Raw genomic sequence first — 53,262 nt, forward strand, 5'->3', positions numbered from 1 at the left:
CGCCTTCCGCCTCGGCATCGCGCAGCACATAGCCGCGGCCCCAGACGGTCTCGATATAATTGTCCCCGCCGCAGGCGAGGCTGAGCTTCTTGCGAAGCTTGCAGATGAACACGTCGATGATCTTGAGTTCGGGCTCGTCCATGCCGCCGTAGAGGTGGTTCAGGAACATTTCCTTGGTGAGCGTCGTGCCCTTGCGCAAGCTGAGCAGCTCCAGCATCGCATATTCCTTGCCGGTCAGGTGCACGCGAGAGCCGTCGACCTCGACCGTCTTGGCGTCGAGGTTCACGGCCAGCTTGCCGGTGCGGATGACCGATTGCGAATGGCCCTTCGAACGGCGGACGATCGCATGGATGCGAGCGACCAGCTCGTCGCGGTGGAACGGCTTGGTGACATAGTCGTCGGCGCCGAAGCCCAAAGCCCGGACCTTCGAATCCATCTCGCCGATGCCCGACAGGATCAGCACCGGGGTCGAAACCTTGGCGGTGCGGAGCTTCTTCAGCACGTCATAGCCGTGCATGTCGGGAAGGTTGAGGTCGAGAAGAATGATGTCGTAATCGTAGAGCTTGCCTAGATCGAGGCCTTCCTCGCCAAGATCGGTGGTGTAGACGTTGAAGCCTTCCGTACCGAGCATCAGTTCGATGCTCTTGGCGATGGTCGCTTCGTCTTCGATCAGCAGAACCCGCATGCCTATATTCCCCTGGTTAGGCCGCCGATCAAAAGTGCAAAGGTTGAGCACTTTTAGCGACGTCTAAGCGTCCATTAACCATGCGGTTTCTGACCTTAAAAGGTTAATAGTGCGTAAAGCTTGGTAAATGGTTCGCGCCGTTGCAGCATTGCATCAGTCTGAATCAGTATTGGAACTGCTCAATTTTTAAGGATCTGTCGTGACCCTGTACGTAAACCTTGAGGACCGGATCCTGTTCGTCGATGGCGAGGCAATCGTTATCGACAAGCCCGAAGGCCTGCCCGTCGATGCGCCCCGCGCGGGTGGCGACAGCATCGAAGCCAGGATCGACGAGCTGAAGCTGGGTTTCCAGCGGCCGCCCGTTCCGATGCACCGGTTGGACCGCGATACGTCGGGCTGCCTGCTGCTCGCGCGCAATCCTCGGGCAGTGAAACACTTCCAGCAGGCGTTCGAACGCGCTGGTGTCACCAAGTCCTATTTGGCGGTCCTCGACGGCGTGATCGAAGGCGATGAAGGGACGATTGAGCTTCCGGTCGCAAAGATTTCCAGCGCGAAGGGCGGCTGGCGGATGGTCGTGGATCGCGGCGGAAAGGCCGCCGCGACCCGCTGGCGCCGGATCGCCGAGGCCGATGGCCAAACATTGGTCGAATTCCAGCCGCTCTCGGGCCGCACCCACCAGATCCGTGTCCACGCGGCGCGGGGGCTCGGCGCCGCGATCGTCGGCGACCCTGTCTACAGCTTGCCGGACGATGCGGAACTCGGCGGCATGACCCTTCCGGACAGCGGCATGCTGCTGCATTCGTGGCGGCTCATCGTCCCGCGCGAACCCAAGGAGCCGATCGATGTGACGGCCCCGGTCCCCGATCGCTTTGGCCGCTGGCTGGACTTCCTATGAAGCCGGAGGACGTCATCCTGCCCGAAGAGGCGCTGAGCGAACGCTTCCTCGCCGCGACCGGGCCGGGTGGGCAGAACGTCAACAAGGTCGCGACCGCCTGCCAATTGCGCGTCGACGTATTCAGGCTCGGTCTCAGCCCGGACGCCTACCAGCGGCTGAAGGAAATCGCCGGCACCCGGATGACGAACAGCGGCGAGCTGGTCATCACCGCGCGCAACTACCGGACGCAGGAAGCCAATCGCGAAGATGCCCGCGCAAGGCTGGCGGAAATGATCGCCAAGGCCCATATGGTCCCCCGCAAGCGTAAGGCCACGCGGCCGAGCAAGGCGGCGAAGGCGAAGCGGGTCGACCAGAAGAAGCAGCGTAGCGAAGTGAAGCGCGGTCGCGGGAAAGTGGACTACTGATGTACGACTTCAAGATCGAAGCGGCGGACAAGACCACGCTTTACGCGGACTTGGCGCTGGCGCTTGAGGGCCTCGTTGCTGGTGAAACCGACGGCATCGCGAATATGGCGAACGCGACCGGCCTCATCTGGGAAACGCTGCCCGACATCAATTGGGTCGGCTTCTATCGGAACATTGATGGAGAGCTGGTGCTTGGTCCGTTCCAGGGTCGCCCGGCCTGCATCCGCATCCCGTTTGGCACCGGCGTCTGCGGCGTCGCGGCCCAGACCCGCGAGGTGCAATTGGTTGAGGATGTGCACGCTTTCCCCGGCCACATCGCGTGCGACAGCGCATCCAATAGCGAGATCGTTGTGCCGCTGATCCGCGACGGTGAGCTGCTGGGCGTCCTGGACATCGACAGTCCCAAGCATGCCCGGTTCGATGCCGAAGACGAGGCGGGCGTCGTTCGCCTCGCCGAGATTATGACGAAGGCAATTTGAAGCCGTCTTCCTGAGTTCAGGCTACCAGACACCCCCAGGGCATCCGTCACCCTGAACTTGTTTCAGGGTCCATTCCTCCGTCCGCTCACCCGGCTCCAAAATGGATGCTGAAACAAGTTCAGCATGACGCGGCGCTGGGAACTAGCTCAAATTCTCCAGCTGGTCGTCGCTAAGCCCGCCGGGAATGATCATCACCGGCACCGGCATTTTTCCGGAATCATTGCCGGTAAAATGCGCCACGAGCGGCCCCGGCTTGCCCGACGGAGCAGCGCCCAGGACAAGTGCGGCGATATCGTCGCGCGTTCCGATATGGGCGCGCACCGCGGCCACCGGATCGCCTTGCCGGACGATAATCTCCGGCGTGATCCCGGCGGAGTTCATGATTTCGCCAACGGCCGCTGCCACAACGCCCTCGATACGAAGCCGCTGCTCTTCCTCGATCGCGGCCTGAACTCCGCCCCATTGAACGAAGTCCTGCGGCTCGACCACGGCAAGCACGTCCACGGCTCCGCCGGTCTTCGACGCCCTGCGCGCTGCAAAGCGCAGCGCAACCCGCGCTTCCGGGCTGTCGTCGATCACGACGAGATAAGTCCGCGCCATCCCTGTTCTCCCCAACGAGACGCTGCTGCAAGTCAATGTCACTGGCAAGCTTATTCGACTTGACCGAATGGCCGCTTTGGCCTTTGTGCCGGTCGAGTCCCGACACGCAGCCCGAGAGAGCCCATGTCCATCGAACTGAAGATGCCCGCCCTGTCGCCGACGATGGAAGAAGGGACGCTGGCCAAGTGGCTGGTCAAGGAAGGGGACACGGTATCTTCGGGCGATATCCTGGCCGAAATCGAAACCGACAAGGCAACGATGGAATTCGAAGCCGTCGATGAGGGCAAGATTGCCAAGATCCTGATTCCCGAAGGCTCGGACGGCGTGAAGGTCGGAACGCCGATCGCCATCCTGGCCGGAGAAGGCGAAGATGCTAGCAACCAAAGCGCATCTGTTTCCGCCGCCTCGCCGCCGCCGAAGGCTGAAGCGGCACCTCCGCCCAAGGTGGAAGAACCGAAGGTGCAGGCCGCACCGCCGGCAAAAGGCGGAGGCGAAACGCCGGCTGCCTCGCCGACGCCGGCCGCTCCCGCGCCGAAGACCGACAGCGGGGACCGCATCAAGGCTTCGCCACTGGCCCGCCGCCTCGCCGAGGCGCAGGGTATCGATCTTTCGACGCTGAAGGGTTCGGGACCCGGTGGACGGATTGTCCGCGCCGACCTCGGAACCGCGGCTGGCGGCGCCATGGCTGCTCCTGCCCCGACCGCGGCGGCGCCGGCACCTGCCGCCGCTCCGGCCCCGGCACATGTCGAGCCGCTCGATATCCCGCATGAGGCGGTCAAGCTCTCCAACATGCGCAAGACGATCGCTCGGCGCCTGACGGAATCGAAGCAGCAGATCCCGCACATCTATCTGACGCTCGATGCGAACCTCGACGCGCTGCTGAAGCTTCGCACCGAGCTCAACGCCGGCCTCGCCAGCCGCGGGGTGAAGCTGTCGGTCAACGACATGCTGATCAAGGCGCTTGCGCTGGCGCTGATCGAAGTTCCGGAATGCAACGTCAGCTTCGGCGGCGATCAGCTGATCAAATATAACCGCGCCGATATTTCGGTCGCGGTCAGCATTCCCAACGGCCTCATCACGCCGATCATCGTCGACGCCGGCAACAAGGCGATTTCGGCGATCAGCAAGGAAATGGCCGACCTTGCCGCCCGGGCGAAGGAAGGAAAGCTCCAGCCGCATGAATATCAGGGCGGCACTGCCTCCTTGAGCAACATGGGCATGTTCGGGATCAAGCATTTCGAAGCGGTCATCAATCCGCCGCAAGCGATGATCATGGCCATCGGCGCAGGCGAAAAGCGGCCCTACGTCATCGACGACAGCTTGCAGATCGCAACCGTGATGAGCGCCACCGGAAGCTTCGACCACCGCGCCATCGACGGCGCCGACGGGGCGCGGCTGATGAAATTATTCAAGGAGTTGGTCGAAAGTCCGCTGGCACTGGTGGCCTGACATGAAGTGGCTCCCCGCTCTCCTCCTGGGTGCGATCCTGGGCTTCGTCTTGCCGATGTTTTTCGGCGGACAGGATGGGGTCTGGATGGCCGGCTGGACCAAATGGGGGACCATAAGGCCAGTGGCCGGATCGCCAGGGCTTCTATTCTCGGTCCCGCTCTTCGTGGGCTCCGCAATCGCCTTGCGGATGTTCTTCAACTGGCACAGCCGCTGAGACGGCGGAATGATTGATCGCACGCCACTCATTCGCGTGACCGCAATGCCCTCCGATACCAATCCCTATGGCGGGGTATTCGGCGGCTGGCTGATGGGCCAGATGGGCCTCGCCTGCGGCTCCTTCGCGTCGCGCCACACCGGCGGCAAGGCCATCCTGGTTGCCGCGGACCAACTCAAGTTTCCTGGTGCAATGGCGGTCGGCGACGAGCTTAGCATCTATGTCAATCTGCTGAAGCAGGGACGGACGTCGCTGAAACTCAAGGCGGAAGCCATCGCGCGCGAACGCGACGGCGATGGGGAAAAGCTGGTGGCGGAAGGTGAACTCACCTTCGTCGCCCTCGACGAAAACAACCAGCCTCGGGAGATCGGCGCATGAGTGGTCCCTCTCCCCTCGCGGGAGAGGGAAAGGCATCGCGCAGCGATGCCAGGGAGAGGGGGCGGGTGTTGCGCAGCCGCGCGAAGACGATGCGCTCGGCCCCAACTGAGGCAGAGCACAGGCTTTGGCAGATTCTTCGTGCGAAGAGGTTCGCCGGTTATAAATTCCGGCGGCAAGCTCCCGTCGATTTCTACATCGCGGACTTCATTTGTCTGTCTCAACGGTTGATTATTGAGCTGGATGGCAGTCAGCATTTGGACAATGCGACAGATATGGAGCGCGATGCCTATTTGCGTGCCCAAGGCTTCCGAATCATTCGCATTTGGAACAATGACCTTTTCACGAATGAGGAAGGCGTCGGAGAGCTGATCTTGTCAGCTCTCCGGGCCGCCCCCTCTCCCCAACCCCTCTCCCGCGAGGGGAGAGGGGCCAACGGAGCATTCAATGGCTGATACCTACGACCTCATCGTCCTCGGCTCCGGTCCCGGCGGCTATGTCGCCGCGATCCGCGCGGCCCAGCTTGGCCTCAAGACCGCGATCGTCGAACGCGAGAATTTGGGCGGCATCTGCCTCAACTGGGGCTGCATCCCGACAAAGGCTTTGCTTCGCTCCGGAGAGATGCTGCACCACATGCGCCACGCCGACAGCTTCGGCCTGGTCGCGGGCGAGGTGAAGCCGGATCTCGCCAAGATCGTCGCGCGCAGCCGCGGCGTGGCAAAGCAGCTTAATCAGGGCGTCACGCACCTGATGAAAAAGAACAAGATCACGGTCTACATGGGCGTCGGCGAAATCACCGCGCCGGGCAAGATGACCGTGACCGCTGACGGCAAGAAATCCGAGCTTGCGACCAAGCACATCATTATCGCCACGGGCGCCCGCGCCCGCGAGCTCCCCTTTGCGCAGTCGGACGGCAAGAAGATCTGGACCTACCGCCACGCGATGACGCCCGCCGAGATGCCGACCGAGTTGCTGGTCATCGGCTCCGGCGCGATCGGGATCGAGTTCGCAAGCTTCTACAACGACATGGGCGCCAAGGTGACCGTGGTTGAAATGCTCGACCGCGTCGTTCCGGTCGAGGATTCGGAAGTCAGCGACTTCCTCGCCAAGAGCCTCGCCAAGCAGGGCATGACATTGTTGACCTCGGCCGGCGTCGAAAGCCTGAAGGCCGATGCCAAGGGCGTCGCGGCGAAGATCAAGACCAAGGACGGCAAGGTGGAGGAGAAGCGCTTCTCGCACTGTATCGTCGCGGTCGGGATTGCTCCCAACACCGAAAATATCGGGATCGAGAAGCTGGGCGTGAAAACCACCAAGGGCCATATCGACACCGACGCCATGTGCCGAACCAATGTGCCAGGCATCTCGGCGATCGGCGACGTCACTGCGCCGCCCTGGCTGGCGCATAAGGCCAGCCATGAAGGGATCATCGCGGTCGAGGCGATCGCGCAGGCGCTGGGCAACAAGGACGTCCATCCGCACGCGATGGATCCGACGAACATCCCGGGCTGCACATACTGCCACCCGCAGGTTGCAAGCGTCGGCCTGACCGAGGCCAAGGCCAAGGAAGCCGGCCATGAAGTGAAGGTCGGCAAATTCCCCTTCATCGGCAACGGCAAGGCAATCGCGCTGGGCGAGGTCGAAGGCTTCGTGAAGACGGTGTTCGACGCCAAGACCGGCGAACTTCTCGGCGCGCACATGATCGGTGCTGAAGTGACCGAATTGATTCAGGGCTACACGGTCGGAAAGACGGCGGAGCTGGTCGAGACGGACTTCATCAACACCGTATATCCGCATCCGACGATCAGCGAGACGATGCACGAAAGCGTTCTCGCGGCATTCGGGCGGGTGCTGCACATCTGAAGACCGGTAAAGGTCCGGAACGAAAACTCTGTCCTACAGCTGCAATTCCGTGCAACGCATCGCCGTGTAATGTCCAAGCGCTTCGACTTGCTTTGGGCGCAGTCGATTTTAACGCACGTCAGTGCGAAGATTAGTGAAGATTCGAGAAAATGGGGGTGGGGATGAAGAAGCTTGTTGCTGGCCTGATTGGCGCTCTGATCGCGTCCACTGCGAATGCGGCGACGGTCGTTACCGCCGATCGCTATCTTGACGTTCAGACCGGCAAATATGTCGAGCATCCGGCGATCTTCGTCGACGACATGGGACGGATCACATCGATTGCCGACGCGCAGACGGTGCGCTGGGGCGCCGAGGTCAAGCACATCAATCTTGCGGGCAAGACATTGGTCCCCGGGCTGATCGACATGCACACTCATTTGGGACCGGCCGACATCGGCGGCTATCGCTTCCTCGAATATACCGACAGCTTCTGGCCGGTGGTTGCCACCAGCACCGCGCGCGACATGCTCGACGGCGGCTTCACCACGATGCGCGTCGTCGGATCGGGCCAATGGGCGGACGTCGGGCTGAAGCAGGCGATCGAGGCCGGCTATGTCGTCGGCCCGCGTATTGTCCCGGCTGGAAATGCGCTGGGCGCAACCGGTGGCCATTGCGATGACACCTATTTGCCGCCGAGCGCGCAGAAAGATCACAAGGAAGAGGGCATCGGCGATAGCCCGGAGGAGCTGAAGTACCAGGTCCGCCGACAGCGCAAGTTCGGCGCGGAAGTGATCAAGGTTTGCGCGACCGGCGGCGTCTTCTCGCGCGGCGATACGCCGGGGCAGCAGCAGCTGACCGAGGAGGAGCTGCGGGCAATCGCCGACGAGGCGCATATGCAGGGCCTTCGCGTCGCGGCCCACGCCCACGGCGCCTCCGGGATCAACGCCGCGATCCGCGCGGGCATCGACACGATCGAACATGTCAGCCTGCTCGACGACGAGAGCATTCGCCTGGCCAAGGCGCGGGCGCGCCCGGTCTGGTTCTCGATGGACATCAAGAACACGGACTATACCCAGGCCGAAGGCCGCAAGAATGGCGAGCTTGAGGAGAATATCCGCAAGGATCGCGAGATCGGCCAGATACAGCGGGACAATTTCCGCAAAGCAAACGCCGCAGGTGTTCGGATGGTTTTCGGGTCGGACGCGGGCGTGATGCCGCACTCGATGGTCGGTCAGCAGTTCGCCGTGATGGTCGAATATGGAATGACGCCGCTTCAGGCGATCCAGGCCGCGACCCGCAATGCAGCGGAAGCGCTCGGCAAGACCGGCGACGTCGGCGCCATCGCCGTAGGTCGCTTCGGCGATATGGTCGCGGTGACCGGCGATCCGACGGCCAATGTCCGGCTGCTCGAGGCTCCGGACGCGGTTATCCTCGGCGGGAAGCAGATCCAGAAGGCGCACTGAACCTTCGGCCTCGAGGCCGGTTGAGGATGGATGGCGGCAATCGACAAGGCCAAGGTCCGCAGCGAGTTCGCCGAAGCGGTCAACATGACCGCTTCGGAACTGGGCGATTGGCTAAAGACCGACGAAAGCCGGAAGGTCGGCTTCAAAGGCAAGGATGGCGATGCCGCCGAGAGCGTCGGTCACGCCAGCGGCCGGCGGATCGTGAAGCTGTTGGGCAAGAAGCAGGGCGAGCTATCGGACGACGACTATGCGCATATGCGAAAAGTGGTCGGCTTTGTTCGCCGGCACTGTGCCCAGCGGCCGGAAAACATCTACACCTCCCGTTGGCGCTATTCGCTGATGAATTGGGGACATGATCCTTGCCGGGATTAACCCCGATCACCGTCATCGATAATTTCTGATTGAACCAGTTCGCCGAAGGGCCATTTAGCTTCGGATACGCGAGCCTCGGGAGGATCGGCATGAAGGGCTACCACGACGATATCGAGCAGCAGACGACCGGCAACGACGATTTTCGCCGCGTCCTTTACACCGGCAAGCATCTGCAGCTGGTGCTCATGAGCCTGCCGCCGGGCTGCGACATCGGCGCGGAGGTTCATGAAGACCGCGACCAGTTCTTCCGTTTCGAGGAAGGCAATGGCCAGGTCGACATCGACGACAATAGCTACGACGTCGTCGACGGAAGCGCGATCGTCGTTCCAGCCGGATCCAGGCACAATGTGCGCAACACCGGTGACGCGCCGCTGAAGCTCTACACCCTCTATGGTCCGCCTGAGCATAAGGACGGGATCGTCCAGTCGACCAAGGAAGAGGCCGACGCCCGCCATCATGAAGAGGAGTGGGACGGGGGTACGACCGAGTAATTAAGCTTGTTCGTCAACCAATATGTAGGGCGCGAAGCATAGGCTCCCGCACAGGAGAAGGCCTATGCACAGCTTTCAGCCGTCACGTGGACGGATCTTTTTCGAGGTCCTCTGCGCAATGGGAATCGCAGCGTCCTGTGGTGGGGCATGGCTGCAAACCGGCGCATCGGCGCTGCTGGCCTCTGCCGGCGTTGCGACCCTCTACGCCCTCGTTCACTTCTTTGACCTCTTCCGGCGCGATCCGTCCGTGGCGGTTGAGCCGCAACGGATAGACTTCACGCCGGCGGGAGAGGCTAACCTGGCAGTGGCCAGCGAGGTCTTTGCACCAGAGCCGACGGTCAGGGAAATGGTTGACGCACTGGAACTCGATCCCCGCTTGACCGAATTTGGCGAAGCGCAGGTCCAACCGGTCGAACCGCTTGCCGTCCATGAGGACGAGGCTGCGCCGGAAAAGGCACCTCGCAAGGCAAGCCGCCGAACCTCTGGTGCGCCGAAGAAGACCAAGGTCAAACAAGTCGCGGATACGGAACCGGTCGTCGCCGAACCGGTGTTCGTCGAGCAAGTGACCCAAACCCATGTGGCGCCGCTGTTCGAGCCGGATCCATTCCACCGAATGCCGCGTCAGGGGTTCGGCCGCCGGGGGCAGCTTTAAGGGGTAGCTTGCAAAGGCGGCGCCGCCGCTCCACGCTCCTCCCATGGCCCAATCGATGCACGACGTTTCGGACCCCCGAAACGCCTCGATCCTCATCAATGTCAGCGGAGAGCTGAAACCTCGCCCAGAAGCGGTCGTGTCTGTTTTCGATTCCGGCTTCATGCTTGGCGACGGAGTGTGGGAAGGGCTTCGTGTCCACAAGGGGCGAATGGCCTTCCTCGATCGCCACCTCGACCGCCTGTTCGAAGGCGCCAAGGCGATCGCGATGGATATCGGCCTGTCGCGCGAAGAGCTGGTGCAGCGCCTCTATGAAACGCTCGATGCCAACAAGATGGATGAAGGCGTCCATATCCGCCTGATGGTCACGCGCGGCGTCCGCTCGACCCCTTACCAGGATCCCCGCGTCGTGGTGTCGCCCGCAACCATCGTCATCATTCCCGAATATAAGGAACCGGATCCGGCGGTTTACGAGCGGGGCCTGAAGCTGTTCACGGTCCATGTCCGGCGCGGAGATCCTGCGGTGCAGGACCAGAAGATCAACAGCCATTCCAAGCTCAACTGCATCACTGCCCGCATCCAGGCGACGCAGGCCGGTGCGGACGAGGGCCTGATGCTCGATCCGCACGGCTTCGTCGCGACCTGCAATTCGACCCATTTCTTCATCGTCCGAAAGGGCGAAGTGTTGACCTCCAGCGGAAAATATTGCCTCGGCGGTATCACTCGGAACGTGGTGCTGGAGGTCTGCCGCGAGGCCGGCATTCCGGCGTTCGAGAAGGACTTCTCGCTTACTGACGTCTACGGCGCCGACGAAGCCTTCGTCACCGGAACCTTCGCCGGCATCGTCCCGGTTCGCGAAGTCGATGGACGGTCGCTGGAATGCCGGGGCCCGATGGTCGCTCGGCTTCAGCAGCTTTACCAGGACCGGGTCGAGCGCGACGTCGCGGAACAGAAGCGGCCGTGACCATCCGCATCGCGATGTGGTCGGGCCCAAGAAACCTTTCCACGGCGATGATGCGAAGCTTTGGATCCCGAGCGGACACCTTCGTCTCCGACGAGCCGTTCTACGGCGCCTATCTCAAGGCAACGGGCGACCCTCAGCCGATGGCCGACGACGTCATGGCATCGATGGATTGCGACTGGCACGGCGTAGCGCGGGCCATGACTGGCCCAGCTCCAACGGTGGCTTCGATCTGGTACCAGAAGCACATGGCCCACCACATGGTGGGTCCGATCTCCCACGACGATCTGCCGGGATTGCGCCACGCCTTCCTTATCCGCGATCCGGAACGCGTCATCGCCAGCTATGCCGCCAAACGCGTCGCGGTTCGGCCCGAACATCTGGGCGTGGAGCGCCAGGTCGAGTTCTTCGAGCGTGAAGCGGATCGGCTTGGCCATGCGCCGCCGGTGATCGACAGCGCCGACATCTTGCGCGACCCGGCAACCATGCTTGAGCGGCTGTGCCAGGCACTGTCTATTCCGTGGGACCCGGCGATGTTGACTTGGGAGCCCGGAATTCGTGAGACCGACGGCATCTGGGCATCGCATTGGTACGATGCGGTCGCGGCAAGCACCGGATTCGGCCGGCCGGATCGTGAGGAAGTCGAACTCGACGACGAGGAGAGGCGCGTCGCCGATCAATGCCGGCCATTTTACGAGCGGTTAGCGATGCACCGCCTCATGCGCTGAAGACCTGTCTGGTTCAGCCCTTAACTTCGACGCCGTCCTTGGCCCAGACCAAGTCGACATCAACGCCCTGATCGGTCCACTGCTCGCGCGTCCAGCATTTGATCCGCTCAATGTGAGTGCCCGTGAACGGATCAACTCGAAGACAATATAGAGCGTCCGGACCTGCGGCAGGCGCGCTGGCGCTCGGTTCCCCTTGGGGCTGACTTGCCGACAGCGGCGAGGCGGCAGCAACGATCAGGCTGAGAGCCATGGCGGATAGCTTGAGTGCCATGTCGTTTCTCCTTGAAACAAGGCTGGCATGCCCTTCCAACGCCCGGAGATTACCTCCAGTTGCGATCTGATGCGAGAGCTTGCAGCCGATCCGCCGAATCTTTCGACAAACGGCGCTTCCAGAGATTGCACCGTCGCGGTCGCGGCTTAAGGTGCCGCGAAACATCGAAGGGGTCAGGCATTGCTTAAATTCTGGACGGGCGCGGTGGTTGCCGCGCTGGCCGCTACAGGCGCAAACGGCGCGCCAACCTATGTTCATGCGGGAAGGCTGATCGCGGTTCCGGGACAGGCGGTGCGCGGCCCCTCGACCGTAGTCGTTGACCAGGGCCGCATCGTTTCCGTCCAGGACGGCTATGTTGCGCCGACGGAGGCAGGCACCGCGGTAGTCGACCTCAAGGACAAGACCGTGCTTCCCGGACTGATCGACAGCCATGTCCACCTGTCGTCGGATCGTGGCGGCGAGCAGGCTTTGTTGGCGAACTTCAGGGACGACCAGCCGCTGCAAGCTTTCGAAGCGCAGATGAACGGCATGAAGACGCTGCGTGCCGGATTTACCACCGTTCGTAACCTTGGGGACGAGGGCAATACGCTGGCACTTCGGGAAGCCATCAAGCGCGGCTGGGTCCAGGGACCGCGTATCGTTGATGCAGCCCGGTCCATCTCCACTACCGGCGGCCACATGGATGGGCGCGGGTCGCTCAATGACGAGATTGTCGCTCACTTGCCCGATCCCGAAAATCTCTGCGACAGCGTCGAAAGCTGCCGCCGCGTGGTCAGGCGGCAGATCGATCGCGGCGCGGACGTGATCAAGTTTGCAACGACCGGTGGGGTCAACAGCGGCACCGGCCTCGCCACCCGCATGTATGAGGATGAGGCGAAGGCGCTCGTGGACACGGCGCACGCCTATGGCCGCAAGGTTGCGGTGCACGCCCATGGCGCCGACGGCATCAAGCTTGCACTTAAAGCCGGCGCGGACTCGATCGAGCACGGCACTGTCATGGACGATGAAATCATCAAGCTGATGAAAGCCAAAGGCACCTATTATGTGCCGACTCTTTCGACCGTGAACGGCTATCTTGAGCGGCTGGCCAAGGATCCCAACGCCTATACGGGCGCCGTCAAGCAGCAGATCGAATGGCGTATCGGCATCACGGGGCAATCGCTTCTGAAGGCCTATCCCGCCGGCGTGAAGATTGCCTACGGAACGGACGCAGGCGTCTCGAAGCACGGTCGCAACGCCGACGAATTCGAGCTTCTGGTGAAATATGGGATGCCGCCGGTCGAGGCGCTGAAGGCAGCGACGGTAAACGCAGCGGATCTATTGGGCTTGTCGAGCGAAGTCGGAACCATCGAAGCTGGGAAGAGCGCGGATTTGATCGCGGTTACCGGCGATCCCCTTCAGGACGTAACCGTCCTTAAAAAAGTCGATTATGTCATGGTCCGCGGCGATGAGGTCGTTCGGTAAAGCGTAAGTGGGCTCATCCTCGGCCATGCGGTGCTGCAAGCATCCCTGGTAAATGTCATTTCTGCACCACTGGATGGAAATCCTCCATCAATGCGAATTGGCGGTTGCTCATAAGCCCTTAATATTTATGCTGATTATATCAAAGCTAGAGTTCAGCTAAATGGGGTATGGGGTTGCCACCGAACTATCTTGCGGCTCTCGTCGCGTTGGCGATGATCTCGGCAACTGGGGGTGCCCACGGAATGAATCAATCGAAGAGCCGCGCGGTGACCTGCAGTGTTGTTGGCGCGGAGAAGTTGCTCGCCGATGCTGGGGGACCAGCAAGTCTGTGCGAGCTGGTCAAGATTGCCGCCGCCGCCGCCGCGCCCGGCGTGCCCTTCGCCGTGGAAATTCGATCGCCGTCTGCACACACCTTGGCCGCGAGGATCAGCTTGCCTGATGGCCGTGTCCTGCCCGACCTCAATATTACGATTAATGACCGCGTGATGGATCGGGGTTCGATCGAGCGGTTTGCAAGCGCGATTGCAAGCCGGGTGGAAGAGACGAGCCGTCGGTGAGAAAATACAGGTATTGGCAGCCATAACTAATAATTGACGATAGTTCCGTAGCGAAAAATCTGAAAGCTTGGTCGAGGGGGTAATGTGGTAGACGTTCCGGGTAACAGTACGACGACCCGCAGCATTTCGGTTGGCGGAACGGTCACCGATAGCCTCGAAGTTGCTGGAGACCACGACTGGTTTCAGATTCAATTGACGGCGGGACAGTCCATCAGCGTCGCGCTAGACGGTTTAACGCTGATCGATCCTTATCTTCGGATAAGGGATTCCAGTGGCAACATCATCTTTGAAAACGATGACATCACTTCTGGTATAAACCGGGACTCTTTGCTGGGTTTTACCGCTACCTATACCGGTACCTATTATATCGACGTTGGGGCGTGGGATCCTCCGCCCGATAGCCCTGATTACCCTGGCTACACGGGGACCTACCAACTTAGCGTCGAAACCTATACGCCTCCTCCAGTCGGCACGGTCGATCAACTCGCCGATTATCTCGTTGACGGTTACTGGGGCGGAGAATCGCGCCATTTCGATGTCGCGCCCGGCGGCTCGATAACGGTGAACCTGACGGCTCTAACGGCGCCGGCTCGGACGCTCGCATTGGCGGCGCTTGCCACATGGACGGACATCATCGGAATTACATTCGTACAAGTTGCAACAGGTGGCCAAATCACTTTCGACGACAATGAGGAAGGGGCGTTCAGTAACAGCATTTGGTCTAACGGAATCATTACCAGTTCCCACGTCAACGTTTCCGTCGACTGGTTGGCCGACTATGGGACGTCGCTGAACGGCTATTCGTTTCAGACATATGTCCATGAGATCGGCCACGCGCTCGGACTAGGTCATCAGGGCGGGTACAATGGCGATGCCAGCTATCCGTTCGAGGCCGTTTTTTTGAATGACGGCTGGCCACTGTCCGTAATGTCTTACTTCGACCAGATCGATAATACTTACTTTGCAGGCCAAGGCTTCGATTTCAATTATGTCGTCACACCGATGATGGCCGACATCCTGGCCATGTCGATGCTATATGGTCTGTCAACGACAACCCGGGCAGGCAATACGACCTATGGGCCCAGCTGGTCGTCAACCATGGGCGCGCTTTGCATTTTCGATAGTGGAGGCGTCGATACCATCGATGTGTCCGGTTTGGCCGGATCGCATCTCATCAACCTCAATCCGGGCACCTTTTCAAACGTGCTGGGCGAGGAAGGCAACGTCAGCATCGCTTTCGGCGTAAGTATCGAGAATGCGATTGGCGGGGCCGGCGATGACACGCTGATCGGCAACGCTGCGAACAATGTCTTGAATGGGGGAGCAGGCGAGGATGTCGTTTCCTACGAGACTGCAACCGCTGCAGTGCAAGTCGACCTTAGGACCACGGCCCAGCAAAATACGGTTGGAGCAGGCCTCGACACGTTGAGCGGGTTCGAGCGGCTGATCGGCTCCGCATATGGCGATACGCTCACCGGCACCTCGACTACGCTCAAAATTAACGGCGGCGATGGCAACGACGTTATCATCAGCACTGGGGCGGGCGACCATCGTTTGTTTGGCGACGGTGGAGACGATCGGTTCGTCCCGGGCCAGGGTAACGACTGGATGATCGGCGGGGACGGCTTCGATACCGTCGATTACGGTGGCGCAGCCGGTTCGATCTATGCCGTCACCAACGGTTCCGGCGCCAATACCGGCAATTCGGGGTTCGATACCATCAGCGTCGAGAAGCTCATCGGGTCGAATTTCGATGACACGCTCTGGGCATGGGAGGTCGGCCACCAGGTTTGGGGAGGGGCCGGCAATGACACGCTGAAGGGTTCCTGGCTGGGATCTAGTCAGCTTTATGGCGGATCCGGCAATGACATATACGAAGTTCGCCATTCGGCTAGCCAGGTCATCGAAGCGGCCGGCGAAGGCATCGACCTGGTCATGGCGGAAGCCAATTTCACGCTCAGCGCGAATGTTGAAAATCTCACCCTCGTGCAGCCGATTTACGATCCCTACGGCGGCGCGGCGCTGCAACCACCACCTTTCGATGATTTCTCGGGAACCGGAAACAATCTAGCGAACGTGATCACCGGCAATCGCGGCGACAATATACTCTCCGGAATGGCGGGCTTGGACACGCTTACCGGCGGTGAAGGGAATGATATATTCCGGGACACGGCGGCGGGCCTGAACGGCGACACGATCACCGATTTTGCGGTTGGCGACAGGATTGTCATTAGCGACGCCAGCCTGGCGGGGTTCAGTTTCTCGCTGTCGGGGTCAACCCTGACCTATACAGGTGGCACGCTGACCCTGTCTGGGGTCAGCGGCATGCTGGTTGCCTCGGCGGCGGCCGGCGGGGTCCAGTTGACCTTGAAGACATCGTCCAACGACGCCCGCAACGACTTCAACGGCGACGGCCGCAGCGATATTTTGTGGCGCAACGACAATGGACAGATGACCAACTGGCTGGGCGAGGCCGATGGCGGCTTTGCCTACAACGATGCCAACGCCGCCAACGTCATCGCCACCGACTGGCACATTGCCGGGGTTGGCGACTTCAACGGCGACGGCCGCGACGACATATTGTGGCGCCGGGACAATGGGCAGATGACCAACTGGCTGGGCGAGGCCGATGGCGGCTTTGCCTACAACGATGCCAATGCCGCCAACGTCATCGCCACCGACTGGCGCATTGCCGGGGTTGGCGACTTCAACGGCGACGGCCGCGACGACATATTGTGGCGCCGGGACAATGGGCAGATGACCAACTGGCTGGGCGAGGCCGATGGCGGCTTTGCCTACAACGACGCCAATGCCGCCAACGTCATCGCCACCGACTGGCACGTACAGCCATCCGAAATCCTGTGGATGTGAGGGTGGCCGGGTCTCCGGTTGACCTCACAGCCATTCCCACTTAATGGGCCGCACGTCCGTGACGTTGCGATTCTTCGCTAGTCCTCCGGGCAGAGCTGAACATTGCTCAACGACGTGAAGGCCGGGTGGCCCTGGGGCTGCCAGGTGTTCACGCTTTTGCGTTGCGCAAAGTAACCGCCGGATTTCCGGCAACGAAAGGTGAAGGCTTCATGCCGACGATTAACCAGCTGATCCGCAAGGGTCGCGAACCGCAGAAGGCCAAGTCGAAGGTCCCTGCGATGGAGCAGAACCCGCAGAAGCGCGGCGTCTGCACCCGTGTCTATACCACTACCCCGAAGAAGCCGAACTCGGCGCTGCGCAAGGTCGCCAAGGTCCGCCTGACCAACAGCCGCGAGGTCATCAGCTACATTCCGGGTGAGGGCCACAACCTGCAGGAGCACTCGGTTGTGCTCATCCGCGGCGGCCGTGTGCGCGACCTTCCGGGTGTGCGTTACCACGTGCTTCGCGGCGTCCTCGACACGCAGGGCGTGAAGGACCGCAAGCAGTCCCGTTCGAAGTACGGCGCCAAGCGCCCGAAATAAGCTGGTTCGTCGGTCGCGCCGCCCGCTGTGCAGGCGCACCGCTCTGAAAGGATTTTCCAATGTCCCGTCGTCGTCGCCCAGAAAAGCGCGTCATTCTTCCCGATCCGAAGTTCGGGGATATCGTTCTGTCGAAGTTCATGAATTCGGTCATGCTCGACGGCAAGAAGTCGGTCGCCGAGAGCATCGTTTACGGCGCCCTCGACAATGTCGAGCAGCGTCTGAAGAAGGATCCCCTCCAGGTCTTTCACGATGCGCTCAACAATGTGAAGCCCGGCATCGAAGTCCGCAGCCGCCGCGTCGGCGGTGCGACCTACCAGGTCCCGGTCGAAGTTCGCACCGAGCGCGCCCAGGCCCTCGCGATCCGCTGGCTGATCTCGGCCGCGCGTTCGCGTTCGGAGAAGACCATGGCCGGCCGTCTGTCGGGTGAGCTGATGGACGCGTCGCAGAACCGCGGAAACGCGGTGAAGAAGCGCGAAGACACGCACCGCATGGCGGAAGCGAACCGCGCCTTCTCGCACTACCGCTGGTAAAAACCGTACCTATATTCAGGGGGATCGGCCCGGCCGACCCCCTGCAACACTAAGGAATCTGAAATGGCCCGCAGCCATCCGCTCGACCGCTACCGCAACATCGGCATCATGGCCCACATCGACGCCGGCAAGACGACGACGACCGAGCGCATCCTCTATTACACCGGCAAGTCCTACAAGATCGGCGAAGTGCACGAAGGCACCGCCACCATGGACTGGATGGAGCAGGAGCAGGAGCGTGGCATCACGATCACCTCCGCCGCGACCACCTGTTTCTGGGCTGCCGAAGATGGCAAGGGCCCCGAGCACCGGATCAACATCATCGACACCCCGGGCCACGTCGACTTCACCATCGAAGTCGAGCGTTCGCTTCGCGTGCTCGACGGCGCGGTCGCATGCTTCGACGGCGTCGCCGGCGTTGAGCCGCAGTCGGAAACCGTGTGGCGGCAGGCCGAGAAGTATCGCGTTCCGCGCATGTGCTTCGTCAACAAGCTGGACCGCACCGGCGCTTCGTTCGAGCGCTGCGTCGACATGATCAAGGACCGCCTCGGCGCCCGTCCGGCGGTGCTGTATCTCCCGATCGGCATCGAGGGTGGCTTCAAGGGCCTGGTCGACCTGGTCGAGAACCGCGCGATCATCTGGCTCGACGAGAGCTTGGGCGCGAAGTTCGTCTATGAAGAGATTCCGGCCGACCTTGCTGACGCTGCTGCGACCGCTCGCCAGGAACTGATCGAAATGGCCGTCGAACAGGACGACCATGTCATGGAAGCCTATCTGGAAGGCAATGAGCCGGACGTCGCGACCCTGAAGAAGCTGATCCGCAAGGGCACGCTCAACTTCTCGTTCGTGCCGGTCCTTTGCGGCTCGGCGTTCAAGAACAAGGGTGTCCAGCCGCTGCTCGACGCCGTGGTCGACTATCTCCCGTCGCCGCTGGACATTCCGCCGGTCGAAGGCGTGAAGCTGGACGGCGAGACTCCGGACACCCGCAAGGCCGACGACGGCGAAGCCTTCTCGGCGCTGGCGTTCAAGATCATGAACGACCCGTTCGTCGGTTCGCTCACCTTCGCCCGCATCTATTCGGGCACTTTGACCAAGGGCACCGTGCTCAATTCGGTCAAGGACAAGAAGGAAAAGATCGGCCGTATGCTCCTCATGCATGCGAACAGCCGTGAGGACATCGAAGAAGCACGCGCCGGCGACATCGTCGCCATCGCGGGCCTCAAGGAAACGACGACCGGCGACACGCTGTGCGATCCGGCGAAGCCGATCATCCTGGAGCGCATGGAGTTCCCGGAACCGGTTATCGAGGTTGCCGTCGAGCCGAAGACCAAGGCTGACCAGGAAAAGATGGGCATCGCCCTCAACCGACTGGCCGCCGAGGATCCCTCGTTCCGTGTCACGACCGACCATGAGTCGGGTCAGACCATCATCAAGGGGATGGGCGAACTCCACCTCGAGATCCTGGTCGACCGCATGAAGCGCGAGTTCAAGGTCGAGGCCAATGTCGGTGCTCCGCAGGTCGCGTATCGCGAATATCTGAAGAAGCCCGTCGACATCGACTACACGCACAAGAAGCAGTCGGGTGGTACCGGCCAGTTCGGCCGCGTGAAGGTGAAGGTCACGCCGGGCGAGCGCGGCGCTGGCATCATCTTCAAGGACGAGATCAAGGGCGGTAATATTCCCAAGGAATATATCCCCGCGATCGAAAAGGGCTTCCGCGAGACGGCAGCCACCGGTTCGCTGGTCGGCTTCCCGATCATCGACTTCGAGATCGTGCTGTATGACGGTGCGTACCATGACGTCGACTCGTCGGCGCTGGCGTTCGAAATCACTGCCCGCGGCGCGATGCGCGAAGTGGCACAGAAGTCGGGCATCACGCTGCTCGAGCCGGTGATGAAGGTTGAAGTCGTGACTCCCGAGGATTACCTCGGCGACGTCATCGGCGACCTGAACTCGCGTCGTGGCCAGATCCAGGGCACCGACACGCGCGGCAACGCGCAGGCAGTCGAGGCAATGGTCCCGCTGGCGAACATGTTCGGCTATGTGAACCAGCTGCGCTCGTTCACCCAGGGCCGGGCACAATACTCGATGCAGTTCTCGCACTATGATGAGGTGCCGCAGAATGTCGCCGACGAAGTGAAGGCGAAGCTGGCGTAACCGAAAAATTGTGGCTATGGGCGCGCTCGCACTGGGCGGGCCGCCCGGAATTTAAACGAAGAAGAGGCGTAAAATGGCGAAGGCAAAATTCGAGCGGAATAAGCCGCATTGCAACATCGGCACCATCGGTCACGTCGACCACGGCAAGACCTCGCTGACCGCAGCGATCACCAAGGTCCTGGCTGAGACCGGCGGCGCGACCTTCGTCGATTATGCGAACATCGATAAGGCTCCGGAAGAGCGCGAGCGCGGCATCACCATCTCGACCGCTCACGTCGAGTATGAGACCGGCGCGCGCCACTATGCGCACGTCGATTGCCCGGGCCACGCCGACTATGTGAAGAACATGATCACCGGCGCCGCGCAGATGGACGGCGCGATCCTCGTCGTGTCCGCCGCTGACGGCCCGATGCCGCAGACCAAGGAGCACATCCTGCTCGCCAAGCAGGTCGGCGTTCCGACCATGGTCGTCTTCCTGAACAAGGTCGACCAGGTTGACGATCCCGAGCTGCTCGAGCTGGTCGAACTGGAAATCCGCGAAGAGCTTTCGAAGCGTGATTTCGACGGCGACAATATTCCGATCATCGCGGGTTCGGCTCTCGCCGCCCTCGAAGACAGCAATGACGAAATCGGCAAGCAGGCGATCCTGAAGCTGATGGCTGCTGTCGACGAGTGGATCCCGCAGCCGGAGCGTCCGCTGGACAAGCCGTTCCTGATGCCGATCGAAGACGTGTTCTCGATCTCGGGCCGCGGCACTGTCGTGACCGGCCGCGTCGAAACCGGCATCTGCAAGGTTGGCGACGAAGTCGAAATCGTCGGCATCCGCGACACCCAGAAGACGGTCGTCACCGGCGTCGAAATGTTCCGCAAGCTGCTCGATCAGGGCCAGGCCGGCGACAACATCGGCGCGCTGATCCGCGGCGTCGGCCGTGAAGACGTTGAGCGTGGTCAAGTTCTGTGCAAGCCCGGCTCCATCAAGCCGCACACGGACTTCTCGGCCGAAGTTTACGTCCTGTCGAAGGACGAGGGCGGCCGTCACACGCCGTTCTTCGCCAACTACCGTCCGCAGTTCTACTTCCGCACGACCGACGTGACGGGCGAAGTAGTGCTTCCGGAAGGCACCGAGATGGTCATGCCGGGCGACAACGTCACCCTCGGCGTGAAGCTGATCGCTCCGATCGCCATGGACCAGGGCCTGCGCTTCGCAATCCGCGAAGGTGGCCGGACCGTCGGCGCAGGGGTTGTCGGTTCGATCTCGAAGTAATATAGGGCGCGGGCCGCGCGATTCTCCGCAAGCGAGATAGCACGGCCCGCAACCAGTTTTTTCGTTAAGCGCGGCGTCGGCCGAACGGCCAGTGTCGCGCTTGGCTTTTTATGTAAGGGCAATGCCTTCCTGGAAGGCGGCGCTCAGGCTCTTTCGCATCGGTAAGTGGACATGGAAACGCAAAACATCCGGATTCGTCTCAAGGCTTTCGACCATCGCGTGCTCGATCAGGCTACTGGGGACATCGCCGACACCGCACGGCGTACGGGTGCACTCATTCGCGGTCCCATTCCGCTGCCGACGCGCATCGAGAAGTTCACCGTGAACCGCTCGCCGCACATCGACAAGAAGTCGCGCGAGCAGTTTGAGGTCCGCACCTACAAGCGGCTCCTGGACATCGTCCAGCCGACGCCGCAGACGGTCGACGCTTTAATGAAGCTCGATCTCGCCGCGGGTGTAGACGTAGAGATCAGGCTGGCCTAAGGGGCTGGCACCGCGGCCAGATTCGGCCGCTGGTCCTGACTTAAGGACCTAGTCGAACCTTCCAGGATCGACATCGGATCAAGGGATACCGCGGAACGGCCATAAGCCATTCCGGACTGCGTCCCCCGCATCCCGCGCTTCCGCGTGGGAATGGCCCAAGCGGGGCACGCATTGTTTCATGGGCCGCACGCCCCTTTCTAGGAGGGGCCTCTGTAGGAGTGTGGATCATGCGCACTGGCGTGATCGCTAAGAAGATGGGAATGACCCGCCTGTTCCAGGCGGACGGGCGCCACGTGCCCGTGACCGTCCTCCAGCTGGAGGATGTTCAGGTCATTGGCCGCCGCGAGATGGATCGCGACGGTTACACCGCTGTGCAGCTTGGTGCTGGCACGGCCAAGGCAAAGAATGTCGCCAAGCCGCAGCGCGTCGCGTTCGGCAAGGCCCAGGTCGAGCCGAAGGCTCGCGTGGTCGAATTCCGCGTTGCCGAGGATGCGCTCCTCGACGTCGGCGCGACGATCAGCGCGGATCACTTCGTTGCCGGCCAGTATGTCGACATTTCGGGCGTCACTCAGGGCAAGGGCTTCGCCGGCGCCATGAAGCGTTGGGGTTTCGGCGGTCTGCGCGCTACCCACGGCGTCTCGGTCTCGCACCGTTCGCACGGTTCGACCGGTAACCGCCAGGATCCGGGCCGCGTCTTCAAGAACAAGAAGATGGCCGGCCACATGGGCGCCCGCAACCGCACCCAGCAGAACCTCGAGATCGTTCGCACGGACGGCGCTCGCGGCCTCCTGTTCGTCAAGGGCTCGGTTCCGGGCCACAAGGGCAGCTGGCTGACCGTTTCCGACGCGATCAAGCTGCCGCTCGACGAGCGCGCTCCTTATCCGGCCGGCCTGGTCGTCCAGGGTGTCGAACTCGAAGTCGAGCACGCTCCGGCGGGCTTCGTCGATGACGCAGCGGTTCACGAGATCCCGGCTCTGCCGAGCGATGAAGAAGTGAAGGCGATTGCCGCCGAGCAGGAAGCTGGCGCTATTGAGGCCGAAGCTGCTGCTGCCGAGGCGGAAGCCGAAGCAACTGAAACTCAGAACTCCGACGCTGAAGGCGACAAGCCGGCAGCCGACGAGAGCAAGGAAGGCTAAGCGATGAAGGTCAAGGTTCAGACCCTCGACGCCAAGGCTGGCGGCGACATCCAGCTCGACGATGCCGTTTTCGGCGTCGAGCCGCGCGCCGACATCCTGCACCGCGTTGTTACGTGGCAGCTCATCAACCGCCGCGCCCCGGCGCGCGCTGCTCGTGAGCGTTCGGACGTCGCCCGCACCGGCAAGAAGTTCGGTCGCCAGAAGGGCGGCGGTACGGCTCGTCACGGCGATCGCCGCGCTCCGATCTTCATCGGCGGCGGCAAGGCGCACGGTCCGCGGGCCCGCGTCTTCACTTCGAGCCTCAACAAGAAGGTTCGTGCGCTCGGCCTGAAGATGGCTCTGTCGGCGAAGGCGCAGGGCGGTCAGCTGATCGTTCTCGACAACCTCGACATGGGCACGGACGCGAAGACCAAGGCGCTCCAGGCGAAGCTCAGCAAGCTGGGCTTCGGCAAGACCGCGCTGGTCATCGACGGCGACGCGCTGAACGTCGGCTTCGCCCACGCTTCGGCCAACCTGCAGGGGCTCAACCTCATGCCGGCGGTCGGTGCCAATGTGTACGACATCATGCGCCACGAGACGCTGGTCCTGACCCGCGCCGCGGTCGAAAAGCTGGAGGCCCGGTTCAATGGCTAAGAAGCCTGCCACCACGACGGTCGAAAACCGTCACTACGACATCGTGCTTGCGCCGCACATCACCGAAAAGTCGACCATGCTGTCGGAAAATAACGCGGTGGTGTTCAAGGTCGCCGGCACTGCATCGAAGCCTGAAATCAAGGCGGCGGTGGAAGCGCTGTTCAACGTCAAGGTGACCGGCGTCAACACCATCGTCCAGAAGGGCAAGTCCAAGCGCTGGAAGGGTGCTCCCTACAAGCGTTCGGACGTCAAGAAAGCGATCGTGACGCTGGCCGAAGGCCAGTCGATCGACATCACGAGCGGGATCTAAGGATCATGGCACTCAAGCAATATAAGCCGACGAGTCCGGCCCGCCGCGGCCTGATCCTTGTCGACAAATCGTCGCTGTGGAAGGGCAAGCCAGTCAAGGCTTTGACCGAAGGCAAGCGCAAGACGGGTGGCCGTAACAACAAGGGTCATGTCACGTCGCGCGGTATCGCCGGCGGTCACAAGCAGAAGTACCGGATTGTCGACTTCAAGCGTCGCACCTGGGACGTCACGGCGACTGTCGAGCGTATCGAGTATGACCCGAACCGCTCGGCCTTCATCGCCCTCATCACCTACGAGGGTGGTGAGCAGGCCTACATCCTCGCGCCGCAGCGTCTCGCGCCCGGCGACAAGGTCGTGGCTGGCAAGAAGGTCGACGTGAAGCCCGGCAACGCGATGGAGATCGGCCAGATGCCGGTCGGCACCATCGTCCACAATGTCGAGCTGAAGCCTGGCAAGGGCGGTCAGATCGCTCGCGCCGCCGGCACCTATGTGCAGGTCGTGGGCCGCGACAAGGGCATGGTCATCGTTCGCCTGAACTCGGGCGAGCAGCGCTATGTCCGCTCGGACTGCATGGCGACGGTTGGCGCGGTTTCGAACCCCGACAACCAGAACCAGAACTTCGGCAAGGCCGGTCGCACCCGCTGGATGGGCAAGCGTCCGCTGACCCGCGGTGTCGCCAAGAACCCGGTCGACCACCCGCATGGCGGTGGTGAAGGCCGGACTTCGGGCGGACGTCACCCGGTTACCCCCTGGGGCAAGCCGACCAAGGGTGCTCGCACCCGTCACAACAAGGCGACCGACAAGTTTATCATCCGGTCGCGTCACGCGAAGAAGAAGGGCTAATCGAAAATGGCTCGTTCCATCTGGAAAGGTCCGTTCGTCGAACTGTCGCTCCTGAAGAAGGCGGAAGCCGCTCAGGACAAGGGCGGTCGTGCGCCGATCAAGACCTGGTCGCGTCGTTCGACCATCCTGCCGCAGTTCGTTGGCCTGACCTTCAACGTCTACAACGGCCGCAAGTTCGTGCCGGTGTCCGTCAACGAGGACATGGTTGGCATGAAGCTCGGTGAATTTGCGCCTACGCGCTTCTTCCCGGGTCACGCTTCCGACAAGAAGGGTAAGCGCTAATGTCGAAGCCCGTGAGCCCCCGTAAGGTCGGCGATAAGGAAGCGCTGGCGGTCGGCACCATGATCCGTGGTTCCGCTCGCAAGCTCAACCTGGTTGCCGGTCTCATCCGCGGCCGCAAGGTCGAGGAAGCCCTCAACATCCTGAAGTTCTCTCCGAAGGGGATGAGCGAGGATGTGTACAAGGTGCTCGCCTCGGCGGTTGCCAATGCCGAGAACAACCACAACCTCGACGTCGATGCTTTGATCGTCAGCGAGGCTTCGGTTGGCAAGTCGATCACCATGAAGCGTTTCGCGACCCGCGCCCGCGGCCGCTCGACCCGTATCGAGAAGCCGTTCAGCCGCCTCCGCGTCGTCGTTCGCGAGCAGGAAGAAGCGTAATGGGTCAGAAATCGTCTCCCGTCGGTCTGCGCCTGCAGATCAACCGTACCTGGGACAGCCGCTGGTTCGCGGAAGGCCAGGACTACGGCCGCCTGCTGCTCGAGGATCTCAAGATCCGCCAGTTCATCTTCAAGACGCTGCCGCAGGCCGCGATCTCGAAGGTGGTCATCGAGCGTCCGGCCAAGCTGTGCCGCGTGTCGATCTATGCCGCCCGTCCGGGCGTCATCATCGGCAAGAAGGGCTCGGACATCGAGAAGCTGAAGAAGCAGCTTTCGAAGATGACCGGTTCGGAAGTGAGCCTCAACATCGTCGAAATCCGCAAGCCGGAGATCGATGCGCGTCTCGTCGCACAGGGCGTCGCTGACCAGCTCGAGCGCCGCGTGGCTTTCCGCCGCGCGATGAAGCGCGCCGTGCAGTCGGCTCTCCGCCTCGGCGCCGAGGGCATTCGTATCACCTGCTCGGGCCGTCTGGGTGGCGCGGAAATCGCCCGCACCGAATGGTACCGTGAGGGTCGCGTTCCGCTGCACACGCTGCGCGGCAACGTCGACTATGCCGAGGCGCAGGCACACACCGCTTACGGTGTCTGCGGCGTCAAGGTGTGGGTCTTCAAGGGCGAGATTCTCGGCCATGACCCGCTCGCGCAGGATCGTCTCATGATGGAAGCGCAGACTTCGGGCGTTCGCCCGGCGCGCGAAGATCGCCGCTAAGGAACTGTAGAGATGCTGCAACCGAAACGCACCAAGTTCCGCAAGGCCTTCAAGGGCCGCATCCATGGCAATGCCAAGGGTGGCACCGAGCTGAACTTCGGCGCCTTTGGCCTGAAGGCCATGGAGCCGGAGCGGATCACCGCGCGCCAGATCGAAGCGGCTCGCCGCGCGATCACGCGTCACATCCGTCGTCAGGGCCGCTTGTGGATCCGCATTTTCCCGGACGTCCCCGTGTCGTCGAAGCCCGCCGAAGTCCGCATGGGCTCGGGTAAGGGTTCGCCGGAATTCTGGGTCGCCCGCGTGAAGCCGGGTCGCATCCTGTTCGAGCTGGACGGTGTTCCCGGCCATCTCGCCAAGACCGCCTTCGAGCGTGCAGCCGAAAAGCTGCCGATCAAGGTCAAGGTCGTCGCCCGCCTGGGTGAATCGCTGGCTGAGGAGGACTAATCGTGGCCAAGAAGGATAACCTGACGGTCAAGACCGACGATCAGCTGGCAACCCAGCTGTCGGATCTGAAGCGCGAGCAGTTCAACCTGCGCTTCCAGGCCGCCACCAACCAGCTCGAGAAGCCGAGCCGGGTGCGCGAAGTTCGTCGCACTATTGCCCGGATCAAGACGCTGCAGACCGTTCGCGCAAGCGAAGCGGCCAAGGCGTAAGGAGTATTTGAGATGCCGAAGCGCGTCCTCACTGGCACCGTGGTGTCGGACAAGGGTGACAAGACGGTGGTGGTCCGTGTCGAACGTCGGGTGAAGCACCCGCTGTACGGCAAGATCATCAAGCTGTCGAAGAAGTACCATGCCCACGACGAAGGCAATGCCTTCAAGGCGGGCGAGCAGGTTCGCATTCAGGAATGCGCGCCGATTTCGAAGCTGAAGAGCTGGACCGTTCTCGATCGCGTCGGCGCCGCCCCTGCGGAAGTCGCCGAGATGATCGAAGGCGACGTTCCGGAGAAGCCGGCGAAGGCAACCAAGGCAGCGAAGGGCAAGGCGAAAGCCGAGCCGGAAGCAGCCGAAGCTTAAGGAAGGACTGAACTCATGATCCAGATGCAGTCCAACCTCGAGGTTGCGGACAACAGCGGCGCGAAGCGCGTCCAGTGCATCAAGGTGCTGGGCGGCTCGAAGCGCCGTACTGCCGGCGTCGGCGACATCATCGTCGTCAGCGTCAAGGAAGCCGCTCCGCGCGGCCGCGTGAAGAAGGGCGACGTTCACCGTGCGGTGATCGTTCGTACCGCGAAGGACATCCGCCGTCCCGACGGCTCGGTGATCCGTTTCGACAGCAACGCGGCAGTGCTGGTGAACAAGAACGAAGAGCCGATCGGCACCCGTATTTTCGGGCCGGTGGTTCGTGAGCTGCGCGCGAAGAAGCACATGAAGATCATTTCGCTCGCGCCGGAGGTGCTGTGATGTCGGCCGCGAAGATCCGCAAGGGTGACAAGGTCGTAGTCCTGTCGGGCCGCGACAAGGGCAAGACCGGCGAAGTCATTTCGTCGTCGCCGAAGGAAGGCAAGGTTACCGTGTCCGGCGTCAACGTCGCGACGCGCCACCGCAAGCCGACCCAGCTGAACCCGCAGGGTGGCCTGGAGCGCAAGGAAGCGCCGATGCACATCTCAAAGGTCGCGATCGCCGACCCGAAGGATGGCAAGGCAACCCGCGTCCGCTTCGAGCTGGTCGGCGACAAGAAGGTCCGCGTTGCTGCGCGGTCCGGGGAGAAGATCGATGGCTGAGAAGGCTTACACCCCTCGCCTGAAGAAGGACTATGACGACCGCATCGCCAAGGCGATGACCGAGAAGTTCGGCTACAAGAACGCTCTTGAAGTGCCGAAGCTCGAAAAGATCGTCATCAACATGGGCGTCGGCGAGGCGACCCAGGACAAGAAGAAGGTCGAGCAGGCCGCTGCCGAGATGGAAAAGATCTCGGGTCAGAAGCCTGTCATCACCAAGGCGAAGAAGTCGATCGCGCAGTTCAAGTTGCGTGAAGGCATGCCGATCGGTTGCAAGGTTACCCTGCGCCGCGAACGCATGTTCGAGTTCCTCGACCGCCTGGTGACCATCGCTCTCCCGCGCGTCCGCGACTTCCGTGGTTTGAACCCAAAGTCGTTCGACGGCCGTGGCAACTATGCGATGGGTCTCAAGGAGCAGATCGTGTTCCCCGAGATCAATTACGATCAGATCGAAAAGGTCCGGGGCATGGACATCATCATCACCACGACCGCGAAGACGGACGAGGAAGCGCGCGAATTGCTGCGTCTCTTCAACTTCCCCTTCCCGGCCGAAGCAGAAAAGGTGGCCGCGTAAGCGGCTATTGGAGAACTTAAGTCATGGCGAAACTGAGTTCCGTGAACAAGAACGAGCGTCGCAAGAAGCTCGTCGCGAAGACCGCGGCGAAGCGTGCGAAGCTCAAGGCGATTGCGAATGATACCTCGGTCGACGAGACCGAGCGCCTCATCGCGCGCCTCAAGATGGCCGAGCTGCCGCGTAACGGCAACCCGACCCGCATCCGCAACCGCTGCGAACTGACTGGTCGTTCGCGCGGCTTCTATCGCAAGTTCCGCCTGTCGCGGATCATGCTTCGGGAACTGGGCAACAAAGGCCTGATTCCTGGTCTGACCAAGTCGAGCTGGTAAGGGCTAAAGATGCCGATGACCGATCCATTGGGTGATATGCTCACCCGCATCCGTAACGGCCAGCAGGCGCGCAAGGACTCGATCCTGACGCCGGCGTCGAAGCTTCGTGCCCATGTGCTCGATGTGCTTCAGCGCGAAGGCTATATCCGCGGTTATTCCGAAGAAGAGCTTGCTGGCCAGAAGGGCCTGCGCATCGAGCTCAAATATTTCGAAGGCCAACCCGCGATCCAGCACTTGGCTCGCGTGTCGAAGCCGGGCCGCCGCGTCTACTCGGGCGCTCGCGAGCTCCCGCGCATTCGCAACGGCCTTGGAATCACCATCGTGTCGACGCCTCGCGGCGTTCTGTCGGACGCGGAAGCGCGCGACCAGAATGTCGGCGGCGAAGTCCTGGCGGAGGTATTCTAATGTCCCGCATTGGTAAAAGGCCGGTCGTGACGCCTGCTGGCGTCACCGCGACCATCGAGGGCCAGACCCTGACGGTGAAGGGCCCGAAGGGCACGCTGTCGATGAAGCTGCTCGACGATCTCGTGAAGTATGAGATCGGCGAAGGCGAAATCCGCGTGACTCCGCTTGTCGACGCGCAGCGCAACCGCGCCGCGTGGGGCATGCAGCGGACCAACGTCCAGAACCTGGTCACGGGTGTCACCGACGGTTTCAGCAAGGTGCTGGAAATCACCGGCGTCGGCTACCGTGCGCAGGCCCAGGGCAAGAACCTGAAGCTGCAGCTCGGCTACAGCCACGACGTCAATGTCGCGGTTCCGGAAGGGCTTGAGGTCAAGACCCCGGACAACACGACCGTCGAGATCAGCGGCATCGACCGGCAGAAGGTCGGTCAGCTGGCCGCCGAAATCCGCCGCTGGCGCAAGCCGGAGCCCTACAAGGGCAAGGGTATCAAGTATCGCGGCGAGTATATCTTCCGCAAAGAAGGCAAGAAGAAGTAAGCCATGGCGAAACTCTCTCTCTTCGATCGCCGCAAGCGCCGGGTTCGTACCGCGCTGCGCGCACGTGCCGCGGGCAAGCCGCGCCTCAGCGTTCACCGCTCGGGCAAGCACATCTACGCCCAGGTCATCGACGATGCCGCCGGCAAGACGCTGGTGTCGGCTTCGACCCTGGACAAGGACGTCAAGGGCAAGACCGGCGCGACCCGCGAAGTCGCTGCAGCGGTCGGCAAGACCCTGGCCGAGCGCGCCAAGAAGGCGGGCGTATCCGCGGTCGTGTTCGACCGTGGCGGCTTCCTGTTCCATGGCCGGGTGAAGGCCCTGGCCGATGCCGCCCGCGAAGGCGGATTGGAGTTCTAAATGGCTGACGAAAACGAAACCCCGCAGGTGGAAGCTCCCGCCGAAGCGACGACCGAAGCTGCTCCAGCAGCCGCTCCGGAAGCGCGCGAAGGTCGCGGTCCGCGTGGCGGCCGTGGTCGTGGTGGCGGCGGCCGTGACAACCGTGGTGGCGGCCGTGGCCGTCGCGACGATCGTCGTGGCAACCGCGACGAGGAAGCCGGCGAAGAACTGATCGAGAAGCTGGTTCACATCAACCGCGTCTCGAAGACGGTTAAGGGCGGCAAGCGCTTCGGCTTTGCGGCGCTGGTCGTGGTTGGCGACGGCAAGGGCCGCGCCGGCTTCGGTCACGGCAAGGCTCGCGAAGTGCCGGAAGCCATCTCCAAGGCCACTGCGGCTGCGAAGAAGGCGATGGTCCGCGTCCCGCTCAAGGATGGCCGCACCCTGCACCATGACGGCCTCGGCCACTTCGGTGCCGGTCGCGTTACGGTCCGCACCGCCCCGGCGGGTACCGGCATCATTGCCGGCGGTCCGATGCGCGCCGTGTTCGAGAGCCTGGGCGTCCACGACGTGGTCACCAAGTCGGTCGGCACGTCCAACCCCTACAACATGATCCGCGCGACCTTTGAGGCGCTCAAGGATCAGACCAGCCCCCGCTCGGTCGCCCAGCGTCGTGGCAAGAAGGTTGCTGACCTTCTCGGCCGTGGCGGAATGGACAAGGCCGAGGCGGAAGCGACCGCCGAAGCGGTCACGGAGTAATTTGTGATGGCCAAGATCAAGATCACCCAGACCGGATCGCCGATCCGCCGTCACAAGACCCAGCGGGCGACCCTCGTCGGCCTGGGCCTCAACAAGATGCACCGCACGGTTGAGGTCGAGGCGACGCCGGAAGTGCTCGGCCAGGTGCGCAAGGTCGCGCACCTCCTGAAGGTCGAAGACTAATCAATTGAGTATCGAGACCGGGTGGCGCCGCCATCCGGTTTCATGCGCGACAAAAGCGAAAGCGAGTGCAAGACATGACTATCAAGATCAACGAACTCCGCGACAATCCTGGTGCCCGCAAGAGCCGCGTTCGCGTCGGCCGCGGCATCGGTTCGGGCCTGGGCAAGACCGCGGGCCGCGGCCAGAAGGGCCAGAAGAGCCGCTCGGGCGTCTCGATCAAGGGCTTCGAGGGCGGCCAGATGCCGCTCCACATGCGTCTGCCGAAGCGTGGCTTCAACAACATCTTCGCCAAGGATTATGCCGAGGTGAACCTCGGCGCGGTCCAGAAGCTGATCGACGCCGGCAAGATCGACGCCAAGAAGCTGCTCGACCATGACGCGCTGAAGGCTGCTGGCCTCGCTCGTGGCGGCAAGGACGGCGTCCGCCTCCTCGGCAAGGGCGAGTTCAAGGCCAAGGCCAGCTTCAAGGTTGCCGGCGTGTCCAAGGGCGCTCGCGAGGCAGTCGAAAAGGCTGGCGGAAGCATCGAGCTCATCGAGCGCAAGGATCCTGCTGCCCTGGCTGCTGCCAAGAAGGGCAAGACCCGCGACGCAAAGCTCGCCGCCAAGGCCGAGAAGAAGGCTTAACGGCTTTCTGCGGCAAGGGGGCTTCGCAACGGGCTTCCAGTGACTATATCGGGCGGCGGGGGGCAATAGTCCGTCGCCGCCTGACTTTCTTCTAGGGATATTCGATGGCATCCGCAGCCGAACAACTGGCCGCCAATATTTCGCTTTCGACGTTTTCGAAGGCGACCGAGCTCAAGAAGCGGCTCTGGTTCACCCTCGGTGCACTGGTCCTGTTCCGGTTGCTTTCCTTCGTTCCAATTCCGGGCATCGATCCGCGCGCGCTGGCAAGCCTGTTCCAGACGCAGCAAGGTGGCGTCCTCGACTTCTTCAACACCTTCTCGGGCGGCAGCCTGGAGCGCATGTCCATCATCGCGCTTGGCGTCATGCCCTACATCACGGCATCGATTGTCGTTCAGCTCGCTGCCTCGCTCTATGAGCCGTGGAAGGCGCTGAAGAAGGAAGGCGAGACTGGCCGCAAACGGCTGAACCAATATACCCGCTACCTCACCGTTGCTCTCACCATGGTGCAGGGCTGGTTCATCGCGGTCGGACTTGAGGGCCTGGCAGCGACGCAGGGCGTTGGCGCGGTAGTGGAGCCGGGCCTGTTGTTCCGGGTCGCGGCCACGGTCAGCCTCGTCGGCGGCACCTTGTTCCTGATGTGGATCGGCGAACAGATCACCAGCCGCGGTATCGGCAACGGTGTTTCCCTCATCATCATGGCCGGCATAGTCGCCTCGCTCCCGCGTACCCTGGCGCAGCTGTTCGAAGGCGGCCGCACCGGATCCATGGACCCCATCGTCGTATTCGGAATCGTCATCGCGGTCGTCGCGCTGGTCCTGTTCATCTGCTTCATGGAGCGGGCGCAGCGCCGCGTGCTGATCCAGTATCCGAAGCGCCAGACAGCTCGCGGCCTGATGCAGCAGGAGCGCAGCCACCTGCCGCTCAAGCTCAACACTGCCGGCGTCATCCCACCGATCTTCGCTTCGTCGCTGCTTCTGATGCCGCTGACCGTCCTTCAGTTTGCAGGCGGCAGCGCGACCAATCCGGACAGCTCGTCGGGCGAATGGCTGATCACCATCAGCACCTATCTGCAGCACGGCGCGCCGCTCTACCTGGCGCTCTACGCATCCGGCATCATCTTCTTCTGTTTCTTCTACACGGCGGTGCAGTTCAATTCGGAAGAGACGGCCGAGAACCTGAAGCGCCACGGCGGCTTCATCCCCGGCATTCGCCCGGGCAAGGCGACGGAGCAATATTTCGACTATCTGCTCAACCGCATTACGGTGATCGGCGCAGCCTATCTCGTGCTGATCTGCCTCATCCCTGAGATCGCGCTGAGCCAGGCGGGCATCGCCTTCTACCTCGGCGGAACCAGCCTGCTGATCGTGGTCAACGTGACCATGGATACCGTCAGCCAGATCCAGAGCCACTTGATCGCCCACCAATATGGCGATTTGATCAAGAAGGCGAAGTTGAAGGGCGGGCGCCGCCGCTAAGGCGGGCTTACGTCACAGGGGAGAATTTCTGGTGGACATTATTCTGCTGGGACCGCCGGGGGCGGGCAAGGGGACCCAGGCCAAGCGGCTCGAACAGAACCGCGGCATGGTCCAGATGTCGACCGGCGACATGCTGCGCGAAGCGGTTGCCAACGGCACGCCGACCGGCCTTAAGGCCAAAGCGGTGATGGAGGCCGGCGAGCTGGTGTCCGACGCCATCGTGTCGGCGCTTATCGGTGAGCGGCTGGACCGCGGCTGTGCCCACGGCGCGATTTTCGATGGCTTTCCGCGCACCAAGCATCAGGCCGAAGCGCTGGAGATCCTGCTCGACGAGCGCGGGCGGAAGCTCAACCATGTGATCGAGCTGGTGGTCGACGAGGAAATGCTGGTCGAGCGTATCACCGGCCGCTTCACCTGCGCCAACTGCGGCGCGGGCTATCACGATAAATTCCACCGGCCGAAGGTCGATGGAACCTGCGACGTCTGCGGGCATCATGAATTCAAGCGCCGTCCGGACGATAATGAGCAGACCGTCCGCACGCGCATGGCCGAGTATCGCGCCAAGACTGCGCCGATCCTGCCGATCTACGAGGAAAAAGGCCTGGTTCGCCGCGTAGATGGCATGGCCAGCGTCGATGAAGTCGCCGCGGCGATCGACGCCATTCTCGACAGCTAGACCAATCGTCATTGCGAGGCGCGTAGCGCCGTGGCAATCCATTGCTAGAGCGCTGGATTGCTTCGCTGCGCTCGCAATGACGGGGGACTTGCGATGCGTTCAGCCCTTTTGATTCCCGCTCTCATGGCCGCTTCGCCCGCCTCCGCCGCCGTGCTGAATGCCAGCGATCACGGCTTTGAGATCCAGCATAGCGTGAACCTCGTCGTGCCACAGGCGGAGGCATATAATTCGTTCGGCCGGATCAATCAGTGGTGGAACAGCGAGCACACCTATTCCGGCGACGCCAGCAGGCTGACGCTCCAGCTCCGCGCTGGCAGCTGCTTTTGCGAGCCGCTCGATGGCGGTGGCGGCATCGAACATATGCGCGTGACCTTCGTCCAGCCGGGCGAGCGTATCCTTTTGACCGGAAGCCTTGGTCCCCTGCTGTTTGAAGCGACGACCGGTGTGATGGACGTCAAGTTCGAACGGATTGCCGGAGGGACGCGCGTCACCATGAACTATCGGGTATCCGGCTTCGCCAAAGGCGGGGCGGGCGCGATGGCTCCGCTCGTGGACCAGGTGCTGGGCGATCAGATGAAACGGTACCGCGTCTATGCTGCGGGGGCGCCCAAGCCGGATACGCTGAGGCAGCCCTGAACCCCTAGGCCCTGACCAGCGTCACTGTCCGCCAGGCCGGCGTCTCGGCGGTTGGAAGATGATCTTCATAGGCCACCTCCAGCCACCGCTCGCTTGAACGCAAATCCGGCATCGACACATCCCCGTCGACCTCGGCGATGACTTCCGTCAGCTCGATCTTGTCGGCGATCGGCTCGAACAGCTCGAAAATCGCGGCGCCGCCGATCACCGAGATCGGCTCCTCGCCGGCGGCGGCGATGGCACTGTCGACGTCATGTACCACCTCGACGCCTTCGACATTCCAGTCGGCATCGCGAGTCATGACGATGTGTCTGCGTCCCGGAAGGATGCCGGGCAGGCTGTCGAATGTCTTGCGGCCCATGATCATCGCGCTGCCCATCGTCAGCTGCTTGAACCGCTTGAGGTCGCCGGGAATATGCCAGGGAAGGTCGTTATCCTTGCCAATCACGCCATTGATGGCGCGGGCGAGCACGATCGTGATGGGCGGTCGGGCCATGTTGTTACCCTTGCCTTCTTAGGCGCAGCTTTGCAAAGCCTTTACCGATGATCCGTGTTGCTCTCGCGATGCTTCTGTCCGCCGCCGCCGTGGTCCCCGCCGCTGCCGAAACGCTGCAATTGCGCGCAGGCCACCTGATCGACCCCGGCTCTACCACGGTAACCCACGACCGCCTGCTGACCTTCGTCGACGGCAAGATCGTGCGTGACGAGGCCTGGGCCGGCGCAAAGCGTGAAGGAGGGTTGATCGACTGGTCGGGCAAATGGGTGCTGCCCGGCCTGATCGACCTCCACACCCACATCGCCGACGGGATCGGCCAGACCAATGACCCGGCCGAGCCGCTGAAGCACAGCGAGGCCGACACCATCCTGAAGGGCGCCGAAATGGCGCGCATTACCCTCCACGCCGGCTTCACCACAGTCCGCGACGTTGGAGTATATCGCGGCCTGACTGACGTTGCGCTTCGCGATGCAATCGCCGCCGGAGAAGTCGAAGGGCCGCGGATGTTCGTTTCCGGGGGCTATGTCACCTTGCCGGGCGGCGGCGGAGCGGTGACCGGAGCGCCCGCCGGAACCGTCATCGGCCCCGAATTTCGCATTGGCGAGGCCAGCACGCCGGACGAGGCCCGGGCGAGGGTACGGGCGATCATCGGCGGCGGCGCCGACTTCATCAAGCTGATCGCAACCGGTGCCGTGCTTGCGATCGGCAGCGAGCCCGGCGCGCTCGAGCTGACCCCGGAAATGATCCAGGCGGCCTGCGACGAGGCGCGCAAGCTTGGCAAATATTGCATCGCCCACGCCCATGGAGCGGAAGGGATCAAGGCGGCGATCCGGGCCGGCGCGCGGACCATCGAGCATGCCTCGCTGCCGGATGACGAGGCGCTGGCGCTGGCGCTGGCCAAGGAACATGGCACTTGGCTCGACATGGATATCTTCAACGGCGACTGGATCGACGAGATCGGCACCCGCGACGGCTGGCCGGCCGAATATCTGCGCAAAAATCGCGAAACCACGGATACGCAGCGCGCCGGCTTCGCCAAGGCCGTGAAGTTTGGCGTCCCCATTACCTACGGCACCGACGCCGGCGTCTATCCGCATGGCCTCAACGCCCGGCAGCTCCGCTACATGGTCCGGTTCGGGATGACTCCGATGCAAGCACTGGCCTCGGCGACCAGTGAAGCCGCGAAGGCGCTTGGGCAGGCGGAGCTCGGGTCGGTAAAGCCGGGGCATGTGGCCGACCTGGTCGCGGTGGGCAGCAACCCGCTTGAAGACGTCTCGGTCCTGCAATGCGTCGACGGTGTCGTACAGGGCGGTCGCCTGGTTCACCGCGACGATGCTGCCGAACGCTGCGATCGCTGGAAGCCAAAGCAGTGACCCGCCCGCAAGAAACCCTGGTCGGGGAAGTTCGCGCCTGGTTCGGCGATCGGGCGGTGCTGACCGACCCGGCCGATATCGAGCCATGGCTGACCGATTGGCGGGGCAGGTGGCATGGCCGGGCGGCAGCAGTCCTCCAGCCCCAAACCACTCAAGAGGTCGCTCTCATCGTCGCGAAGGCCGCCGATCTCGGCGTTGCCCTGGTTCCCCAGGGGGGAAATACCTCCATGGTTGGCGGCGCGACGCCTCCAGGCGACGGATCGGCGCTGATCCTGTCCCTGCGGAGGATGAACCAGATCCGCCTCATCGACCGGGAGGCCATGCGGGTCGTGGCTGAGGCCGGCGTGGTTCTGCAGAACCTTCATGAAGCCGTGGGCGGGGAGCAGTTGCGGTTCCCGCTGACCTTGGGCGCGAAGGGCAGCGCCACTGTCGGCGGGCTGATTTCGACCAACGCGGGCGGAACCCAGGTCCTCCGCTTCGGACCGATGCGTGGTCTGGTCGACGGGATCGAGGCGGTGCTGCCCGATGGCACCATCCATGACGGCTTGTCAGGCCTCAAGAAGGACAATCGCGGCTACAGCCTCGACCAGTTGCTGATCGGTGCCGAAGGAACGCTGGGCGTCATCACGGCGGCCCGGCTCAAGCTCTATCCGGCCATCCATTCGCGCGCCATCGCCTGGCTCGGCCTCGACAGTCCGCAAGCGGCGCTGGATGTCCTGCAATCGCTTCAAGCCTCGACGAACCGGGTCGAAGGCTTTGAAATATTGCCGCAGGAATCGCTGAACGCGGTTCTCAGCCATATCCCGGCAACGCGCGCACCTCTCGAGGGTCAGTTTCCGTGGCAGGCGCTGGTCGAAGCGACAGCGGAAACCGCGCAGGAAGAGCAGCCGCAGGAGCTACTGACTCGACTGTTGTCGCCGCTCATCGAGAAGGGGCTGGTCCGCGACGCAGTCATCTCCTCCAGCGAGGCCCAGGCCGAGGCATTCTGGCGGATCCGCGACAGCCTGTCGGAGGCTGAGCGAGCGACGTTCGGCCCGGCGACACAGCATGATATTTCTGTTCCGGTGGAGGCCATGCCCCGCTTCATGGCCGATGCCGCCGCCGAAGTGGAAAAGGCGTTTCCGGGAACGCACGCTTCCGGCTTCGGCCACCTCGGCGACGGCAATATCCACTTTCACGTTCGATCGGGGACAAGGGGAGGGGCCGACTGGCTTGAGCGGGAAGGGCCGTCCGTTTCCCGGCTGGTTCATGACCTGGTTACCGCGGCGGGCGGCTCCATTTCGGCGGAACACGGCATCGGCCAAATGAAGAAGGACGAGCTCGCACGACTGGCGCCGGACCGCGTCCGCCATTTGCGGGCTATCAAGGCCGCGCTCGATCCCAAGTTACTCATGAACCCGGGCAAGCTGATCTGATCCCCGGGGATTCCCCCGATTTTGCGCCAAGCCCGCCATCACTAATCCAATAGTCCAACCTCGCGGCAAAAGGGGATGGGGAATGGCGACGGCACCGGAAGGGATCAAGTCGGTCAAGAACTGGATCGACCTGCTTCTCCCACTGTTTCTCACAGGTCTGCTGATCGCACTCTGCGTTCAGCTTTTGCTGCCTTTCGTAGGGTTGTTGCTTTGGACGATCATCCTGGCGATCTGCTTCAACCCCCTACAGGACAAGTTGCTGGCCAAAGGCTGGAAACCCGGACGTGCCGCTACCCTCCTTGGTGCATTAATCGTGGCGGTGATTTTGGTCCCGACGGTAATCGCGGCGATGAATGCTGCGAGCGGAATTCCAACACTGGTATCGTCGATCCAGGATGGAACCGCGCATGTCAGGCCGCCACCTCCTGCGCTGGAGAGCCTGCCCGGCGTCGGCCCCAAACTCCACGCGGCCTGGGCTCAGGCGGCCAGTGATTTCCCGGCATTTATCAAGCAATATGGCACGCAGGTGAAGGAACTCTCCCGCTGGCTTCTGACGCAAGCTGGCGGCATCCTGATGGCCGTTCTTGCGCTCATTCTGGCTGTGATCCTTGCCGCCGTGGCCCTCGCTTATGCAGCGAGTCTGCGCGCATTCTTCGCCGCCGTGTTCGCCCGTCTGACTGGTAGCGACCAGCAAGGCAGGCACTTGATGGATATCATTGCCGCGACGGTCAAATCGGTCGCCAATGGCGTCATCGGCGTAGCCTTCGTCCAGGCCCTGTTGGTCGGAATCGGCTTCTTCGTCGGAGGAGTGCCGGGAGCGGGCCTCTTGTCTTTGGCCGCCTTCTTCCTGGGAATAGTCCAATTCCCAGTCCTGATCGTCACCTTGCCCGCGATTGCCTGGGCTTGGTCGGCCATGGAAACCACGCCCGCGATCATTTTCACGGTCTGGTCGCTGGTTTCCGGTGTGAGCGACGCGGTCCTGAAGCCGATGCTGATCGGTCATGGTCTTGAAGTACCGATGCCGATCATCCTTTTGGGTGTCATTGGCGGCGTTATGGCCTTTGGGCTGGTCGGGCTGTTCATTGGCGCCGTCATTCTCGCGGTCGGATATGTGCTGTTCTACGAATGGCTGGGCAAACCGGTCGCAGGCACCGAAGGGGTGGCCCCAACCGTCAAGACCAAGTGAGCTAGGGAAACATCCCAGCCGCTAGGCGGGGGTTTCCCCGATGGTGGCCGTTCCACCTCCGTTGCAATCCAATCCCGGGAACAACGCCAGCTTGGTTTCGCCCATTCGGGGCGGGCCGGGCCTTGAATTGGGGTCTTAGGAGGAAATGATGAAGGGCAAGCTTGGAACCATTGCTGCGGGTCTGCTCATTTCAGTAGCGGCCGTGCCGGCCGTTGCTGAAGAGGTCAAAACGGAAGCAGTGATCACATCGGTGAGCGGGAACACCATCAATGCAAAGTCGATGGCAGGACCGCTGACGGTCGTCCTGACGCCGGAAACGAAGATCGTCCAGACCAGCGGAATCGCCAAACGCGAGACGCGCGACGCAGGTGCCCTCATTCCGGGCCTGATCTTCACCGTCGAGGGCGATAATCAGGGCGGCACGATCACGGCCGAGGACATCAAGTTCAAGGAGAAGGACTGGCGGACCGCCATCGCCACCAAGGCTGGCACGGTCGAGCAGTTCTCCGAGCTTCGCAAGGCCATCATCGAAGGCCAGGAATATGTGATCCAGGACGAGACGACCGTCTATTTCAAGGTCGGGAGCTCGACGATTTCCGCCGCTGACAAGGCGAACCTCAAGGCGCTGGCTGAAAAGGCTCCGTCATTCGGCAATTACCGGATCTCGATCCTCGGTTTCGCCGACCCGACGGGCAATGCAGCCGCCAACGAGCGGCTCAGCCTGAAGCGCGCGGGAGCCGTCAGCAACTACCTGCGGCAGACCGGTAAGATTAACCCCGGGCGCGTCCTGTCCCCATCGGCGATGGGCGAAGAAGGATCGGCGCCCGATATCGCGGCGCCCACCAACAACGAAGAAGCGCGCCGGGTCGTGGTCCGGGTGGTGACGCCCAAGACGCAACTGACGCAATAGGTCGGGGGCTAGCGCCAGCCGTCCTCCGCCGACTTCCCCAAGCTGGGGATCGGCTGGCGCGCCGAGAATGAGGAAGCGATTGTGAAGAAGGCATTGTTCGCGTCGGCAGTCATGGCCGCCTTGCTGATCTCCGCAACGGCGGTCGTCTCTGACGACGAACTGCCTCTAACCCCGTCCCTTCAGTATTGGCTCAGCTGACGGAGCGGGCGCCTAGAGGCTCCAGTAATTGAGATCCGGGCGAAGCGCGTCGGGTCTGAATTTCGACTTGATGTCGACGAAAATTCCGCCGCTTTCCACCATTTGACACAGCTGGTCGCCACCAAACTCGTCATAGGCAAGATGGGGCACTGCAAGGACCAGGGCGTTGAGATCCTTCATCTCGCCCAATTCCGAAACCGCAATTCCATACTCGTCCAGCATGGCCTTGGGATCGGCCAGCGGGTCATGAACCAGCGGTTCGATTCCGTAGGACCGAAGCTTCGAGTAGATATCGATCACCTTGGAATTGCGAATGTCAGGGACATCCTCCTTGAAGGTGAAGCCGAGGATTCCGACGCGCGCCTTCTTGAGCGGCAAATCATGATTGGCGAGCAGCCGGATGACCTTCTCGGCAACATAGGCGCCCATGCCGTCGTTGATCCGTCGGCCGGACAGGATGACTTCCGGATGGTGGCCAAGCTCCTCCGCCTTTGCGGTGAGGTAATAAGGATCGACGCCGATACAGTGGCCGCCGACCAGCCCGGGATGGAATTTCAGGAAGTTCCACTTGGTCCCGGCGGCCGCGAGCACATCGGCCGAACGGATGCCGGCCAGTTCGCAGATCTTCGAGATCTCGTTCATCAGCGCGATGTTGACGTCGCGCTGGGTGTTTTCGATGACCTTGGCGGCTTCGGCGACCTTGATCGACGGCGCCTGGTGGATACCCGCTTCGACGACCGCTCCATAGACGGCAACAAGACGCTGGAGCGTCTGCTCGTCCTGGCCGGCAACGACCTTGACGATCTTCTCCAGCGGATGCTCCTTGTCCCCCGGATTGATGCGCTCCGGGCTGTAGCCGAGCGTGAAGTCGATGCCGCAGTTGAGGCCCGATGATTTCTCCAGCGCGGGCCCGCAAATATCCTCGGTGACACCGGGATAGACGGTGCTTTCGAACACGACGATCGATCCAGGTGACAGGGCTGGGCCGACCAACGCGCATGCCTTGAGGATCGCGGTAAAATCCGGCCGGTTCCGCTCGTCGATCGGGGTGGGCACAGTGACAATGAAGATCGTCCTGTCCGCCATCGACCCGGCATCGGCCGTAAGCTCAAGCACACTCGATTTCAGTGCGTCCGGCAAGACTTCCCGAGTTCGGTCCTCACCGTTTTGAAGCTCTTCGATGCGCGCTGGGTCGATATCGAACCCGACCGTGTCGAATTTTCGCGCCAAGGCGATCGAAAGCGGCAATCCAACATAACCCAGGCCGATTACCGCTAGACGCTCCCGCATGGCGTGGAGTTAGCGGACGCCCGGCGTAAAGCGCAATGGCGCGTATCGAAATCTGGCGCTGAATGCACGCCCGCCGTCACCGGTGGTTGCAAGAACCCATATTACTTAGAAAACGACTTCATCCAGCCACTTTCGCAATAGCGGGGTTCGTTCGATTTCCGGACCGGCTGCGACGGCGGCGAGCATGGCTTGGACTCATTGGAAAGATCGGCAGTCCACGGCCGGGGCCACACCGCGAGTGGGTGGCGGCGATCACTTCGCCATTTCTGCACTTCCGTAGGCCACGAAGGTCCGTTCGCAAAAAAAACAGAGTGCGGCCTTGGATAATTCAACGCGCCAATGAGTATCAGCCAGCTGCAAATCGCTCGCCAGACATATTTTCCTCGGCCCTGCTCTCGCGCGGCAATGACCACGATAGTCAAGCCGAGCAGCACGACTGGCAAGAAATTGTAGCGCTCGCCGGCATAGACATGAAAGGCGGAATTATAGGCGCCAACCATACCTCCACCAAGTGACATGGCTGTAATTGAGAAGCTGGATAGCAATAGCCAGACGGCACCGTCGCGGCGTTGCATCGCGAACAAGAGCAACGCACCGAACAATAACACCAGGGCTGCAGCGAAGGCCCAGATGAGCGAGCTTCGAAATCCATCAAAGTCTGCCAATCCGAACCCCACTATCGTTGCATAATCGGGTCCGAACATGGGCAGAAGAATCATGCGGACGAACATTGCCGCTGCTAGCGACGGTATATCGAGCAGCTGGCCGCGTACGGTGCTTGATCCGAGGAAAATAAATAGCTGCACGGCAGACCCTGCGGCGAGGGACGCTGCTTGGAAAAATCTCCCTGGTTCGCGATCCGCCAATGCCCGCAGGAGAAACAGCGGCAATAGTACGATGGCGCCCAATCCGCTGAGTGGCGCTAGAAAAAGCAGGCCGCCATAGCCGAAGCGCACACTCTTTTTCTCGGGCACGGCAAATGCGAGGATAAGCGCCGCGCAGAGCGCCAGGTGAAGCTGGATGTGCAGTACGTTATAGAAAACTTCTTCAGTGGCTGGCGCGATGGCAATCAGGAGCAGGGCGGCGATCACCGCCGGGCGTGAAGCCAGCCATGACGCTTTCCCGGTCAAGATCAGAGCCGCAGGCATCAACTGAAATGTGAGCCCCACTCCCATTGTGAAATATGGTGCCCGTTCCAGAGTGAGGAGATCGCCGCGGATTAGTTGAACCGCCAGAACCGTCGATGCGTTCGCTGCCGCATTCCAATACCCTGCAAAGGGGCGAAATAGCGCCTCGACCCAGGGGAAATGCCAAGCGTAGGCCAGGAATACTGTGGCTTCCTCGTCGAGAAAACGGCCGTGCGTCCAGGCGTTCGGGAGTCGTAAGATCACAATCAGCGCGAAGGCGGCAAGTACCGCCCACCGCTGCCAGCCACAAAACGCTGGTTGTCCGGCTGGCCTCAGAAATGTTTCGGCTGCAGGAAACGGTCCCGCCGATCGTCTGGCAAGTGCGTCGTCTGCCTCCGCCATTTATAAGGGTCGCGCTGCCGATGGTCTGACTGGTCGTGCCATACGACCCGAAGCGCCAACCGTTGGCGACATGGTCGCGAGAAACAGGCCAACTTGCTTTGCAGTTTGCATGTGCTCTCGTACGTTCTCTATGAGCTAATAAAAGTTTGATTGATTAGAAGTAAAAATCAACCCCAATAGGCATTGGATCGAAGCGACGATCCGCTGTGAGCTGGCTCAGGCGAGATGGGTCACCAATGCGTTACCCGCATCGACCTGGGCAACTTCAGAATTCCCTAAAATCTGGCGCACCCAACATGAATATGATGGGCACTCGACTCATTGGGAAATTTCAGTGCCATTAGTCAAGTGACGGCCGCTTCGCGCCCATCGCGGTCGTAAGGCGCTTCCAAGCATGAACCTCAAAAGCGGACGTTTATCTACGCTCGACCGACTTATGGCCAATGACAGCTTTCGACCAAAGAGCCAAGGCGCACGAACGGCATATCATTTCACCCATTGCGGTCATTCCGCAGGGTCTCCACTGATGGATGATGGCGACGGCATTTAGGCATTGGACGTGGGCTTCGCCCTTCATCGCGTGGCTGCTCATAGCGGCCAGCATTGCAACACCGATCTTAACGCTACTGCTGGTTGCCGCTCTGATAGTCACAGTACTCGCCGCAGTGCATCATGCCGAGCTAGTTGCCGACCGAGTAGGCGAGCCGTTCGGCACTTTCATTCTGGCTGTTGCGGTAACGATAATCGAATTAGGTTTGATCCTGACGCTCATGTTGGCCGCTGGCGAAGGCGCGGCCACACTTGCTCGCGATACCGTCTTCGCGGCTGTTATGATCATATTGAACGGACTGGTGGGCGTTTGCATCCTGGTTGGTGGCTTGCGATATCGAGAGCAGATATTTCAGCAAACCGGCGTCAGCGCGTCGCTGGCTACGCTCTCGGCATTGACGGTGCTCACCCTGGTGCTTCCGAACTTTACGACAAGCGAACCTGGCCCCCTTTATGCGCCATCGCAGCTCGGCTTTGTCGCCGTAGTCTCTTTCCTGCTCTATGCTACATTCGTCTCGGTTCAAACTGTTCGGCATCGGGGCTATTTCCTGCCAACAAAGCCGTCCGTCCATGACTTCGACGCGAATGAAGTTCCTCCTTCAGTTCCGCATACTCTTATATCTTCCGTGTTGCTCCTGGCCTGCCTGGGAGCCGTCGTTTTGCTCGCGAAAACCCTGGCGCCAGCCATCACAGCGGCCGTAGCCAATGCTGGGGCTCCCAATAGCATCGTTGGAGTGATCATAGCTGCGCTCGTGCTATTACCCGAAAGCGTTTCGGCTACGCGAGCCGCCCTTGCCGATCGGCTGCAAACGAGCCTCAACCTCGGGCTTGGTTCGGCCTTAGCTACAATTGGCCTCACGATCCCGGCGGTCGCTGCGCTTTCGCTGATTGCTGGGCTGCCGATTTCGCTCGGTTTGGATGCGCGCAGCGTCATCTTGCTGTTTCTCACCCTAATCGTCGCGACCTTGTCGCTCGGAACGGGCAGAACGACGGTTCTCCAAGGGGCAATTCACTTGGTCATATTTGGCGTTTATCTCTTCACGACCGTGGTCCCTTGAGCACGTTCAAAGCGCTTGGCTGATTGCACCGGCCGCCGGCTCTTCGGCCGTGCATGAAAATTTCTTCTGGTTCACGATAGCCTGTGCGTCGGGCGCATTTGCACAGGCATATGCAGGGCGTGAGTCCGACATGCCTGTATCAAAGCCTACACCTACCAGAACGCGTATACGAGCGCTGAACCGACAACCAGGACCGTGAGCGCAAATGGGGCGACGATCGAGCGGGTCATTGCGCTGCACCGCGTCGCACTTCGGCTATGGCGTCGCTGGCGTTTGTGTAGCGGAAGCCATTGACCAGATAGTGGTCGGCTCGAACCTTTTCGATGCCGAGCGCTGCAATAGCATCTGCTTCCGCCGTTTTGGCCTTTGTGCCATATCGGGTGGCCAATTCCTGATGCACAAGTCGTGCTTCGGGCGACGCAGCGCACCTGACCATATCCATTTCTTCGCTCTCACGAGAGAGCCAGTAACATTGTTCCACCGCTCTATTCCTTCTGCTTGAAATGACCCGCGCCCCCCGGCGCGGGCCGGACGAGGTTTGACTACCCCGTCGATAACCGAATTTACGCGGGCTGAAGGTTGACGGCGCATTCGACGCCATCCTTGTTCTTGCCAATCTCGTAAGAGAGTCGGCGATCCGTTTTTGGAGTCGTTGCATCGCCCCACGACACCGCGCCCTTCTCGAACTGCAAGTCAGCGTTGCCATTTTCGGGCCGGATCGTTCCGAAGCCCTTGGTCTCGTCAAATCTCTTGATGGTTCCGAACAACATGATGTGCTCCTTTCAATTCGCACGCGACCAGGATCGGCCCGTGCGGCTAGAGAGACGAAAAGATGGAGAAAGGAGCGACTTAGCGCCTGGCACCGTCATTGCGACTGGTAGCAAGAAAGATATGCACCCGATTTAAGTAATAAGATAGTGACATCGCGAAAATAAAATCAGAATGTGTTATTAGGCTTTTATCGCAATCATTCTATTTCCAAGCCGACTGCGACTGGGAGATTTAACGCTCCCGCTTGTAGGTTGGAGCCTCATATGCCTTCGAGATCAGAAAAATCGTACGCGGCATCGCAATGGGAGAATGAAGGGGGCGCGATGAGGCCCTCCACCATTGGGGCCGACGTCGGCCACAAGCTGGCTGCTCATGGGATCACCGCCATCCCGCTCACCGTCTATGAGTGGTCGGGATACCGCTATACCAACGCGAAGGACGCGATTGCTGCGGCAGAGCGGAACATTCGATGAGCCAGAAACCTCATCCAATTTCAGCGGACAATGACCGTCGGGGATTGCGCTGTTGGCATGAGTGGCAAATTGAGGGGCATGAGAAACGCATCGTGCTCTGCGTTGAAACGGAGTTAGAAATGCGGCCCGGGGAGCCTGGTTTCGATCCGCTGGCGTTGGAGGCCCTTGTCCTCGACGCCAACGAAATGATGAGGTCTTGCCCCAGCCCGATCGACTCGGTCCGCATCGTCCCGGCCCGCCGATACGGCTAACGACCGCTTTCCGCCCTTAGTGGCCACCAACGACCCAAAGCGGACAGGCGGCTCCGCGCTGTATGAAAATTAATAACGAGGCAGAGACGTCGCCTCTGCCCCACATCGACTACTACTTGGCAGGCATAAACGTCACTTCGCGCATTAGGTACTCACCGGTGATATTCCGCAGGTTCGGATAAACGGTGGTCGTTGTCGTGCGCGTCGCGGCCTCGTGCTGGGTTCCCCAGGCACGCATGAACGCTTCATAGCGGGCTTTGTTGGGCGCAAGATCGCTGGTGTTTGCGAAGGTAGCGACAAGCATCACGTTAAAGTCGCCGCTGTTGGGCAGGTCACTCACGTAGACGTGATAATCCTTGATCTGGCCCAGCTGTTTCGCAGCGGCATTGCTCGCGACCCAGGTATTTCGGATGCCCTGTAGATAATCTTCGACCATGTTTTCCTTCACCTTGATGGTCGACACGTTCGATACGCTGTCGCTCACGGTATAGTCCTGGTAGGGCTTAAGCTGAGCAGTCGCGGGCGTGGCAATGGCCACGGCGATGCCGAGGGCTAATAGCTTCTTCATCGGATTTTCCTTGTTGTGTAGCTAACTTGCTACGAGGCGAACCGAACGGTTCGCTGGAGCGGCCCGACCACTTGGGCACACAGAACTGGTGGGATAAGACGTTCCTGGAGCGACACAGCACCTCATTGGCGGAAAAAGCAAGCGGGGCGGGATATTTACGTTCGAGACCTGCTGTTTTTCGGCGGCTTCTAATGATCGGCCGCATTGTCACCCCGGCGCGCGGCCGAGCACCTCAAGCTTTGCCTGCTCGAACTCGGCGGCAAGGCCCGCTGATCGTAATAGAGGACGCCGATCTCGACGAGGCTGTCAAGGCAGCAGCATCCTTGCTCAGTTGTTCTATCAGGCACAAAACGGTTACATGGATGTGGCCCCCGTTTCCGAGGACCACTGTAGCGCGGATGGGGCTAGCACTACTTCGGAGTAACGATAGTAATGGCAGTCGCCGCAATGGTTGAAGAACCCGTCGCCGCAATGTCGCGAGCTCGTTGAATGGCTCGCGCAATCTGAGGTCGGGCGCCAGCCCATGCGAACCTGCTGCACCCCTGCCTGGCAAATGAATGCGGAGACGATCCAACTGACTCGCGGCAAACCGCTGACACTGCGCCTCGAACGCGGTGATTTAGAGTGGTTTCGCCAGCAGCGCTCGCCAGGTTGAGATCAGCATAGCTGACGCGGCGGGTGGGAGCCAGATCGGATGGTGCCACAACGAGAACGGGCCGATCCTTGGCAGATGCAGAAGGCGCCACAATGACAAGCCCTCCTGCAGCAAGTGCCACGGCGGCACTCATGGAGAGCAGCTTACGGTAAGTCATTACATGCCTTCTTTCCAATCCCTGAGGACGGGATTGGATGGCACCTTAGATAGTGCCGCGCATTATTATTTGGTTAACTGATGCTCTTGAGATCGACGAGGTCGCTGCCTTTCGACGAACCCGGCCCACGTTTCGATGTAGGCGATCGCAAAGTACGCAGTATCTCTACCACACGAGTCTTCGAAATTGGTTCTTGAGTGCCGTCATCAAGCAACGCGAACCAACCTCTCTTCTCACGCATAACGCTTCCGATGAAATCATAGCGCACTAGTATGGAACGATTGATCTGAACAAATTCGTCGACCGGGAGGCGCTCAACCAGTGAATGCAAAGTCGAATGAACCATCCAACTGCTGTCGGCCGAGTAGATGAGCATATAGTCGCCCTCCGCGCGTACTTTGTCGACAATCGAGAAATCGATGCGTTTAAGGCCGTTTGCAATCGGCACCCAGATTGCCCGATCACGCTGGTGCGTGCTGACGAAGCGCCTGCCGATAAAGCTTGTCTCGTAGCGAGCCACCAATGCTGCCAATCGTCCGGCCATGCAATGTAGCTGGCTATTGTAGGCACTCATGTTGGGAAATGTTGCTTCGATTATGAAATCGAAACTGCCGCTTACCTCGGCGGAATCCAGGACCGAGGGGCAGTGGATGAGCGCGCTTTTGAACGCGAACACGTCATCAGGTGAGGCCCGAGGATCAAATATGATTGAGACGATGACGCGCAGGTCTTCCGAGATGGCTGGACCACCGGGGCGGCCATCAGATAGGGCTCTATTGAAACCGGGGCCCGCGACCCGTGTGTCCATGATTCAACTCTTCCTGTAATAGGGCTTTAAGCTCCGCCCAGTCGCGCAGCCGGATCTAGACGATATACCTTTAGGAGGTGCCCCGGTCTGAGAAGGCGGCCAAGGAGCTCTCCAACGGCCAGTACGCCCCTTCACCAATTAACGGCAGTTAATGCTCATTGCCTGCGGCATTCCTGCGCCTACGCGAAGCTGCAATCATGTCCGCAATGGGGCGAAAGCGATCATGGCCGGAACGCGTGAAAAGTGGGCACTAGGAATGAGGCGTCCTTGCCGCTCACCCGCCTAAAACATCCAGGCAAATATCGCCAAGATTGCTGCCACCAGGCTGAGTCCGAACGCTGCCACTAGTGCCATTGCCGCCCTATTCTCGCGGGTATCTCGCTCAAGGCGCCCGGCGGCGGGTTGTAGTTGCGGCTGGCGAAAGACGTTCCACCACGCAGCGCCCGAGCCAAGAAGCACAAATATGCCGGCCAAAGCAAATATATAACTAAAATCCTGCACTACACTTAATCCTGCACGGTGAAGCAGATAAATAGTACTCCACGACCAACATAATAAAAATGCCGTAGACCTCAATAAAGTTCCATATAAATATCTTTTATATTTTAAAGATTCACCTTGCAAATGCCAATCATTGTGGTTATTTGTATCTCGCTACCAGTCGAAATCGACGGTCTTGGGCGCTAAGGCGCACCTTCTTCCATCTTTAGCGTCTCCTAGCGGCAGGGCGCCAATCTCGGTGCGTGCCAACAAAGGAACTCACCATGAAGTATTTTGGAACAGTGAAGTCATTCGACACCATCAAGGGCCACGGCGAGATCAAGCCGGAAGCCGGCGGTGACATGCTTCGCTTCGAGCGCAGCGCCTTCTCGTGGGAGAACAACAGTGTCCCGACGGTAGGCCAGCGTCTCTCCTATGACGTAGGCACCACCAAGGAGCGTCAGCCCTGCGCGCTGAATCTCGCAACGATCTAAACAACGGAACGTCGGGCGGAGGCGAGCATTCGTCTCCGCCCCCGCATTTCGACGCCGCTTCGTGAGGTGACGTCAAAAACGCGTCCCAGCGATCAGCGGTGCAACTGCTTCCCCTGCATGGGGACTCAAGGAGAAATTCAATGCGACCGATTTACATGTTGATGGCGGGCTTCGCCGCGCTGTCACTCGCCGCGCCAGGCGCGGCCCAGTGGGGCAATGCCCGCACTTACAGCCACCAGCTGCAGATCCAGATCAACGCTGGCGTCCACCAGGGAACCATTTCGCGGACTGAGAGCATTGGTCTGCGCGAGGACCTCGGCCGACTGGTTCAGCTTGAGCGCCAGTTCAGCCCGAACGGGATCAGCGGCCGCGAGCATGCCACTCTGATGCAGCACAGCACTTCGCTTGCGACGGAAATCCGTACCGCAAGCCGCGACTATAACCCCCGTGGCGATCAATCAGCGGGCTGGGATAGTTGCGCCATCAATGGCAATTACGCCGACCCCCGCTTTTCTGGACCGCATCCTGGTGACCGCTTCTACGGTGACACTCGGATTGGACAGCACGCCACGGCCCGAATTTTGCACATGCCGGTCCAGCACCGGGCCGATTATGTCGACAACGATCGGATTTATTATGGTTACGACAATGGCCGCATCTACCAGATCGACCGCCAGTCGCAGATGATCCTTGCGCTGCTTGATTTGCCGCGCTGATAAAGTGTCACGCGGAAAGGACGTCCAGCTTCGGCCGGGCGTCCTTTTTTTGAATCATGCGGCCACGGGCAAGCGGGATTCGAACGTCGAGCGGGTCACATCCACGGTGAACCCCTTGGGCGACGAGGCCTCCGAAATTTGAGCATTGAGTTGCTTCGCCAATGCCGCGATCAGGGCGGTGCCGAGACCGGTCGAGCTCTTCGAATTTTCGGTGTGCAATCGACCGAAACCATTGTCGGACACCGTCAGCTTCCAGTCCAACTTGGCCATCTCGAACGTGACGCGAATGCGCGCGGATGCGTGCGCCTTTGGAAAGGCATGTTTGATGGCATTCATAATAAGTTCGGTAACGATCAGTCCAACACTGACCGCGTGACTGCTGGGCAATGCGCCTTCGCTGGCTGCAACGACGATATCGATACTCTGTTTGGGTCCGACCATCGACGAGGCGAGGCCCCCACTCAGCTTCGTCAGATAAGGCCCCATTTCGATCTGCTCGATGCCATGGGATGCATTCAATTGTCTCTGCACGGCGGCGACCGACATCACTCTTTGGTGCGCCGCGCGCAATTCGCTCTTGGTCTCCTCCGACGACACCGAGCCTGCCTTCAAAAGTAAGATGCTGGCGATAATCTGCAGGCTGTTGGCGATGCGGTGCTGCATTTCGCGTAGCAGGGTCCTCTGCTGCTCGAGCAACTCTTCCGTATGTTCCAGCAATTGCTGCTTTTCCTGCTCGGCGATGCGCCGCTCGGTGATATCCTTGATCGCGAGCAGAACCATCCGACTGCTGCCACCCTCGTCACGGATCGGCAGCGCGTTGAGCTGAAATGTGCGCCTGCCAAGCTTGGCAAAATCCTGCTCGAACTCGAAGCCTCCCATCGCCGCGTGCTCGGGGATGACGGCTGCCAGCAACTGGTGGAGACCTGGGATGTCCCATTGTCCGCCGGAAAGCTCGAACAGGGAGCGGCCCTGGGTCTTTGCCGGGTCCTCGCCGAATACCTCGTAAAAGCAGCGGCTGCCGGCGAGAAGATGCAGCGTGTCGTCAAGGACCAGGAAGGGTTCCGGAAGCGTGTCGACGATCGCCAGCGCAAGCGTTTGAGCCTCGGCGAGATCGTGAATCTGTTTCATGTGGAGATGCTCCATCAGGCGGGAGCGTCACACTTCTCTCAGCCACCGGCGCGCCTTGCAATGGCCGGTGATGGAACTCGCTATACGCGCTTAAGGGCGGGACGGCGAGTCAATCCCAACCGGCGCCTGCGCATCCCGCTCCAGCGCTGCATCGAGCTGGGCGGGATCGATCACCAGCATCCGCGTCGATCCCGGGCTGTTCACATAGAAATAGGCTGCGGTGCGGCGATAGCCGGTCCGGTCCGCGGCCAGTATCTCTTCTTCGTCGATCTCGACGTGATAGCTGCCGGCAGGCAGCTCGTCGACATCGCTGTTCAAGATGAACGGACATTGGAAAGTGATCGTGGATGTCCTGGTTCGCATGTTAGCGGGATCCTGCAACAATCGGCACCGGAAACCGGCTTCAGACCAGTATCGCCGATCGCTTCGCGGCGGCAATCGCGTCTCTTGCGTTTGAATAGCGATAGCCACCCCAGTCGAACACCGTCAGCTGCACCGGCACGATGCCGTATCGCTTCAGCTCGATCTGCAGCTCGTCCGGCGCTGGCGTTCGGCGCGGCGCCATCGGACCGCCTTCATTCTCCCAGCGATCGGTTGATCCCCTGGAAGCGGAATGAGTAATGTCGGCGGTCATCGCGGGTCTCCTGCTGCAAGCGGGAGCGCAGGTCTCTCAGCCACAGGTCGCTTACAATGGAAGGAATGCCTGTGATGAGTCGCTTATAACATGTTTGCTCGCTCCAGCCGGCATCGCTTTTGCTTTCATGCGCCCACTCCGGAAATGGGCTGATGCTAGACATTCAGCTCATGTCTGCTTTGGGTCGGATCCGGCCATTCCAAATCATCGTGAACGGACCGCAGGAATCGTGGTCTAGCAACCCGCCAGCGGACGGTCCGCTAACGGCCAAATGGTGCCGGCGCCCACGCGAGATGAGCGCCGGCCGGGTAGTCACACTTCAGTGGCCTCAGCCAAGGTGAGGGCGTCTTCAACCTCCACTCCCAAGTACCGGACTGTGGTCTCGATCTTCGAGTGCCCAAGCAGAATCTGCACTGCTCGCAGATTGCCAGTTTGCTTGTAGATCAGCGCAGCCTTGGTCCGTCGAAGAGAGTGAGTTCCGTAGTCCTCCTTCCGAAGCCCAATGCCACAGACCCACTCTTCAACCAGCCTCGAGTATTGGCGCGTGCTGAGATGGTCGAGGCGATCGACGCGGCTCGGGAAGGCGTAGTTTTCCAGCGAGCCGCCACGCCGATCCAGCCATGCGAGCAAGCTTGAACGGGCGGGTTCGAGCAGTTCGAACTGAACCGGCCGTTTCGTCTTCTGCTGGATGACCATCGCGCGATTTCGAACGCGACCGCCCGATACAAGATCACCGATGCGGACCTTCACCAGATCGCAGCCGCGAAGTTTGCTGTCGATCGCCAAGTCGAAGAGCGCCCGGTCTCGCAGTCGATGCTCCCGATCGAGCATGAAGCGGATCTCCCAAATCTCCTTAGGTTTGAGCGGCCGCTTGGCCCCAAGCTTCTTTCCCGCGTTCCACGCTGGTCCTAGCTCAACTGGGTCAAATGACGAGTGTCCCATCGCCGTTCTCCGTTGGCCGGAATTGGCCTGCGGGAAAAACGAGCTGCACGACCACATTGGCCGGAAGCGGACAGTCCGCTTGTGGTGGCTTTCGACCCATTCCGGACAAAAGCATTATGGCGGCAATGCTACCGGAGCGCGAGGTCCCCGACCGTACGGAGTGGCGGGAATCTTGGCACGCTTGCTATAATGATCGTGCCGGGCGAGTGGCTTTTCACTGCAAGCCGCCCACCGAGGTCAACGAGGCGTTCCCGCATACCCGGCAACCCAACTCCATGATGGACAAGTGGCGAGATTCCAATGCCATTATCCAATACGACTACGTGGGCCATTGACCTGCGAACAAAGAGGCCGACATCGACCTTTGTTGCGTGTGCATGGCGATAAATATTGGATAGGGCTTCTTGAATGATGCGGTAAATTGCGGCCTCTCCTGGACGCCAAATTCCGTCTGCGGTTCCGTCAATGCGGAAAGATGTTGTCAGCCCTGTACGACGCTCGAAACCTGCAGTGAGCGCTTTCAGTGCCTCACGCAGACCTACTTCTTCGAGTATCGGCGGATGTGCCAGGAAGGAGATCGATCGGATCTCCCGGAGCGTCTCGCTAAGTAGGTGTTCCAACTCATCGACGATGTCGAGCGTCTGCTTGGATTTCTGCGTGCGCTTAAGCCGTCCGAGACCGAGGCCCAGGCTTGCCAACAGTTGCAACGTCGAGTCATGCACGTCGCGGGCGACGCGACGTCGTTCCTCTGCTTGCCCCTCGATCATTGATTGAGCGAACCCTTCGCGAAGGCGGCGCAACTTTACGAGTTCGGATACATCGGAACGAGTGACAATCGCGAACGTGCGACCTTCAATCTGAAGGCG

Annotated in this window: 68 protein-coding genes and 1 pseudogene (2 of these 69 only partly in view); 53 read left to right on the plus strand and 16 right to left on the minus strand. The window is 61.2% G+C overall.

Annotated elements, in window-relative coordinates:
* On the minus strand, positions 1 to 685 hold the 5' portion of the coding sequence (ctrA, locus tag LZ496_RS11615) for a response regulator transcription factor CtrA (protein ID WP_249904839.1). 23 nt of this gene lie to the left of the window's left edge; only the first 685 of its 708 coding nucleotides appear in the window; the start codon lies at positions 683 to 685; its stop codon lies beyond the left edge, outside the window.
* Positions 686 to 884: 199 nt separating this feature from the next.
* Between ctrA and LZ496_RS11620 the strand changes: the two genes are divergently transcribed.
* From LZ496_RS11620 to LZ496_RS11630, 3 genes are read left to right on the plus strand one after another with little or no spacing between them, the layout of a single operon-like run.
* Entirely contained in the window at positions 885 to 1,580 is a 696-nt protein-coding gene (locus LZ496_RS11620; protein ID WP_249904840.1) for an RluA family pseudouridine synthase, read from the plus strand.
* The gene (arfB, locus tag LZ496_RS11625; protein WP_249904841.1) at positions 1,577 to 1,984 is read left to right on the plus strand and encodes an alternative ribosome rescue aminoacyl-tRNA hydrolase ArfB; all 408 of its coding nucleotides are present in this window, start codon (positions 1,577 to 1,579) and stop codon (positions 1,982 to 1,984) included. Before LZ496_RS11620 ends, arfB begins: the two co-directional genes overlap by 4 nt.
* A complete protein-coding gene (locus LZ496_RS11630; RefSeq protein WP_249904842.1) occupies positions 1,984 to 2,463 on the plus strand; it encodes a GAF domain-containing protein in 480 nt (159 codons plus the stop codon). Before arfB ends, LZ496_RS11630 begins: the two co-directional genes overlap by 1 nt.
* Before the next feature lie 141 nt (positions 2,464 to 2,604).
* Here LZ496_RS11630 and LZ496_RS11635 read toward each other — a convergent pair whose 3' ends face one another.
* Positions 2,605 to 3,063, minus strand: coding sequence for a universal stress protein (locus LZ496_RS11635; RefSeq protein WP_249904843.1), 459 nt, complete (start codon positions 3,061 to 3,063; stop codon positions 2,605 to 2,607).
* Positions 3,064 to 3,186: 123 nt separating this feature from the next.
* Here LZ496_RS11635 and LZ496_RS11640 point away from each other — a divergent pair, with 123 nt between their 5' ends.
* The 11 genes from LZ496_RS11640 to LZ496_RS11690 all read left to right on the plus strand — a co-directional run bounded on the left by LZ496_RS11640 (position 3,187) and on the right by LZ496_RS11690 (position 11,604).
* Positions 3,187 to 4,512 (plus strand): pyruvate dehydrogenase complex dihydrolipoamide acetyltransferase, encoded by a 1,326-nt coding sequence (locus LZ496_RS11640; protein ID WP_249904844.1) that lies wholly within the window; start codon positions 3,187 to 3,189, stop codon positions 4,510 to 4,512.
* 1 nt (position 4,513) lies between these two features.
* On the plus strand, positions 4,514 to 4,726 hold the full coding sequence (locus LZ496_RS11645) for a hypothetical protein (protein ID WP_249904845.1): 213 nt from the start codon (positions 4,514 to 4,516) through the stop codon (positions 4,724 to 4,726).
* Between the two features lie 45 nt (positions 4,727 to 4,771).
* Entirely contained in the window at positions 4,772 to 5,104 is a 333-nt protein-coding gene (locus LZ496_RS11650) for an acyl-CoA thioesterase (protein WP_249904846.1), read from the plus strand.
* Positions 5,105 to 5,172: 68 nt separating this feature from the next.
* A complete protein-coding gene (locus tag LZ496_RS11655; protein WP_283938005.1) occupies positions 5,173 to 5,556 on the plus strand; it encodes an endonuclease domain-containing protein in 384 nt (127 codons plus the stop codon).
* Complete coding sequence (gene lpdA, locus LZ496_RS11660) at positions 5,549 to 6,961, plus strand: dihydrolipoyl dehydrogenase (RefSeq protein WP_249904848.1); 1,413 nt, start codon at positions 5,549 to 5,551, stop codon at positions 6,959 to 6,961. Before LZ496_RS11655 ends, lpdA begins: the two co-directional genes overlap by 8 nt.
* Before the next feature lie 161 nt (positions 6,962 to 7,122).
* Positions 7,123 to 8,403, plus strand: coding sequence for a Xaa-Pro dipeptidase (locus LZ496_RS11665; protein WP_249904849.1), 1,281 nt, complete (start codon positions 7,123 to 7,125; stop codon positions 8,401 to 8,403).
* Positions 8,404 to 8,433: 30 nt separating this feature from the next.
* Positions 8,434 to 8,775, plus strand: a complete 342-nt coding sequence (locus LZ496_RS11670; protein WP_249904850.1) for a DUF3140 domain-containing protein — start codon at positions 8,434 to 8,436, stop codon at positions 8,773 to 8,775.
* A gap of 89 nt (positions 8,776 to 8,864) precedes the next feature.
* Positions 8,865 to 9,266, plus strand: a complete 402-nt coding sequence (locus LZ496_RS11675; RefSeq protein ID WP_249904851.1) for a cupin domain-containing protein — start codon at positions 8,865 to 8,867, stop codon at positions 9,264 to 9,266.
* A gap of 64 nt (positions 9,267 to 9,330) precedes the next feature.
* Positions 9,331 to 9,918, plus strand: coding sequence for a hypothetical protein (locus LZ496_RS11680; RefSeq protein WP_249904852.1), 588 nt, complete (start codon positions 9,331 to 9,333; stop codon positions 9,916 to 9,918).
* Positions 9,919 to 9,961: 43 nt separating this feature from the next.
* The gene (locus tag LZ496_RS11685) at positions 9,962 to 10,879 is read left to right on the plus strand and encodes an aminotransferase class IV (protein WP_249904853.1); all 918 of its coding nucleotides are present in this window, start codon (positions 9,962 to 9,964) and stop codon (positions 10,877 to 10,879) included.
* Positions 10,876 to 11,604 (plus strand): sulfotransferase, encoded by a 729-nt coding sequence (locus LZ496_RS11690; protein WP_249904854.1) that lies wholly within the window; start codon positions 10,876 to 10,878, stop codon positions 11,602 to 11,604. Before LZ496_RS11685 ends, LZ496_RS11690 begins: the two co-directional genes overlap by 4 nt.
* Positions 11,605 to 11,617: 13 nt before the next feature.
* Here the strand turns inward: LZ496_RS11690 and LZ496_RS11695 are convergent, their stop codons facing one another.
* Positions 11,618 to 11,875 carry a hypothetical protein gene (locus LZ496_RS11695; RefSeq protein WP_249904855.1) on the minus strand — a complete coding sequence of 86 codons (258 nt, stop codon included), beginning with the start codon at positions 11,873 to 11,875 and terminating at the stop codon, positions 11,618 to 11,620.
* 180 nt (positions 11,876 to 12,055) lie between these two features.
* Between LZ496_RS11695 and LZ496_RS11700 the strand changes: the two genes are divergently transcribed.
* From LZ496_RS11700 to LZ496_RS11850, 31 genes and pseudogenes are all read left to right on the plus strand, one after another.
* Complete coding sequence (locus tag LZ496_RS11700; protein WP_249904856.1) at positions 12,056 to 13,339, plus strand: metal-dependent hydrolase family protein; 1,284 nt, start codon at positions 12,056 to 12,058, stop codon at positions 13,337 to 13,339.
* A 242-nt stretch (positions 13,340 to 13,581) separates the two neighbouring features.
* Entirely contained in the window at positions 13,582 to 13,896 is a 315-nt protein-coding gene (locus LZ496_RS11705; protein ID WP_249904857.1) for a hypothetical protein, read from the plus strand.
* Positions 13,897 to 13,980: 84 nt separating this feature from the next.
* Complete coding sequence (locus tag LZ496_RS11710) at positions 13,981 to 16,767, plus strand: M10 family metallopeptidase C-terminal domain-containing protein (protein ID WP_249904858.1); 2,787 nt, start codon at positions 13,981 to 13,983, stop codon at positions 16,765 to 16,767.
* A gap of 209 nt (positions 16,768 to 16,976) precedes the next feature.
* The gene (gene rpsL / locus LZ496_RS11715; RefSeq protein WP_114227738.1) at positions 16,977 to 17,348 is read left to right on the plus strand and encodes a 30S ribosomal protein S12; all 372 of its coding nucleotides are present in this window, start codon (positions 16,977 to 16,979) and stop codon (positions 17,346 to 17,348) included.
* A 59-nt stretch (positions 17,349 to 17,407) separates the two neighbouring features.
* Positions 17,408 to 17,878 carry a 30S ribosomal protein S7 gene (gene rpsG, locus LZ496_RS11720; RefSeq protein ID WP_249904859.1) on the plus strand — a complete coding sequence of 157 codons (471 nt, stop codon included), beginning with the start codon at positions 17,408 to 17,410 and terminating at the stop codon, positions 17,876 to 17,878.
* A 63-nt stretch (positions 17,879 to 17,941) separates the two neighbouring features.
* On the plus strand, positions 17,942 to 20,035 hold the full coding sequence (gene fusA / locus LZ496_RS11725) for an elongation factor G (protein ID WP_249904860.1): 2,094 nt from the start codon (positions 17,942 to 17,944) through the stop codon (positions 20,033 to 20,035).
* Positions 20,036 to 20,108: 73 nt separating this feature from the next.
* Complete coding sequence (tuf, locus tag LZ496_RS11730) at positions 20,109 to 21,299, plus strand: elongation factor Tu (protein WP_249904861.1); 1,191 nt, start codon at positions 20,109 to 20,111, stop codon at positions 21,297 to 21,299.
* 171 nt (positions 21,300 to 21,470) lie between these two features.
* A complete protein-coding gene (gene rpsJ, locus LZ496_RS11735; protein WP_249904955.1) occupies positions 21,471 to 21,782 on the plus strand; it encodes a 30S ribosomal protein S10 in 312 nt (103 codons plus the stop codon).
* Between the two features lie 227 nt (positions 21,783 to 22,009).
* Positions 22,010 to 22,918 carry a 50S ribosomal protein L3 gene (gene rplC / locus LZ496_RS11740; protein ID WP_249904862.1) on the plus strand — a complete coding sequence of 303 codons (909 nt, stop codon included), beginning with the start codon at positions 22,010 to 22,012 and terminating at the stop codon, positions 22,916 to 22,918.
* Positions 22,919 to 22,921: 3 nt separating this feature from the next.
* On the plus strand, positions 22,922 to 23,551 hold the full coding sequence (rplD, locus tag LZ496_RS11745) for a 50S ribosomal protein L4 (RefSeq protein WP_249904863.1): 630 nt from the start codon (positions 22,922 to 22,924) through the stop codon (positions 23,549 to 23,551).
* Positions 23,544 to 23,861 (plus strand): 50S ribosomal protein L23, encoded by a 318-nt coding sequence (locus LZ496_RS11750; protein ID WP_249904864.1) that lies wholly within the window; start codon positions 23,544 to 23,546, stop codon positions 23,859 to 23,861. The genes rplD and LZ496_RS11750 overlap by 8 nt, the downstream gene beginning before the upstream one ends.
* A 5-nt stretch (positions 23,862 to 23,866) precedes the next feature.
* On the plus strand, positions 23,867 to 24,703 hold the full coding sequence (rplB, locus tag LZ496_RS11755; RefSeq protein WP_249904865.1) for a 50S ribosomal protein L2: 837 nt from the start codon (positions 23,867 to 23,869) through the stop codon (positions 24,701 to 24,703).
* A 6-nt stretch (positions 24,704 to 24,709) separates the two neighbouring features.
* A complete protein-coding gene (gene rpsS / locus LZ496_RS11760; protein WP_249904866.1) occupies positions 24,710 to 24,985 on the plus strand; it encodes a 30S ribosomal protein S19 in 276 nt (91 codons plus the stop codon).
* Complete coding sequence (gene rplV / locus LZ496_RS11765; protein WP_249904867.1) at positions 24,985 to 25,362, plus strand: 50S ribosomal protein L22; 378 nt, start codon at positions 24,985 to 24,987, stop codon at positions 25,360 to 25,362. The genes rpsS and rplV overlap by 1 nt, the downstream gene beginning before the upstream one ends.
* Positions 25,362 to 26,069, plus strand: a complete 708-nt coding sequence (rpsC, locus tag LZ496_RS11770; RefSeq protein ID WP_249904868.1) for a 30S ribosomal protein S3 — start codon at positions 25,362 to 25,364, stop codon at positions 26,067 to 26,069. The genes rplV and rpsC overlap by 1 nt, the downstream gene beginning before the upstream one ends.
* 12 nt (positions 26,070 to 26,081) lie before the next feature.
* Entirely contained in the window at positions 26,082 to 26,513 is a 432-nt protein-coding gene (rplP, locus tag LZ496_RS11775) for a 50S ribosomal protein L16 (RefSeq protein ID WP_249904869.1), read from the plus strand.
* 2 nt (positions 26,514 to 26,515) lie between these two features.
* Positions 26,516 to 26,722, plus strand: coding sequence for a 50S ribosomal protein L29 (rpmC, locus tag LZ496_RS11780; protein ID WP_249904870.1), 207 nt, complete (start codon positions 26,516 to 26,518; stop codon positions 26,720 to 26,722).
* Positions 26,723 to 26,734: 12 nt separating this feature from the next.
* A pseudogene (rpsQ, locus tag LZ496_RS11785) lies at positions 26,735 to 26,980 on the plus strand (30S ribosomal protein S17); the annotation flags it as partial.
* A gap of 120 nt (positions 26,981 to 27,100) precedes the next feature.
* Positions 27,101 to 27,469, plus strand: a complete 369-nt coding sequence (rplN, locus tag LZ496_RS11790; protein ID WP_249904872.1) for a 50S ribosomal protein L14 — start codon at positions 27,101 to 27,103, stop codon at positions 27,467 to 27,469.
* Positions 27,469 to 27,789, plus strand: a complete 321-nt coding sequence (gene rplX, locus LZ496_RS11795; RefSeq protein WP_249904873.1) for a 50S ribosomal protein L24 — start codon at positions 27,469 to 27,471, stop codon at positions 27,787 to 27,789. The genes rplN and rplX overlap by 1 nt, the downstream gene beginning before the upstream one ends.
* Complete coding sequence (gene rplE / locus LZ496_RS11800) at positions 27,782 to 28,360, plus strand: 50S ribosomal protein L5 (RefSeq protein ID WP_249904874.1); 579 nt, start codon at positions 27,782 to 27,784, stop codon at positions 28,358 to 28,360. Before rplX ends, rplE begins: the two co-directional genes overlap by 8 nt.
* 23 nt (positions 28,361 to 28,383) lie before the next feature.
* Complete coding sequence (gene rpsN, locus LZ496_RS11805; protein ID WP_249904875.1) at positions 28,384 to 28,689, plus strand: 30S ribosomal protein S14; 306 nt, start codon at positions 28,384 to 28,386, stop codon at positions 28,687 to 28,689.
* A 9-nt stretch (positions 28,690 to 28,698) separates the two neighbouring features.
* A complete protein-coding gene (gene rpsH / locus LZ496_RS11810) occupies positions 28,699 to 29,094 on the plus strand; it encodes a 30S ribosomal protein S8 (RefSeq protein ID WP_249904876.1) in 396 nt (131 codons plus the stop codon).
* On the plus strand, positions 29,094 to 29,630 hold the full coding sequence (rplF, locus tag LZ496_RS11815; protein ID WP_249904877.1) for a 50S ribosomal protein L6: 537 nt from the start codon (positions 29,094 to 29,096) through the stop codon (positions 29,628 to 29,630). Before rpsH ends, rplF begins: the two co-directional genes overlap by 1 nt.
* A gap of 3 nt (positions 29,631 to 29,633) precedes the next feature.
* On the plus strand, positions 29,634 to 29,987 hold the full coding sequence (gene rplR / locus LZ496_RS11820) for a 50S ribosomal protein L18 (protein WP_249904878.1): 354 nt from the start codon (positions 29,634 to 29,636) through the stop codon (positions 29,985 to 29,987).
* Entirely contained in the window at positions 29,988 to 30,722 is a 735-nt protein-coding gene (gene rpsE / locus LZ496_RS11825) for a 30S ribosomal protein S5 (RefSeq protein ID WP_249904879.1), read from the plus strand.
* Positions 30,723 to 30,728: 6 nt separating this feature from the next.
* On the plus strand, positions 30,729 to 30,905 hold the full coding sequence (gene rpmD / locus LZ496_RS11830; protein WP_037499835.1) for a 50S ribosomal protein L30: 177 nt from the start codon (positions 30,729 to 30,731) through the stop codon (positions 30,903 to 30,905).
* 80 nt (positions 30,906 to 30,985) lie between these two features.
* Positions 30,986 to 31,528 (plus strand): 50S ribosomal protein L15, encoded by a 543-nt coding sequence (gene rplO / locus LZ496_RS11835; RefSeq protein WP_249904956.1) that lies wholly within the window; start codon positions 30,986 to 30,988, stop codon positions 31,526 to 31,528.
* A 104-nt stretch (positions 31,529 to 31,632) separates the two neighbouring features.
* Entirely contained in the window at positions 31,633 to 33,003 is a 1,371-nt protein-coding gene (secY, locus tag LZ496_RS11840) for a preprotein translocase subunit SecY (protein ID WP_249904880.1), read from the plus strand.
* Between the two features lie 31 nt (positions 33,004 to 33,034).
* A complete protein-coding gene (locus LZ496_RS11845) occupies positions 33,035 to 33,679 on the plus strand; it encodes an adenylate kinase (RefSeq protein WP_249904881.1) in 645 nt (214 codons plus the stop codon).
* A 123-nt stretch (positions 33,680 to 33,802) separates the two neighbouring features.
* Entirely contained in the window at positions 33,803 to 34,315 is a 513-nt protein-coding gene (locus tag LZ496_RS11850; protein WP_249904882.1) for an SRPBCC family protein, read from the plus strand.
* A gap of 4 nt (positions 34,316 to 34,319) precedes the next feature.
* Here LZ496_RS11850 and LZ496_RS11855 read toward each other — a convergent pair whose 3' ends face one another.
* On the minus strand, positions 34,320 to 34,811 hold the full coding sequence (locus tag LZ496_RS11855; protein WP_249904883.1) for a dihydrofolate reductase: 492 nt from the start codon (positions 34,809 to 34,811) through the stop codon (positions 34,320 to 34,322).
* Between the two features lie 47 nt (positions 34,812 to 34,858).
* Here LZ496_RS11855 and LZ496_RS11860 point away from each other — a divergent pair, with 47 nt between their 5' ends.
* The 4 genes from LZ496_RS11860 to LZ496_RS11875 all read left to right on the plus strand — a co-directional run bounded on the left by LZ496_RS11860 (position 34,859) and on the right by LZ496_RS11875 (position 39,695).
* Entirely contained in the window at positions 34,859 to 36,184 is a 1,326-nt protein-coding gene (locus LZ496_RS11860) for a metal-dependent hydrolase family protein (protein ID WP_249904884.1), read from the plus strand.
* The gene (locus tag LZ496_RS11865; protein ID WP_249904885.1) at positions 36,181 to 37,599 is read left to right on the plus strand and encodes an FAD-binding oxidoreductase; all 1,419 of its coding nucleotides are present in this window, start codon (positions 36,181 to 36,183) and stop codon (positions 37,597 to 37,599) included. Before LZ496_RS11860 ends, LZ496_RS11865 begins: the two co-directional genes overlap by 4 nt.
* An 82-nt stretch (positions 37,600 to 37,681) precedes the next feature.
* The gene (locus LZ496_RS11870; protein ID WP_249904886.1) at positions 37,682 to 38,785 is read left to right on the plus strand and encodes an AI-2E family transporter; all 1,104 of its coding nucleotides are present in this window, start codon (positions 37,682 to 37,684) and stop codon (positions 38,783 to 38,785) included.
* Between the two features lie 148 nt (positions 38,786 to 38,933).
* Positions 38,934 to 39,695, plus strand: coding sequence for an OmpA family protein (locus LZ496_RS11875; RefSeq protein WP_249904887.1), 762 nt, complete (start codon positions 38,934 to 38,936; stop codon positions 39,693 to 39,695).
* Positions 39,696 to 39,905: 210 nt separating this feature from the next.
* Here the strand turns inward: LZ496_RS11875 and LZ496_RS11880 are convergent, their stop codons facing one another.
* Positions 39,906 to 41,183 carry a nucleotide sugar dehydrogenase gene (locus LZ496_RS11880; RefSeq protein ID WP_249904888.1) on the minus strand — a complete coding sequence of 426 codons (1,278 nt, stop codon included), beginning with the start codon at positions 41,181 to 41,183 and terminating at the stop codon, positions 39,906 to 39,908.
* Positions 41,184 to 41,284: 101 nt separating this feature from the next.
* Positions 41,285 to 42,712: a hypothetical protein gene (locus tag LZ496_RS11885; RefSeq protein WP_249904889.1), complete on the minus strand. Its 1,428-nt coding sequence runs from the start codon at positions 42,710 to 42,712 to the stop codon at positions 41,285 to 41,287.
* 533 nt (positions 42,713 to 43,245) lie between these two features.
* On the opposite strand from LZ496_RS11885, the gene LZ496_RS11890 reads away from it, so the two are divergent.
* Positions 43,246 to 44,319: a calcium:cation antiporter gene (locus tag LZ496_RS11890; protein WP_249904890.1), complete on the plus strand. Its 1,074-nt coding sequence runs from the start codon at positions 43,246 to 43,248 to the stop codon at positions 44,317 to 44,319.
* Between the two features lie 226 nt (positions 44,320 to 44,545).
* Here the strand turns inward: LZ496_RS11890 and LZ496_RS11895 are convergent, their stop codons facing one another.
* Both LZ496_RS11895 and LZ496_RS11900 read right to left on the minus strand, forming a co-directional pair.
* Complete coding sequence (locus LZ496_RS11895) at positions 44,546 to 44,800, minus strand: hypothetical protein (protein WP_249904891.1); 255 nt, start codon at positions 44,798 to 44,800, stop codon at positions 44,546 to 44,548.
* Between the two features lie 82 nt (positions 44,801 to 44,882).
* Entirely contained in the window at positions 44,883 to 45,089 is a 207-nt protein-coding gene (locus LZ496_RS11900; protein ID WP_249904892.1) for a cold-shock protein, read from the minus strand.
* Positions 45,090 to 45,413: 324 nt separating this feature from the next.
* Between LZ496_RS11900 and LZ496_RS11905 the strand changes: the two genes are divergently transcribed.
* Positions 45,414 to 45,563: a hypothetical protein gene (locus LZ496_RS11905; RefSeq protein WP_249904893.1), complete on the plus strand. Its 150-nt coding sequence runs from the start codon at positions 45,414 to 45,416 to the stop codon at positions 45,561 to 45,563.
* A 363-nt stretch (positions 45,564 to 45,926) separates the two neighbouring features.
* On the opposite strand, the gene LZ496_RS11910 is transcribed toward LZ496_RS11905, so the two are convergent.
* The 3 genes from LZ496_RS11910 to LZ496_RS11915 all read right to left on the minus strand — a co-directional run bounded on the left by LZ496_RS11910 (position 45,927) and on the right by LZ496_RS11915 (position 48,002).
* On the minus strand, positions 45,927 to 46,382 hold the full coding sequence (locus LZ496_RS11910) for a hypothetical protein (RefSeq protein ID WP_249904894.1): 456 nt from the start codon (positions 46,380 to 46,382) through the stop codon (positions 45,927 to 45,929).
* 410 nt (positions 46,383 to 46,792) lie between these two features.
* The gene (locus tag LZ496_RS14090; RefSeq protein ID WP_366516731.1) at positions 46,793 to 47,194 is read right to left on the minus strand and encodes a UrcA family protein; all 402 of its coding nucleotides are present in this window, start codon (positions 47,192 to 47,194) and stop codon (positions 46,793 to 46,795) included.
* Positions 47,195 to 47,267: 73 nt separating this feature from the next.
* A complete protein-coding gene (locus LZ496_RS11915; RefSeq protein WP_249904895.1) occupies positions 47,268 to 48,002 on the minus strand; it encodes a LytTR family transcriptional regulator DNA-binding domain-containing protein in 735 nt (244 codons plus the stop codon).
* Positions 48,003 to 48,766: 764 nt separating this feature from the next.
* On the opposite strand from LZ496_RS11915, the gene LZ496_RS11920 reads away from it, so the two are divergent.
* On the plus strand, positions 48,767 to 48,976 hold the full coding sequence (locus tag LZ496_RS11920) for a S1 domain-containing protein (protein WP_249904896.1): 210 nt from the start codon (positions 48,767 to 48,769) through the stop codon (positions 48,974 to 48,976).
* A 140-nt stretch (positions 48,977 to 49,116) separates the two neighbouring features.
* A complete protein-coding gene (locus LZ496_RS11925) occupies positions 49,117 to 49,692 on the plus strand; it encodes a hypothetical protein (RefSeq protein ID WP_249904897.1) in 576 nt (191 codons plus the stop codon).
* Between the two features lie 54 nt (positions 49,693 to 49,746).
* Here the strand turns inward: LZ496_RS11925 and LZ496_RS11930 are convergent, their stop codons facing one another.
* From LZ496_RS11930 to LZ496_RS11950, 5 genes are all read right to left on the minus strand, one after another.
* Positions 49,747 to 50,820, minus strand: coding sequence for a sensor histidine kinase (locus LZ496_RS11930; RefSeq protein ID WP_249904898.1), 1,074 nt, complete (start codon positions 50,818 to 50,820; stop codon positions 49,747 to 49,749).
* 90 nt (positions 50,821 to 50,910) lie between these two features.
* Positions 50,911 to 51,138 (minus strand): hypothetical protein, encoded by a 228-nt coding sequence (locus LZ496_RS11935; RefSeq protein ID WP_249904899.1) that lies wholly within the window; start codon positions 51,136 to 51,138, stop codon positions 50,911 to 50,913.
* 85 nt (positions 51,139 to 51,223) lie between these two features.
* The gene (locus LZ496_RS11940; protein ID WP_249904900.1) at positions 51,224 to 51,454 is read right to left on the minus strand and encodes a hypothetical protein; all 231 of its coding nucleotides are present in this window, start codon (positions 51,452 to 51,454) and stop codon (positions 51,224 to 51,226) included.
* 312 nt (positions 51,455 to 51,766) lie between these two features.
* A complete protein-coding gene (locus LZ496_RS11945; protein WP_249904957.1) occupies positions 51,767 to 52,396 on the minus strand; it encodes a tyrosine-type recombinase/integrase in 630 nt (209 codons plus the stop codon).
* Positions 52,397 to 52,524: 128 nt separating this feature from the next.
* Positions 52,525 to 53,262, minus strand: the 3' portion of a protein-coding gene (locus LZ496_RS11950; RefSeq protein ID WP_249904901.1) for a sensor histidine kinase. It continues 429 nt past the right edge of the window; 738 of the gene's 1,167 nt are visible here — the last part of the coding sequence; its start codon lies off the right edge, out of view; the stop codon is at positions 52,525 to 52,527.

Source organism: Sphingomonas caseinilytica (genome assembly GCF_023516455.1).
Classification (GTDB): Bacteria; Pseudomonadota; Alphaproteobacteria; order Sphingomonadales; family Sphingomonadaceae; genus Sphingomicrobium; species Sphingomicrobium caseinilyticum.

What these genes read in the sequence shown, in the direction of transcription:
- arfB (WP_249904841.1), top strand. Translation starts at nt 1,577, where the DNA reads ATGAAGCCGGAGGACGTCATCCTGCCCGAAGAGGCGCTGAGCGAACGC.
- LZ496_RS11630 (WP_249904842.1), top strand. Translation starts at nt 1,984, where the DNA reads ATGTACGACTTCAAGATCGAAGCGGCGGACAAGACCACGCTTTACGCG.
- LZ496_RS11635 (WP_249904843.1), bottom strand. Translation starts at nt 3,063, where the DNA reads ATGGCGCGGACTTATCTCGTCGTGATCGACGACAGCCCGGAAGCGCGG.
- LZ496_RS11640 (WP_249904844.1), top strand. Translation starts at nt 3,187, where the DNA reads ATGTCCATCGAACTGAAGATGCCCGCCCTGTCGCCGACGATGGAAGAA.
- LZ496_RS11645 (WP_249904845.1), top strand. Translation starts at nt 4,514, where the DNA reads ATGAAGTGGCTCCCCGCTCTCCTCCTGGGTGCGATCCTGGGCTTCGTC.
- LZ496_RS11650 (WP_249904846.1), top strand. Translation starts at nt 4,772, where the DNA reads ATGCCCTCCGATACCAATCCCTATGGCGGGGTATTCGGCGGCTGGCTG.
- lpdA (WP_249904848.1), top strand. Translation starts at nt 5,549, where the DNA reads ATGGCTGATACCTACGACCTCATCGTCCTCGGCTCCGGTCCCGGCGGC.
- LZ496_RS11665 (WP_249904849.1), top strand. Translation starts at nt 7,123, where the DNA reads ATGAAGAAGCTTGTTGCTGGCCTGATTGGCGCTCTGATCGCGTCCACT.
- LZ496_RS11670 (WP_249904850.1), top strand. Translation starts at nt 8,434, where the DNA reads ATGGCGGCAATCGACAAGGCCAAGGTCCGCAGCGAGTTCGCCGAAGCG.
- LZ496_RS11675 (WP_249904851.1), top strand. Translation starts at nt 8,865, where the DNA reads ATGAAGGGCTACCACGACGATATCGAGCAGCAGACGACCGGCAACGAC.
- LZ496_RS11680 (WP_249904852.1), top strand. Translation starts at nt 9,331, where the DNA reads ATGCACAGCTTTCAGCCGTCACGTGGACGGATCTTTTTCGAGGTCCTC.
- LZ496_RS11685 (WP_249904853.1), top strand. Translation starts at nt 9,962, where the DNA reads ATGGCCCAATCGATGCACGACGTTTCGGACCCCCGAAACGCCTCGATC.
- LZ496_RS11695 (WP_249904855.1), bottom strand. Translation starts at nt 11,875, where the DNA reads ATGGCACTCAAGCTATCCGCCATGGCTCTCAGCCTGATCGTTGCTGCC.
- LZ496_RS11705 (WP_249904857.1), top strand. Translation starts at nt 13,582, where the DNA reads ATGAATCAATCGAAGAGCCGCGCGGTGACCTGCAGTGTTGTTGGCGCG.
- rpsL (WP_114227738.1), top strand. Translation starts at nt 16,977, where the DNA reads ATGCCGACGATTAACCAGCTGATCCGCAAGGGTCGCGAACCGCAGAAG.
- rpsG (WP_249904859.1), top strand. Translation starts at nt 17,408, where the DNA reads ATGTCCCGTCGTCGTCGCCCAGAAAAGCGCGTCATTCTTCCCGATCCG.
- fusA (WP_249904860.1), top strand. Translation starts at nt 17,942, where the DNA reads ATGGCCCGCAGCCATCCGCTCGACCGCTACCGCAACATCGGCATCATG.
- tuf (WP_249904861.1), top strand. Translation starts at nt 20,109, where the DNA reads ATGGCGAAGGCAAAATTCGAGCGGAATAAGCCGCATTGCAACATCGGC.
- rpsJ (WP_249904955.1), top strand. Translation starts at nt 21,471, where the DNA reads ATGGAAACGCAAAACATCCGGATTCGTCTCAAGGCTTTCGACCATCGC.
- rplC (WP_249904862.1), top strand. Translation starts at nt 22,010, where the DNA reads ATGCGCACTGGCGTGATCGCTAAGAAGATGGGAATGACCCGCCTGTTC.
- rplD (WP_249904863.1), top strand. Translation starts at nt 22,922, where the DNA reads ATGAAGGTCAAGGTTCAGACCCTCGACGCCAAGGCTGGCGGCGACATC.
- LZ496_RS11750 (WP_249904864.1), top strand. Translation starts at nt 23,544, where the DNA reads ATGGCTAAGAAGCCTGCCACCACGACGGTCGAAAACCGTCACTACGAC.
- rplB (WP_249904865.1), top strand. Translation starts at nt 23,867, where the DNA reads ATGGCACTCAAGCAATATAAGCCGACGAGTCCGGCCCGCCGCGGCCTG.
- rpsS (WP_249904866.1), top strand. Translation starts at nt 24,710, where the DNA reads ATGGCTCGTTCCATCTGGAAAGGTCCGTTCGTCGAACTGTCGCTCCTG.
- rplV (WP_249904867.1), top strand. Translation starts at nt 24,985, where the DNA reads ATGTCGAAGCCCGTGAGCCCCCGTAAGGTCGGCGATAAGGAAGCGCTG.
- rpsC (WP_249904868.1), top strand. Translation starts at nt 25,362, where the DNA reads ATGGGTCAGAAATCGTCTCCCGTCGGTCTGCGCCTGCAGATCAACCGT.
- rplP (WP_249904869.1), top strand. Translation starts at nt 26,082, where the DNA reads ATGCTGCAACCGAAACGCACCAAGTTCCGCAAGGCCTTCAAGGGCCGC.
- rplN (WP_249904872.1), top strand. Translation starts at nt 27,101, where the DNA reads ATGATCCAGATGCAGTCCAACCTCGAGGTTGCGGACAACAGCGGCGCG.
- rplX (WP_249904873.1), top strand. Translation starts at nt 27,469, where the DNA reads ATGTCGGCCGCGAAGATCCGCAAGGGTGACAAGGTCGTAGTCCTGTCG.
- rplE (WP_249904874.1), top strand. Translation starts at nt 27,782, where the DNA reads ATGGCTGAGAAGGCTTACACCCCTCGCCTGAAGAAGGACTATGACGAC.
- rpsN (WP_249904875.1), top strand. Translation starts at nt 28,384, where the DNA reads ATGGCGAAACTGAGTTCCGTGAACAAGAACGAGCGTCGCAAGAAGCTC.
- rpsH (WP_249904876.1), top strand. Translation starts at nt 28,699, where the DNA reads ATGCCGATGACCGATCCATTGGGTGATATGCTCACCCGCATCCGTAAC.
- rplF (WP_249904877.1), top strand. Translation starts at nt 29,094, where the DNA reads ATGTCCCGCATTGGTAAAAGGCCGGTCGTGACGCCTGCTGGCGTCACC.
- rplR (WP_249904878.1), top strand. Translation starts at nt 29,634, where the DNA reads ATGGCGAAACTCTCTCTCTTCGATCGCCGCAAGCGCCGGGTTCGTACC.
- rpsE (WP_249904879.1), top strand. Translation starts at nt 29,988, where the DNA reads ATGGCTGACGAAAACGAAACCCCGCAGGTGGAAGCTCCCGCCGAAGCG.
- rpmD (WP_037499835.1), top strand. Translation starts at nt 30,729, where the DNA reads ATGGCCAAGATCAAGATCACCCAGACCGGATCGCCGATCCGCCGTCAC.
- secY (WP_249904880.1), top strand. Translation starts at nt 31,633, where the DNA reads ATGGCATCCGCAGCCGAACAACTGGCCGCCAATATTTCGCTTTCGACG.
- LZ496_RS11850 (WP_249904882.1), top strand. Translation starts at nt 33,803, where the DNA reads ATGGCCGCTTCGCCCGCCTCCGCCGCCGTGCTGAATGCCAGCGATCAC.
- LZ496_RS11855 (WP_249904883.1), bottom strand. Translation starts at nt 34,811, where the DNA reads ATGGCCCGACCGCCCATCACGATCGTGCTCGCCCGCGCCATCAATGGC.
- LZ496_RS11860 (WP_249904884.1), top strand. Translation starts at nt 34,859, where the DNA reads ATGATCCGTGTTGCTCTCGCGATGCTTCTGTCCGCCGCCGCCGTGGTC.
- LZ496_RS11870 (WP_249904886.1), top strand. Translation starts at nt 37,682, where the DNA reads ATGGCGACGGCACCGGAAGGGATCAAGTCGGTCAAGAACTGGATCGAC.
- LZ496_RS11875 (WP_249904887.1), top strand. Translation starts at nt 38,934, where the DNA reads ATGAAGGGCAAGCTTGGAACCATTGCTGCGGGTCTGCTCATTTCAGTA.
- LZ496_RS11880 (WP_249904888.1), bottom strand. Translation starts at nt 41,183, where the DNA reads ATGCGGGAGCGTCTAGCGGTAATCGGCCTGGGTTATGTTGGATTGCCG.
- LZ496_RS11885 (WP_249904889.1), bottom strand. Translation starts at nt 42,712, where the DNA reads ATGGCGGAGGCAGACGACGCACTTGCCAGACGATCGGCGGGACCGTTT.
- LZ496_RS11890 (WP_249904890.1), top strand. Translation starts at nt 43,246, where the DNA reads ATGGCGACGGCATTTAGGCATTGGACGTGGGCTTCGCCCTTCATCGCG.
- LZ496_RS11900 (WP_249904892.1), bottom strand. Translation starts at nt 45,089, where the DNA reads ATGTTGTTCGGAACCATCAAGAGATTTGACGAGACCAAGGGCTTCGGA.
- LZ496_RS11905 (WP_249904893.1), top strand. Translation starts at nt 45,414, where the DNA reads ATGAGGCCCTCCACCATTGGGGCCGACGTCGGCCACAAGCTGGCTGCT.
- LZ496_RS11910 (WP_249904894.1), bottom strand. Translation starts at nt 46,382, where the DNA reads ATGAAGAAGCTATTAGCCCTCGGCATCGCCGTGGCCATTGCCACGCCC.
- LZ496_RS14090 (WP_366516731.1), bottom strand. Translation starts at nt 47,194, where the DNA reads ATGACTTACCGTAAGCTGCTCTCCATGAGTGCCGCCGTGGCACTTGCT.
- LZ496_RS11915 (WP_249904895.1), bottom strand. Translation starts at nt 48,002, where the DNA reads ATGGACACACGGGTCGCGGGCCCCGGTTTCAATAGAGCCCTATCTGAT.
- LZ496_RS11920 (WP_249904896.1), top strand. Translation starts at nt 48,767, where the DNA reads ATGAAGTATTTTGGAACAGTGAAGTCATTCGACACCATCAAGGGCCAC.
- LZ496_RS11925 (WP_249904897.1), top strand. Translation starts at nt 49,117, where the DNA reads ATGCGACCGATTTACATGTTGATGGCGGGCTTCGCCGCGCTGTCACTC.
- LZ496_RS11930 (WP_249904898.1), bottom strand. Translation starts at nt 50,820, where the DNA reads ATGAAACAGATTCACGATCTCGCCGAGGCTCAAACGCTTGCGCTGGCG.
- LZ496_RS11940 (WP_249904900.1), bottom strand. Translation starts at nt 51,454, where the DNA reads ATGACCGCCGACATTACTCATTCCGCTTCCAGGGGATCAACCGATCGC.
- LZ496_RS11945 (WP_249904957.1), bottom strand. Translation starts at nt 52,396, where the DNA reads ATGGGACACTCGTCATTTGACCCAGTTGAGCTAGGACCAGCGTGGAAC.